The organism is Sphingomonas sp., assembly GCF_031361285.1.
In the GTDB taxonomy this organism is placed as follows: Bacteria; Pseudomonadota; Alphaproteobacteria; order Sphingomonadales; family Sphingomonadaceae; genus Sphingomicrobium.
The window spans coordinates 1-40,690 of the sequence record NZ_JANMCO010000156.1 but is presented as its reverse complement, the minus strand read 5'-3'; the positions used below and the strand labels follow the sequence as shown (position 1 = coordinate 40,690).

40 protein-coding genes and 1 pseudogene are annotated in these 40,690 nt (G+C 64.8%); 13 read left to right on the top strand and 28 right to left on the bottom strand.

Annotated elements, in window-relative coordinates:
• Positions 1–24: 24 nt before the first annotated feature.
• Both groES and RMO25_RS12790 read right to left on the bottom strand, forming a co-directional pair.
• The gene (groES, locus tag RMO25_RS12795) at positions 25–312 is read right to left on the bottom strand and encodes a co-chaperone GroES (protein ID WP_309662986.1); all 288 of its coding nucleotides are present in this window, start codon (positions 310–312) and stop codon (positions 25–27) included.
• Between the two features lie 125 nt (positions 313–437).
• On the bottom strand, positions 438–1,838 hold the full coding sequence (locus RMO25_RS12790; RefSeq protein ID WP_309662985.1) for an MATE family efflux transporter: 1,401 nt from the start codon (positions 1,836–1,838) through the stop codon (positions 438–440).
• Positions 1,839–1,967: 129 nt separating this feature from the next.
• Between RMO25_RS12790 and sppA the strand changes: the two genes are divergently transcribed.
• Together sppA and RMO25_RS12780 are read left to right on the top strand one after the other, a co-directional pair.
• Positions 1,968–3,830: a signal peptide peptidase SppA gene (sppA, locus tag RMO25_RS12785; RefSeq protein WP_309662984.1), complete on the top strand. Its 1,863-nt coding sequence runs from the start codon at positions 1,968–1,970 to the stop codon at positions 3,828–3,830.
• On the top strand, positions 3,821–4,402 hold the full coding sequence (locus RMO25_RS12780) for an N-acetyltransferase family protein (protein ID WP_309662983.1): 582 nt from the start codon (positions 3,821–3,823) through the stop codon (positions 4,400–4,402). The genes sppA and RMO25_RS12780 overlap by 10 nt, the downstream gene beginning before the upstream one ends.
• Here the strand turns inward: RMO25_RS12780 and RMO25_RS12775 are convergent.
• The 8 genes from RMO25_RS12775 to mdh form a co-directional block, all read right to left on the bottom strand.
• The gene (locus tag RMO25_RS12775) at positions 4,365–4,763 is read right to left on the bottom strand and encodes a DUF1761 domain-containing protein (RefSeq protein WP_309662982.1); all 399 of its coding nucleotides are present in this window, start codon (positions 4,761–4,763) and stop codon (positions 4,365–4,367) included. The two genes, RMO25_RS12780 and RMO25_RS12775, sit on opposite strands and share 38 nt — an antisense overlap.
• Before the next feature lie 26 nt (positions 4,764–4,789).
• On the bottom strand, positions 4,790–5,389 hold the full coding sequence (locus tag RMO25_RS12770) for a TetR/AcrR family transcriptional regulator (protein ID WP_309662981.1): 600 nt from the start codon (positions 5,387–5,389) through the stop codon (positions 4,790–4,792).
• Positions 5,390–5,419: 30 nt separating this feature from the next.
• A complete protein-coding gene (locus RMO25_RS12765) occupies positions 5,420–6,118 on the bottom strand; it encodes a PepSY domain-containing protein (protein WP_309662980.1) in 699 nt (232 codons plus the stop codon).
• Positions 6,118–7,512, bottom strand: coding sequence for a dihydrolipoyl dehydrogenase (gene lpdA / locus RMO25_RS12760; RefSeq protein WP_309662979.1), 1,395 nt, complete (start codon positions 7,510–7,512; stop codon positions 6,118–6,120). The genes RMO25_RS12765 and lpdA overlap by 1 nt, the downstream gene beginning before the upstream one ends.
• Before the next feature lie 85 nt (positions 7,513–7,597).
• Positions 7,598–8,920, bottom strand: a complete 1,323-nt coding sequence (gene odhB / locus RMO25_RS12755; RefSeq protein WP_309662978.1) for a 2-oxoglutarate dehydrogenase complex dihydrolipoyllysine-residue succinyltransferase — start codon at positions 8,918–8,920, stop codon at positions 7,598–7,600.
• A gap of 9 nt (positions 8,921–8,929) precedes the next feature.
• Positions 8,930–11,746, bottom strand: coding sequence for a 2-oxoglutarate dehydrogenase E1 component (locus tag RMO25_RS12750; protein WP_309662977.1), 2,817 nt, complete (start codon positions 11,744–11,746; stop codon positions 8,930–8,932).
• A 3-nt stretch (positions 11,747–11,749) separates the two neighbouring features.
• A complete protein-coding gene (sucD, locus tag RMO25_RS12745; RefSeq protein WP_309662976.1) occupies positions 11,750–12,634 on the bottom strand; it encodes a succinate--CoA ligase subunit alpha in 885 nt (294 codons plus the stop codon).
• A 214-nt stretch (positions 12,635–12,848) separates the two neighbouring features.
• Positions 12,849–13,826 (bottom strand): malate dehydrogenase, encoded by a 978-nt coding sequence (mdh, locus tag RMO25_RS12740; protein ID WP_309662975.1) that lies wholly within the window; start codon positions 13,824–13,826, stop codon positions 12,849–12,851.
• A 166-nt stretch (positions 13,827–13,992) separates the two neighbouring features.
• On the opposite strand from mdh, the gene RMO25_RS12735 reads away from it, so the two are divergent.
• From RMO25_RS12735 to RMO25_RS12710, 6 genes are all read left to right on the top strand, one after another.
• Positions 13,993–14,391 carry a hypothetical protein gene (locus RMO25_RS12735; RefSeq protein WP_309662974.1) on the top strand — a complete coding sequence of 133 codons (399 nt, stop codon included), beginning with the start codon at positions 13,993–13,995 and terminating at the stop codon, positions 14,389–14,391.
• 105 nt (positions 14,392–14,496) lie between these two features.
• On the top strand, positions 14,497–15,273 hold the full coding sequence (locus tag RMO25_RS12730) for a succinate dehydrogenase iron-sulfur subunit (RefSeq protein ID WP_309662973.1): 777 nt from the start codon (positions 14,497–14,499) through the stop codon (positions 15,271–15,273).
• Positions 15,273–15,731 (top strand): PaaI family thioesterase, encoded by a 459-nt coding sequence (locus RMO25_RS12725; protein WP_309662972.1) that lies wholly within the window; start codon positions 15,273–15,275, stop codon positions 15,729–15,731. The genes RMO25_RS12730 and RMO25_RS12725 overlap by 1 nt, the downstream gene beginning before the upstream one ends.
• Entirely contained in the window at positions 15,728–16,837 is a 1,110-nt protein-coding gene (gene zapE, locus RMO25_RS12720) for a cell division protein ZapE (RefSeq protein ID WP_309662971.1), read from the top strand. Before RMO25_RS12725 ends, zapE begins: the two co-directional genes overlap by 4 nt.
• 25 nt (positions 16,838–16,862) lie before the next feature.
• Positions 16,863–18,302 (top strand): M20/M25/M40 family metallo-hydrolase, encoded by a 1,440-nt coding sequence (locus RMO25_RS12715; protein WP_309662970.1) that lies wholly within the window; start codon positions 16,863–16,865, stop codon positions 18,300–18,302.
• A 60-nt stretch (positions 18,303–18,362) separates the two neighbouring features.
• The gene (locus RMO25_RS12710; protein ID WP_309662969.1) at positions 18,363–19,796 is read left to right on the top strand and encodes a M20/M25/M40 family metallo-hydrolase; all 1,434 of its coding nucleotides are present in this window, start codon (positions 18,363–18,365) and stop codon (positions 19,794–19,796) included.
• Position 19,797: 1 nt separating this feature from the next.
• Here RMO25_RS12710 and RMO25_RS12705 read toward each other — a convergent pair whose 3' ends face one another.
• Both RMO25_RS12705 and glnE read right to left on the bottom strand, forming a co-directional pair.
• A complete protein-coding gene (locus RMO25_RS12705; RefSeq protein WP_309662968.1) occupies positions 19,798–20,262 on the bottom strand; it encodes a peroxiredoxin in 465 nt (154 codons plus the stop codon).
• Entirely contained in the window at positions 20,259–22,949 is a 2,691-nt protein-coding gene (glnE, locus tag RMO25_RS12700; RefSeq protein ID WP_309662967.1) for a bifunctional [glutamate--ammonia ligase]-adenylyl-L-tyrosine phosphorylase/[glutamate--ammonia-ligase] adenylyltransferase, read from the bottom strand. Before glnE ends, RMO25_RS12705 begins: the two co-directional genes overlap by 4 nt.
• Here glnE and RMO25_RS12695 point away from each other — a divergent pair.
• Complete coding sequence (locus tag RMO25_RS12695) at positions 22,830–23,198, top strand: hypothetical protein (protein WP_309662988.1); 369 nt, start codon at positions 22,830–22,832, stop codon at positions 23,196–23,198. The genes glnE and RMO25_RS12695 overlap by 120 nt on opposite strands.
• A gap of 29 nt (positions 23,199–23,227) precedes the next feature.
• On the opposite strand, the gene RMO25_RS12690 is transcribed toward RMO25_RS12695, so the two are convergent.
• The 3 genes from RMO25_RS12690 to RMO25_RS12680 form a co-directional block, all read right to left on the bottom strand.
• Positions 23,228–23,839, bottom strand: coding sequence for a sigma-70 family RNA polymerase sigma factor (locus tag RMO25_RS12690; RefSeq protein ID WP_309662966.1), 612 nt, complete (start codon positions 23,837–23,839; stop codon positions 23,228–23,230).
• A gap of 108 nt (positions 23,840–23,947) precedes the next feature.
• Positions 23,948–24,085, bottom strand: coding sequence for a hypothetical protein (locus RMO25_RS12685; protein WP_309662965.1), 138 nt, complete (start codon positions 24,083–24,085; stop codon positions 23,948–23,950).
• A gap of 72 nt (positions 24,086–24,157) precedes the next feature.
• A complete protein-coding gene (locus RMO25_RS12680; protein ID WP_309662964.1) occupies positions 24,158–24,958 on the bottom strand; it encodes a response regulator in 801 nt (266 codons plus the stop codon).
• Positions 24,959–25,373: 415 nt separating this feature from the next.
• Between RMO25_RS12680 and RMO25_RS12675 the strand changes: the two genes are divergently transcribed.
• Both RMO25_RS12675 and RMO25_RS12670 read left to right on the top strand, forming a co-directional pair.
• A complete protein-coding gene (locus RMO25_RS12675) occupies positions 25,374–25,490 on the top strand; it encodes a NepR family anti-sigma factor (protein WP_309662963.1) in 117 nt (38 codons plus the stop codon).
• Positions 25,491–25,523: 33 nt separating this feature from the next.
• A complete protein-coding gene (locus RMO25_RS12670; RefSeq protein ID WP_309662962.1) occupies positions 25,524–27,062 on the top strand; it encodes a sensor histidine kinase in 1,539 nt (512 codons plus the stop codon).
• Between the two features lie 142 nt (positions 27,063–27,204).
• On the opposite strand, the gene tatC is transcribed toward RMO25_RS12670, so the two are convergent.
• Genes tatC through RMO25_RS12645 form a run of 5 tightly spaced genes read right to left on the bottom strand, consistent with a single transcriptional unit; the run spans position 27,205 to position 30,052 of the window.
• Positions 27,205–28,041 (bottom strand): twin-arginine translocase subunit TatC, encoded by an 837-nt coding sequence (gene tatC / locus RMO25_RS12665; RefSeq protein ID WP_309662987.1) that lies wholly within the window; start codon positions 28,039–28,041, stop codon positions 27,205–27,207.
• Positions 28,041–28,418: a twin-arginine translocase subunit TatB gene (locus tag RMO25_RS12660; RefSeq protein ID WP_309662961.1), complete on the bottom strand. Its 378-nt coding sequence runs from the start codon at positions 28,416–28,418 to the stop codon at positions 28,041–28,043. Before RMO25_RS12660 ends, tatC begins: the two co-directional genes overlap by 1 nt.
• A gap of 12 nt (positions 28,419–28,430) precedes the next feature.
• Positions 28,431–28,700: a twin-arginine translocase TatA/TatE family subunit gene (locus tag RMO25_RS12655; RefSeq protein WP_309662960.1), complete on the bottom strand. Its 270-nt coding sequence runs from the start codon at positions 28,698–28,700 to the stop codon at positions 28,431–28,433.
• Positions 28,701–28,733: 33 nt separating this feature from the next.
• A complete protein-coding gene (scpB, locus tag RMO25_RS12650; protein ID WP_309662959.1) occupies positions 28,734–29,300 on the bottom strand; it encodes an SMC-Scp complex subunit ScpB in 567 nt (188 codons plus the stop codon).
• Complete coding sequence (locus RMO25_RS12645) at positions 29,300–30,052, bottom strand: ScpA family protein (protein ID WP_309662958.1); 753 nt, start codon at positions 30,050–30,052, stop codon at positions 29,300–29,302. Before RMO25_RS12645 ends, scpB begins: the two co-directional genes overlap by 1 nt.
• A gap of 291 nt (positions 30,053–30,343) precedes the next feature.
• Between RMO25_RS12645 and RMO25_RS12640 the strand changes: the two genes are divergently transcribed.
• Positions 30,344–31,252 (top strand): CPBP family intramembrane glutamic endopeptidase, encoded by a 909-nt coding sequence (locus tag RMO25_RS12640; RefSeq protein ID WP_309662957.1) that lies wholly within the window; start codon positions 30,344–30,346, stop codon positions 31,250–31,252.
• 166 nt (positions 31,253–31,418) lie between these two features.
• Here the strand turns inward: RMO25_RS12640 and nagZ are convergent, their stop codons facing one another.
• The 5 genes from nagZ to RMO25_RS12615 form a co-directional block, all read right to left on the bottom strand.
• The gene (gene nagZ, locus RMO25_RS12635) at positions 31,419–32,426 is read right to left on the bottom strand and encodes a beta-N-acetylhexosaminidase (RefSeq protein ID WP_309662956.1); all 1,008 of its coding nucleotides are present in this window, start codon (positions 32,424–32,426) and stop codon (positions 31,419–31,421) included.
• Positions 32,426–33,112: an SPOR domain-containing protein gene (locus RMO25_RS12630; RefSeq protein WP_309662955.1), complete on the bottom strand. Its 687-nt coding sequence runs from the start codon at positions 33,110–33,112 to the stop codon at positions 32,426–32,428. Before RMO25_RS12630 ends, nagZ begins: the two co-directional genes overlap by 1 nt.
• A gap of 8 nt (positions 33,113–33,120) precedes the next feature.
• Positions 33,121–33,867, bottom strand: coding sequence for a hypothetical protein (locus tag RMO25_RS12625; RefSeq protein WP_309662954.1), 747 nt, complete (start codon positions 33,865–33,867; stop codon positions 33,121–33,123).
• Positions 33,867–35,597, bottom strand: a complete 1,731-nt coding sequence (argS, locus tag RMO25_RS12620; RefSeq protein WP_309662953.1) for an arginine--tRNA ligase — start codon at positions 35,595–35,597, stop codon at positions 33,867–33,869. Before argS ends, RMO25_RS12625 begins: the two co-directional genes overlap by 1 nt.
• A gap of 113 nt (positions 35,598–35,710) precedes the next feature.
• A complete protein-coding gene (locus RMO25_RS12615; protein WP_309662952.1) occupies positions 35,711–36,226 on the bottom strand; it encodes a nuclear transport factor 2 family protein in 516 nt (171 codons plus the stop codon).
• A 159-nt stretch (positions 36,227–36,385) separates the two neighbouring features.
• Here RMO25_RS12615 and RMO25_RS12610 point away from each other — a divergent pair, with 159 nt between their 5' ends.
• The gene (locus RMO25_RS12610) at positions 36,386–37,201 is read left to right on the top strand and encodes a tetratricopeptide repeat protein (protein ID WP_309662951.1); all 816 of its coding nucleotides are present in this window, start codon (positions 36,386–36,388) and stop codon (positions 37,199–37,201) included.
• 345 nt (positions 37,202–37,546) lie between these two features.
• Here RMO25_RS12610 and RMO25_RS12605 read toward each other — a convergent pair whose 3' ends face one another.
• The 3 genes and pseudogenes from RMO25_RS12605 to RMO25_RS12595 all read right to left on the bottom strand — a co-directional run.
• Positions 37,547–38,704, bottom strand: coding sequence for a deoxyguanosinetriphosphate triphosphohydrolase (locus RMO25_RS12605; RefSeq protein ID WP_309662950.1), 1,158 nt, complete (start codon positions 38,702–38,704; stop codon positions 37,547–37,549).
• Positions 38,701–40,071, bottom strand: a complete 1,371-nt coding sequence (locus RMO25_RS12600) for a hypothetical protein (protein ID WP_309662949.1) — start codon at positions 40,069–40,071, stop codon at positions 38,701–38,703. The genes RMO25_RS12605 and RMO25_RS12600 overlap by 4 nt, the downstream gene beginning before the upstream one ends.
• Before the next feature lie 108 nt (positions 40,072–40,179).
• Positions 40,180–40,690, bottom strand: a pseudogene (locus tag RMO25_RS12595) (cell division protein FtsZ); the annotation flags it as partial.

The window sequence follows — 40,690 nt, the reverse complement described above, 5'->3', positions numbered from 1 at the left end:
CCGGGACGCAGTTGATATTGACGGTCAGCCGACGATCCCGAGGATGTCGCTTTCCTTCATGATGATCAGGTCTTCGCCCGCGATCTTGACCTCGGTGCCCGACCATTTGCCGAACAGGATCTTGTCGCCGGCCTTGACGTCGAGCGGCGTCACCTTGCCGTCGTCGGCGCGCGTCCCGGTGCCGACCGAAATGACTTCGCCTTCCTGCGGCTTTTCCTGCGCCGAGTCGGGAATGATGATCCCACCGGCGGTTTTCTCTTCGGCCTCGACCCGGCGGACGAGAACGCGATCATGAAGGGGTCTGAAACCCATAGCTGATGCCCTTTTGAATTTTGTTGCTCACAAATCCGCTTGGCACTCATCCCATGAGAGTGCCAGCGATGACCGGCATATGGTTGCGGCGATCGCTTCCGTCAACGCCTTGGGGCGCAGTTTCGTCATTTCCGGAGTTGGGGCGGTGCAAGCCCAAGACGAGCGCGCATCATCCAGCGGGCGAGCATCAGCACCGCCACCACGCCGAGGCCGGTCGCCAGCCCGATCCAGATGCCGACGCCCTTCCAGCCGCCATGAAACGCCAGCCAGACGCCGACGCCCAGGCCAACCACCCAGTAACCGAACAAAGCGAACAGCATCGGCCGCTTGGTGTCGTGGAGCCCGCGCAGCATGCCGGCGCCAACGACCTGGGCGCCGTCGACGATCTGGAACGCCGCCGCCACCATCAAGAACGAGACGCCAAGCTGGATCACCTTGGCGTTGGCCGGCACATCGGCAAGGAACAAAGTGACGAGATCATGCGGGAACAGCCACAGCGCCAGCGCCATCACCGCCATGAAGCCAACCCCCAGCGTCCAAGCGGTCCAGCCGGCGCGGGCAATGCCGTCGGCATCGTTGCGGCCGACCGCCCGACCGACCCGCACCGTCGCCGCCTGGCCGAGACCCAACGGGACCATGAAGCTCAAGGCCGCGATCTGCAGCGCGATCGCGTGGGCGGCGATCGACTCGGCGTCGATCAGGCCCATCAGATAAGCGGCGGCGCCGAACACCGCGCCTTCGAACGCCATTGTCAGGCCGATCGGCAAGCCGAGCCGCCAGATGTGACGAAAACGCGGCCAGTCGGCTCGCCAGAAGCGTCCGAACAAATGAAAGCGGCGGAACTTGCGATCCCTGGCGATGACGATGCCGAGGACTAGTGTCAGGCTGAACCAGACGATCGAGCTGCCCAGCCCGCCGCCGAAAATGCCCAGCGCCGGCAGGCCGAACCGGCCGAAGATCAGCGACCAGCTAACAATGCCGTTGAGGACGATGCCAAGCGCGCTGACGATGAAAATCCATCGTGGCCGTTCAAGCGCCGACAGGAAATTGCGCATCGCCTGGAACAGCAGGAACGGCAGGATGCACCACATATAGCCGCGCAGAAAGGTTTGCGCCGAGCGCGCCAGGGCCGGTTGCTGGCCGAGCAGCACAATCAGCTTTTCCGAGTTCCACAAGACCGCCCAGGTCGCCAGCGCAATGCAAATCGCCACCCAGCTGGCCTGACGGAACGACCGGCGCACGTCGCGCACCGCGGTCGAGCGCTGGCCCAGCGCCGTTGCCATCATCGGCGACGATGCCGCGACCACACCGATGCCGAGCAGGACGAAGACGAAAGTGAGGTTGAGCCCGAGCGCCGAGGCGGCGAGCGCGTGCGGGCCAAGCCAGCCCATCAGCACGACATCGGTCCCCTGGATGAGCGACATCGTCAGGTTCGACAGGATTAGCGGCCAGGCAAGCGTGATCGTCGCCCGCAGCTCGTCGCGCCACGGACCGTCAGCCCGGATCGATTTGGCTTGCCTGTCCATCGATCCGTCATTGCGAGAAGCGTAGCGCCGAAGCAATCCAGCGGCGCAGGACTGGATTGCTTCGCTCCGCTCGCAATGACGGCGGGGATACGCTAGCTGGCAATGGATCTGTCGAAGGGTTCACCAAGAATGACATTCGTGCGCGCGATCTGGAAGCTGCTGGTGGGCATCAAGGATGCCCTGGTGCTGCTGTTCATGCTGCTGTTCTTCGGCCTGCTGTACGCTGGCCTGTCGGCCCGCCCGACCCCGGTGACCGATGGCGTGCTGGCGTTCAAGCTCGACGGTTCGGTGGTTGAGCAACCGGCCAAGGCGCAATTGTCGGAGCTGGCGGGGGGCGGCCGGCTCAAGCAATATCGCCTGCGTGACCTAATTGCCGCGCTCGACGCGGCAAAGGGCGATGATCGCGTTAAAGCCGTCGCGCTCGACCTCGACGGCTTCGTCGGCGGCGGCCAGACGGCGATGTCGGATCTGTCCGACGCCATTCGCCGCGTCCGGACATCGGGCAAGCCGGTGCTGGCTTACGCGACCGGCTATACCAACGACGGCTACCAGCTCGGTGCGGCCGCGTCGGAAGTCTGGCTCAATCCGCTGGGCGCCGTCGCTATCGCCGGCCCGGGCGGCGCGAACCTTTACTTCAAGGGTTTGCTCGACAAGCTTGGGGTGACCGCAAACGTTTACCGCGTCGGCACTTATAAGGCGGCGGTCGAGCCGTTCATTCGCAACGACATGTCGCCCGCGGCGCGCGAGAATTACCAGGCGTTTGGCCAGGCGCTGCTCGAAAGCTGGCGCGACAGCGTCCTTCGCGCTCGTCCGCAAGCCAAGGTCGACGCCTTCATGAAGGACATGCCGGGGGCCGTAAACGCGGCCGGCGGCGACATGGCCAAGGCGGCGCTGGCCGCGGGCCTTATCGACAAGATCGCCGACCGCCGCGCGTTCGAAGCGCGCCTGGCCCAGCTTGGCGGCACGGACGACAAGGCGCCCGGCGGCTACAAGAGCATCAAGCTCGAAAGCTATATCAAGGACCGGGTCAAGGAGACGCCGCGCGGGCCGATCGGCGTCGTTACGATCGCCGGGACGATCGTCGACGGCAAGGCGCCCAACGGCACCGCCGGCGGCGACAGTATCGCCAAATTGATCGACGACGGGCTGCGAAAAGGCGGGCTGAAAGCGCTGGTCGTCCGCGTCGACAGCCCTGGCGGATCAGTGCTGGCGTCGGAGCGTATCCGCCAGGCGATCCTGGCCGCCAAGGATCAAGGTCTGCCCGTCGTCGTGTCGATGGGCAGCGTCGCCGCATCGGGCGGTTATTGGGTCTCGACGCCCGCCGACTACATCTATGCCGAGCCATCGACCATCACCGGGTCGATCGGCGTATTTGGTATCCTGCCCAGCTTCCAGGGGACGCTGGCCAAGCTCGGCATGGGCGCCGACGGCATCAAGACGACCCCGCTGTCGGGCGAACCCGACCTGCTTCGGGGCCCCTCGCCCGATGCCAGCCGGCTAATCCAGGCTTCGGTCGAGTCGATCTACCGCACGTTTTTGGGCGTGGTCGCCCAGTCGCGGCACAAATCGCCCGCCGATATCGACAAGATCGCCCAGGGGCGGATTTGGGACGGCGGCACCGCGCATCAGCTCGGCCTGGTCGACGGTTTCGGCGGCTTGCCGGAAGCGATTGCCAAAGCGGCCGAGCTTGCCAAGCTCGGCAAGGATGACCGCGATGTCCGCTACCTCGAACGGCCGCCGAGTTTCAAGGATGGCCTGCTCGAGATGCTGGCGTCGCAGGATCGCGACGACGACAGTGCGGGTCCTGCGGATGGCTTCGCAGCAATCGGTGGCCGTCCAGACCTCGAACTGGCGGCGATGATCGCCGACCTGCGCTCGATCCTGGCGGGTCCGCGGATCCAGGCGCGCTGCCTGGAATGCGGACCAGTCGCGCCGACCCAGCTGACCCGGCAGGATCAGGGCTTGCTCGCCGCGCTGGCGGCATGGTTCTGATTCGCCTCGCCCAGGAAGCCGACGCAGCCGCCATTGCAGAAATCTATCGGCCCTATGTCGAGGATAGCCGGGTCAGTTTCGAGGAAAAGGCGCCCGACGCCGCCGAGATGGCGCGGCGGTGCGTTGGCGACCGGCCCGGTTTTCATCCCTGGCTGGTTGCGGAAGAGGCCGGCCAGCTACTCGGTTATGCGAGCAGCTCGCCGTTCCGCGCCCGGCCCGCCTATCGCTGGAGCGTCGAGACCAGCATCTATCTCGCCGCTAATGCCCATGGCCGCGGGCTCGGCAAACAGTTGCTATCGACGCTGACCGACCTGCTCGAGCGGCAGGGCTATGTTACCGCGATCGGCGCGATCGCTTTGCCCAACGACGCCAGCGTCCGCCTCCACGAGGCCCTGGGCTTCGTCCACGCCGGCACCTATCGCGGCACCGGCTTCAAGCTCGGCCAGTGGATCGATGTCGGGCTGTGGCAAAAGGAACTGGCGCCGCGCGGTCCCGCGCCGGCCGAACCCCGGCCGTTTGCCGCGCTGTTCGAACCTAATGCATCCAGCCCAGGATCACACCGAACAGCGTGAATTGCAGCGTGTGATAGCCGCCGTTGATCAGCCACAGGGTAAGCGGGCGGTGTTCGAACAGATAACTGATGCCGAGGGACGCCGCGACCCAGCACAGGCCCGCCGACGCCCCGGCGCCGATCGCCGGCACCAGCCCGAAATTGCGCCCGAGAAACATCGCGAACACCAAAGCGGCGATCAGGCTGAGGACGAAAGTCAGGCCGAAAATCATCGCCATATTGCCGCTCTTCGCTTGCTCGTCGCTGAGGCCCGCGGCGCGCTGCCAGGGCTTGGCGAACAGCATCGGCGAATACCAGATGCCGCCCAGCGCTAACGAACTCACCGCGCACAGCAACACCGCAATCCAATTCACGTCCGGCATGATTATTCCCCCTTGTAATGGGCCAGTCAGGCGGCCCGTTCCTGTTGCATCAAAGCATCGAGGCAGCTGCGCAATTGCGCCACTGATCGATCAAAATAAGCGACGTCACGATAGGTGCGCGCCTGCATCACGCCGCCCTCCATCACGTTGAGCGCGAGCTCGGCGATGGCGCGCAGGTCAGTGCCGGGCGGAAAACGATGCGCGGCGTCGCCAAGCGTATTGGCAACCGCGCCGATCCAGGCGTCGAAATTGGCCGCGATTAGCGCCCGCACCGCCGGGTCGGGCTCGTGCAGTTCGAGCGCCAGGCTGCCGATCGGGCAGCCATATTCGCAATCGGTGGTGACAATGGCTCGGCGGTAACTGTCGAGCAAAGCGAACAACCGGTTGATCGGGTCGTCGACGCCGGCCCAGGCCGGTTCGAGCAGCATCGGCCCGATCCCGTCGCGATAGGCTTCGAGCACCGCCAGGAGCACATCCTGCTTGCCCGGGAAAAAATAATAGAGGCTGCCGCTGTTGACCTGGCTGCGGCTCAATAGGTCGGCGATCGAGGTCGAATTAAAGCCCTTGAGCCAGAACAGCTCCATCGCCGCTTCGACGATCCGCGCCCGTGTGCCCTTGCCGCCCATGATCGCTCATTAGTTGAACGTTCAATCAAGTCAAGTCGAGGGCTCTTTGCGCTGTCTTCGCCGCCGGATGGTCAACGGCAATTGAATCAGCGCCAATATGCTCAGCGCCAGCGCGACGATGGCGAAGCCAATGGTCAGCGGATTGTGGGCATCTTCGCGGGTCTTGAGGTCCATGATGTGGATACCCCACATCAAATCGTAGAATCGCCACCAGCCGGTGCGGCGGGCGACGATCGCGCCCGATCCCCCATCGACGTAGAAATGGGTGCCGTCATCCATTGCCACCCGCCACGCGGCGATCGGCCGGCGCAGTTCCATCGGTGGCGATTTGGGATCCGTCCGCGTCGCCGATTGGACCTTGGCCGCGCCCATATAGCGCGCGGTCACTTCGCGCACCGCGTCGGCGGCGGACAGCGGCGGCAGCATCGCGCCATTGGCGGGGTCGGCAAGCCGGGTGGACCCGTCGGGCAGCGTCACCACCCAGCGAATGCCGGCCGCGCGGCGTTCGAGCGTGAGGCCCTTGATTGCCACGCCGTCAATCCGCGGGATGGCGGGCGGCGTCGCCATCCGCATCGGCTTGGGCTCACTCAGCAAGCCTTCGCCGCGCACCTCCTCGATCGGCTTGGCAACCATCACCAGGCCGGTCACCACCCACAGCAGGATCGGCAGCCCGACGATCCAGCCGAGCCACACGTGCCAGCGGCGCAGACGTGATCGAACGGCCCCCACTAAATATGGATCGGCTTGCCGGTCACTGCCATCGCCGCTTCCTTCAGCGCCTCGGCGTGGGTCGGGTGGGCGTGGCAGGTGTAGGCGATGTCCTCCGAGGTCGCGCCGAATTCCATCGCCTGCGCCGCTTGGGCGATCATCGTCCCGGCGACCGAGGCGATCATCCACACCCCCAGTACCCGGTCGGTCTTGGCATCGGCGATCACCTTGACGAAGCCGTCGGTCTCGCGGTTGGTTTTGGCCCGGCTGTTGGCGAGCATCGGGAATTTCCCAACCTTGACCTCGCCATGCTCGCGCGCCTCTTCCTCAGTCAGGCCGACGCCGGCAATTTCGGGCATGGTGTAGACGACGCTGGGGATCACGTCGTGATTGACGATCCCGGTTAGCCCGGCGATGTTCTCGGCCACCGCGATGCCCTCGTCCTCGGCCTTGTGGGCGAGCATCGGGCCGGGAACCACGTCGCCGATCGCCCAAATACCCGGCACGCCGGTCTTGAAACTATGGTCGATGTCGACCTGACCCTTGGCGTTGACCTTGAGACCCGCCTTGTCGAGCGCCAAACCGTCGGTGTTGGGCCGCCGCCCGATCGATACCAGGACGACGTCGGCCTCGATCGTCTCTGCAGTGCCGCCAGCGGCGGGCTCGACCGTCAGCTTGACGCCCGCGCCTTCGACCTTTGCCCCAGTGACCTTGGTGCCGAGCCTCAGCTCGAAGCCCTGCTTCTTGAAGATTTTGTTGGCTTCCTTGCGCACCTCGGCGTCCATGCCGGGGAGGATCTGGTCGAGATATTCGACGACGGTGACCTTGGCGCCCAGCCGCAACCACACCGAGCCCAGCTCGAGCCCGATGACGCCGCCGCCGATCACGACCAGATGCTTGGGCACCTCGGCCAGTTCGAGCGCGCCGGTTGAATCGACGATGCGCTTTTGATCCACGTCCACACCGGGCAGCGGGGTGACCGACGAGCCGGTGGCGATGACGATATTCTTCGCTCGCACCGTTCGGTCGCCGACCTTGACCGTATCGGCGCTGGCGAAACTCGCGCGGCCCCTGAGCCACTCGACCTTATTCTTCTTGAACAGGAATTCGATGCCCTGGGTCAGGCCTTTCACGGCTTCCATGCGGCTGCCGTGCATCCCGTCGAGGTCGAGTTCGACGCCGCTCGCCTTGACCCCCCATTTGGCCATGGTGCCGTGGGCCGCTTCGTCGAACAGTTCGGACGCGTGGAGCAAGGCCTTGGACGGGATGCAGCCGACGTTGAGGCAGGTCCCGCCCAGCGTCTCGCGGCTTTCGGCGCAAGCGGTCTTGAGGCCGAGCTGCGCGGCCCGAATCGCGGCAACATAGCCGCCCGGCCCGGACCCGATCACCAGCACGTCGAAATCGTAATCAGCCATTCTCTACCTCGTTCCCCGGCGAAGGCCGGGGTCCAGCCCAAACAAATAAATCCTGGGCCCCGGCCTGCGCCGGGGAACAGCCAAATTAGAGGTCAATCAAAATTCGCGTTGGGTCCTCGATCGCTTCCTTGACCCGGACCAGGAAGGTCACCGCCTCGCGCCCGTCGACCAGGCGATGATCGTAGGTCAGCGCCAGATACATCATCGGCCGGGCGACGATCTCGCCGTCTCTGACCACCGGCCGCTCCTCGATCCGGTGCATGCCAAGCACCGCCGATTGCGGCGGGTTGATGATTGGCGTCGACAGCAGCGACCCGAACACGCCGCCATTGGAAATGGTGAAGGTGCCGCCCTGCATTTCCTCGAGGGTCAACGTCCCGTCCTTGGCCTTCTTGCCATAAGCGGCGATGGCTTGTTCGATCTCGGCGAAGCTCATCGCCTGGGCGTTACGAACGACCGGTACGACCAATCCCTTGGGCGCCGACACCGCGACCGAGACGTCGAGAAAGTCGTGATAGATGATCTCGTCGCCATCGATGCTGGCGTTGACCGACGGCACGTCGCGCGCCGCCAGCGCTACCGCCTTGACGAAAAAGCCCATGAAACCCAGCCGGATGCCGTGCTTCTTCTCAAACAAATCCTTGTAGCGGGCGCGGGCCGCAATCACCGCCGACATGTCGACGTCGTTGAACGTGGTCAGCAGCGCGGCGCTGTTCTGCGCTTCCTTGAGCCGCGTCGCGATTGTCTGCCGCAGGCGCGACATCTTGACGCGTTCTTCTTTCCTGCTCCCCGGCGCAGGCCGGGGTCCAGGAGCCGCAGGCTTTGCTTCGTCGGCGGCGGCGACTTTCGCCTCCGGCGCTTTCACCTCTGGTGTCGGCGCACTTTTCTGCGCTTCCGCCGCCGCCAGCACATCGTCCTTGGTCAGTCGCCCATCCTTGCCGCTGCCGCGGATTTTCGATGGATCGACGTGATGCTCAAGCACCGCCCGGCGGACGGCGGGAGACAGGGTCGTAATGGTGTCGGACGCTGGCGGCGCTTCAGCGGCGGTTTGCGTTTCCGTTGCGTGCGGCGCGTGGTCGTCGTTGCGCAACGCCGGGCTTTCGCCTGCACCAGCTGGGTTGGTCTTGGTCGAGTCCGCGCCCTGCTCGGCCGGCGTGGCAGCCGTTGCCGCACCGTCGTTGATCCGCGCGATCACCGCTCCGACCGCGACCGTTTCGCCTTCCTTGACCAAAGCTTCGCCGAACACGCCGGCGACCGGGGACGGGACTTCGACCGTGACCTTGTCGGTCTCGAGGCTGGCAATCGGCTCGTCGGCGGCGACCGCGTCGCCAGGCTGCTTGAGCCACTGCGCGAGCGTGCCTTCGGTGATCGACTCGCCGAGCGTCGGAACCTTAACGTCAGTCGCCATGATCATCCTTCACTTGCCGGCAACCGCCGCCGCGTCCGTCGGGCTGCTATGCCCCAGAGCGTCGGCGATCAAGGCCACCTGCTCGGCTGCGTGGCGTTTGGCGAGCCCGGTCGCCGGCGACGCGGACGCTTTGCGCCCGGCATAGCGCGGCCGCAGGCTCTTGTGCCCGGCGTCGGCAAGGCAGGTCTCCAGCAGCTCTTCGACGAACGACCAGGCGCCATTGTTCTTCGGTTCTTCCTGCGCCCAGACCAGCTCCTGGAGGCCCGGCATGGCCCGCAGCCGCTTGACCAGAGGTTCGGACGGAAACGGATACAGCTGTTCGACGCGCAGGATCTCGGTGTTCGCATCGTGGGCGAAGTCGGTCAGGGAGGCGTCCCGGGCTTCCATCAGCTCATAGGCAAGCTTGCCCGAGCATAGAACGAGCCGCTTCGTCTGGCCTTCGGCCGGGGGGTTCAAATCATTGAGGATGCGGCGAAAATGACTCTCGCCGGTAAAGTCGCTAAGCTTGGATACCGCAAGCTTGTTCCGCAGCAGCGATTTGGGCGTCATCAGGATCAATGGCTTGCGGAAATCGCGCCGCAATTGCCGCCGCAAGATGTGGAAATAATTGGCCGGCGTGGTGCAGTTGGCGACCTGCAGATTATCCTCGGCGCACAGCTGCAAATAGCGCTCCAGCCGCGCCGAACTATGTTCCGGCCCCTGCCCTTCAAACGCGTGCGGCAGCAACAGCACCAGGCCGCTGGCGCGCAGCCATTTTGCTTCTCCAGCGGCAATGAACTGGTCGATGATGGTCTGCGCGCCATTGGCAAAATCGCCGAACTGCGCTTCCCACAGCACCAGCGTTTTCGGGTCGGCGAGCGAATAGCCATATTCGAAGCCGAGCACGCCGAATTCCGACAACGGGCTGTCGCGCACTTCGAAGTGTCCGCCATCGATCTGGCCCAAGGGAATATATTTCTCGCCGGTCTGCTGATCGACCCACACCGAGTGGCGCTGGCTGAATGTGCCGCGGCCGCTGTCCTGGCCCGACAGCCGCACGCCCTGGCCATCGGCAACCAGGCTCCCGAACGCCAGCGCTTCGCCGGTCGCCCAGTCGACGCCGTCGCCGCTGGCGAACATCTGGGTCTTGGCGTCGAGGATGCGCTGGAGCGTCGGGTGAATGTGGAATCCGTCGGGCACCTGGGTCAGGATCTTGCCGAGCGTCGCGACTTCGTTGTCGCTGATGGCCGTTGCGGTGTTGCGGCGGCCCAGCACCGGCTCTTCCGGGGAGCCAAGACCCAGCCACCGGCCGCCAAACCAGTCCGCCTTGTCGGGCGAATAGGTCGCCGCGGACATGAATTCGCCCTCGAGATGATCGATATAATCCTTTGTGGTTTGGTCGACCCAGGCGGGATCGATCACCCGCTGATCGATCAGCTTCTGGCCATAGATTGCGCTGATCGGCGGATGCGTCTTGATCGCCGCATACATCAACGGCTGGGTGAAGCTGGGTTCATCGCCTTCGTTATGGCCGAAACGGCGATAGCACCACATGTCGATGACGATGTCGCGATTGAAGGTCTGGCGAAATTCGATCGCCATCTTGCAACACCAGGTGACCGCTTCGGGATCGTCGCCGTTGACGTGCAGGATCGGCGCCTGGATGCCTTTCGCCACGTCCGACGGGTAAGGCGACGAGCGCGCAAACTGCGGGCTGGTGGTGAAGCCGACCTGGTTGTTGATGATGAAATGGATCGTGCCGCCGGTTTCATATCCCGGCAGGCCGGAAAAGCTCAGGCACTCCCAAACCACGCCTTGGCCAGCAAAGGCCGCGTCGCCGTGGAGCAGGATCGGCAGGACCGAATCGCCTTGCTCGTCGCCCTTGATCGTCTGCGACGCGCGCGCCTTGCCCAGCACCACCGGGTCGACCGCTTCCAGATGCGACGGATTGGGCAGCAGCGACAGATGGACCGTGTTGCCGTCGAATTCGCGGTCCGATGACGTGCCGAGATGATATTTGACGTCACCCGACCCGCCGACGTCGGCCGGGTTGGTGGCGCCGCCGGCGAATTCGTGAAAGATCGCTTTGGCCGGCTTGCCCAAGACATTGGACAGGATGTTCAGGCGCCCGCGGTGGGCCATGCCGACGTCGATCTCCCCGACCCCGTACTGGCCACCATATTTGATCACCGCTTCGAGCGCCGGGACCGCGCTTTCGCCGCCATCCAGCCCGAACCGCTTGGTCCCGACATATTTGCGGGCAAGAAATTTCTCCCATTGCTCGGCATGGATGACCTTGGTCAGGATCGATTGCTTGCCTTCAGGCGTGAACTGGACGGTGTCTTCGGGGCGTTCAATCCGCTCCTGGATGAAACGCCGCTCCTCGACCTCGTTGATGTGCATATATTCAAAGCCGATGTGGCCGCAGTAAGTGCTGTGCAGCACCCGAACGATCTCGTGTACCGTCGCCTGCTCGAAACCGAGCACACCGCCGACCCAGATTCGCCGGTCGAGATCGGCGTCGGAAAAGCCATGAAAAGACGGCGTCAGATCGGCGGGGATGTCGCGCTTCGTCAGCCCCAGCGGATCGAGATTGGCGGCCAGGTGCCCGCGCACGCGGTAGGTGCGGATCAGCATCATCGCGCGGATCGAATCGTTGGCGGCGCGGCGGACCGCGTCCGGGTCGGCACCAGCCGCCTCGGCTCGCGCCTTCGATGCCGCGGCGATTGTCTCGATCACCGCGTCGGTCGGGTCGAGACCAATATTGAGCTCGTCGAGCTCGGCCAGCGGCCAGTTCGCCCGCGCCCAGCTCGGGCCTGTGTCCTTGTCGCGGCTGAGAACGTCCATTTCTTAACCCTTGAGAAGCGCTTTCAGCGTCTTTCCCAGCTCAGATGGGCTCGGCGAGACGGTTATTCCAGCCGCCTCCAGCGCCGCGATCTTGTCTTCGGCGCCACCCTTGCCGCCGGCGACGATCGCCCCGGCATGGCCCATCCGGCGTCCGGGCGGCGCGGTCAGGCCGGCAATGAAGCCGACCATCGGCTTGCGGCGCCCGCGCCTGGCCTCGTCGGCGATGAACTGCGCGGCGTCTTCTTCAGCCGAGCCACCGATTTCGCCGATCATGATCATCGCCTGGGTGGCGTCGTCGGCGAGGAACAGTTCGAGCACGTCGATGAAGTCGGTGCCGTTGACCGGGTCGCCGCCGATCCCGACCGCAGTCGACTGGCCGAGCCCTTCATTGGTCGTCTGGAATACGGCCTCATAGGTCAAAGTGCCCGAGCGGCTGACGACGCCGACGCTGCCCTTCTTGAAGATGTTGCCGGGCATGATGCCGATCTTGCATTCGTCGGGAGTCAGCACGCCGGGGCAATTGGGCCCGATCAGCCGCGACTTGGAGCCGCACAAGGCGCGCTTGACCTTGACCATGTCGAGGACCGGAATGCCTTCGGTAATGGTGACGATCAGCGGCACTTGCGCGTCGATCGCCTCGAGGATGGAATCGGCGGCGAACGGCGGCGGCACATAGATCACCGACGCAGTCGCACCGGTCGCTTCGACCGCTTGCTCGACGGTGTCGAACACCGGCAGACCGATGTGGGTCGATCCGCCCTTCCCCGGCGTCACGCCCCCGACCATCTGCGTCCCGTAAGCGAGCCCCTGCTCGGTGTGGAACGTGCCCGTCTCGCCGGTCATCCCCTGCGTGATGACCTTCGTGTTCTTGTCGACGAGAATGCTCACTCCACTGCCTTCGCTTTCCTAGTCAGTCGACCGCCGACAAAACCGACAACCGCCGGAATTACAAAAACAAGCACAATGGGATTTCCCGCCGCCAATCCCCAAAGCGGCAGCGCTACGAGTATTGCTAAGGCGATACACGTCAGGCCAAGCACGCGAGAGAAGAAGCTTGCGACCCCCGAAACAAGCGCAATCGCAGCAATCCAGAGAGTATCCGTCACGCAACGGCCTCTTTGGCCAGGCTGCCGTCAATCGCCTTGCACGCCACCAGCAGCTCTTTGACCGCGTCGACGCTGACATCGAAATTCTTGCGCGCGGCGTCGTCGAGCTGGATTTCGACGATTCGCTCAACGCCGCCGGCGCCAAGCACGCACGGCACACCGACGTAGAGATTGTCGACACCGTACTGGCCGGTGAGGTTGGCGGCGCAGGGCAGGACGCGTTTCTTGTCCTTCAAAAAGCTCTCGGCCATCGCGATCGCGGCGGTCGCCGGCGCGTAAAAAGCGCTGCCGGTCTTGAGTAAAGCGACGATCTCGCCGCCGCCGCCGCGCGTGCGCTTGACGATTTCGTCGATCCGCTCGCTCGTCGTCCAGCCCATCTTAACGAGGTCGGGGATCGGGATGCCGGCGACGGTCGAATATTCGACGATCGGCACCATCGTGTCGCCGTGGCCGCCGAGGACGAAGGCGGTGACGTCCTCGACGCTGACGTTGAACTCGTCGGCGAGGAAATGGCGGAACCGCGCGCTGTCGAGCACGCCGGCCATACCGACGACCATATTGTGCGGCAGGCCGGAGAATTCGCGCAGCGCCCAGACCATCGCGTCCAAGGGGTTGGTGATGCAGATCACGAAGGCCTTGGGGGCGTGGGTCTTGATGCCCTCGCCGACCGCCTTCATCACTTTCAAATTGATGCCGAGCAAATCGTCGCGACTCATGCCGGGCTTGCGGGCGATCCCGGCGGTGACGATGCACACATCGGCCCCGGCAATGTCGGAATAGTCCGAGCTACCCTTCAGCGTCGCGTCGAAATCATCGACCGGCCCCGCCTGCGAAATGTCGAGCGCTTTGCCTTCCGGAATCCCTTCGGCGATGTCGAACAGGACGATGTCGCCCAATTCGCGCATCGCCGCGAGGTGGGCCAGGGTGCCGCCGATCATCCCGGCGCCGATCAGCGCGATTTTCTTGCGTGCCATAAGCGATATCGGGTCCCTTGCGAGGTTGGAAGCCGCGCGGCGGCGCGGAGTTGAGCGCGCTCTAAACCGGCAGAGGGAGTCGGGCAACAGCCCTGAAAAACGTGCCGAGCGGTGAACCTTCTAACCTCGGCAAGCGTTCAATGGGGAAATTGGACAGGATAAAAACATGAAAAACATGCTGCTTATAGCCGGCGCGACCGCGCTCGGTCTCGCCGCTCCGGCCGGCGCCAAGCCAGGCAATGGTCACGGCAATTCCGCCCATTACCAGGGCAACCATGGCAAGGGCTCGTTGTACGGCTATGGCGCCGGTGGCTGCCCGCCAGGCCTCGCCAAGAAAAACAACGGCTGCCGCCCCCCGGGACAGGCGAAAAAGCTGTATAATATCGGCCAGCGTTTTCCTTCGAACTACGGCAATCGGTGGAGCTACAACCAGATTCCGTATAACCTTCGCAACCAGTACGGCTTCGACCAGAGCAACCGTTATTATTACGGGAATGGCTATCTCTATCAGGTCGATCCCAAGACCATGCTGATCGAGCGGGTCGTCAGCGCCCTGCTCCGCTAGGCGAGCGCCATCGTAATCAAGGGCCGTGTGGCATCGTGCCGCGCGGCCCTTTTCTTTGCGTTGCCGCCCATGCTAGCGGCCTTGGCGACGCACAGGAGAGTGGCCTTGGCCGAGTTTCGACTGCCGAAGAACAGCCGCATCACCAAAGGGCGCGCGCATAAGCCCGAGGACGGCACCCGGCTCAAGGCGTTCAAAATCTATCGCTACGATCCCGACAGCGGCGCCAATCCCCGCTTCGACACTTACACCATCGACCTCGACAAGACCGGGCCGATGGTCCTCGACGCGCTCATCCGGATCAAGAATGAGATCGACCCGACGCTGACCTTCCGCCGCTCGTGCCGCGAGGGCATCTGCGGGTCGTGCTCGATGAACATGAACGGCCGCAACGGCCTCGCCTGCACGACCGCGATTGCCGACATCAAGGGCGAAGTGCAGATCACGCCGCTGCCGGCGATGGACGTGGTCAAGGACCTCGTTCCCGACCTGACCCACGCGTATGCCCAGTATGCCTCGATCCAGCCGTGGTTGAAGACCACCTCGCCCGCGCCATCGAAGGAGCGGCTGCAGTCGCCCGCGGATCGCGCCAAGCTCGACGGCCTCTACGAATGCATATTGTGCTTCTGCTGCACGACCAGCTGCCCGAGCTATTGGTGGAACCAGGACCGCTTCCTGGGGCCCGCCGTGCTGCTCCAGGCCTATCGTTTCCTCGCCGACAGCCGCGACGAGGCGTCCGGCGAGCGGCTCGACGGCCTTGAGGATCCGTTCAAACTCTATCGCTGCCACACGATCATGAACTGCGCCAACGCTTGTCCCAAGGGCCTCAACCCGGCCAAAGCGATCGCCGAGACCAAAAAACTCATCGCGGAACGCGTGGCCTAGTGGCCCTGCCCGCCGGAGTAAGCGAAGATCCCGACCATCCGGGCTGGTACAGCTGGGGCGACTTCCCGCGCGGCAGCTTCGCCGCCGCGACCGGCAAATTGCTGTTCAAGCCCGACGGTGAGGGCCGCGCCCGTTGCCGCATGTTTCCAACCGAGGGCATGCTCAACCACGGCGGCTCGATCCACGGCGGCGCGGTGATGAGCTTCATCGACATGGCGATGTTCGCCGGCGGGCGCTGCGCCGGCATGGACGAAGGCCATTATGTGACCCTCGAATGCTCGGTCCGGTTCATTGGCCGCGGCCGCGCCAGCATCCCGCTCGATGCCGAAGTCACTCTGGTCAAGCAGACCCCGGGCGGGCATGTCTTCTTCAATGGCATTTGCGATCAGGACGGCGAGCCGACCCACAGTTTCTCCGGCACCCTGAAGCGCATTCGTACTCCCAACCGCCCGGCATGACCGGCCCAGTTGGGGCAGCCTATGCCGCGCTGGTCGCGGCGGGTGAGCTCAAGACCGATCCCGCGCAAGCCCGCGCCGTCGTGGCGCTCGACCGCTTGGCGGAGACCCTGGCCAACGGGCGCGGCGGCTTGCTCAAACGGTTACTCGGAGGGCCAGACGAGCCACTGGCCGGCGTCTATTTGTGGGGCGGCGTCGGCCGCGGCAAGTCGATGCTGATGGACCTCGCCTTTGATCATATCGCCATCGAGCCCAAGCGCCGGGTGCATTTTTACGCGTTCATGCTCGAGACCCACCAGCGGCTGCGCGAAGCGCGGATGAGCGAAGAAGGTGACCCGATCGACGCCGTGGCCGATCGCATCGCCGCCGAAGCACGGCTGCTCGCGTTCGACGAGATGATCGTCAACAACCCGGCCGACGCGATGATCCTGTCGCGCTTGTTCGAAAAATTGCTCGAACGCGGGGTCAAGATCGTCACCACCTCCAACCGCCCGCCCGCCGACCTCTACCAGGACGGCCTCAACCGCGAGCTGTTCCTGCCGTTCATCGACCTGATCAGCGAGCGCATGACGGTCGTCGCGGTCGACGGACCAACCGATTACCGGCTCGACCGCCTGGCGGGCGTCGCGGTGTGGCACGTGCCCAACGGACCGGCCGCCACCGCGGCTTTGTCGCGGGCGTTCTTCCAGCTGACCGATTATCCGGTCGAGGACCGCGCCAAAGTGCCATCGGCCGAGCTTGAGGTTGGGGGCGGGCGGACGCTCCACGTCCCCAAAAGCCTCAAGGGAGTCGCGGTGTTCTCGTTCCAGCGGCTGTGCGGCGAAGCGCGCGGCGCCGCCGACTATCTCGCCATCGCCCACCGCTATCACACCGTGATCATCGTCGGCATTCCGGTGATGGGCCCGGACCGGCGCAACGAAGCGGCGCGGTTCGTCACCCTGATTGATGAGCTTTACGAGCATAAGGTGAAATTGCTCGCGGCGGCCGAGGCCGAACCCGAGGGATTATACCCCCAGGGCGACGGCCGCTTCGAGTTCGCCCGCACCGTCAGCCGCCTCGAAGAAATGCGCAGCGCCGAATATCTTGCCGAAGGGCATGGCGCGCCGTAGTTTTCACCCAGCTTCTACCCGGAGAATGACCATGCGACGATTTGCCCTGCTGCTCGCCTGCCTTTCCGCCTCGGCCATGGCGGCCCCTGATCCCCGTACGGTCCCGACCAAACTCGCCCCCGCGTGGCAAGCGAAGACGCGCGATTTGTTCAAACAGGCGATCGAGATTCCCTCGGTTCATAACCGCGGCGAAACGCCGCGCATGGCGAAACTGTTGGCCGATCAGTTCCGCGCCGCCGGCATTGCCGAAGCCGACATTCACGTCATGCCGTACGAGGCGCTACCGGGCGACAAAACGGTTGCTCTGATCATTCGCTGGCGCTCGCCGAAAGCAACCAAAAAGCCAATGCTGATTCTCGGCCACATGGACGTCGTCGAAGCCAAGCGCGCGGACTGGAAATACGACCCGTTCGGGTTCCGCGAGGAAGGCGGCTATTTCCTCGGTCGCGGCACCAGCGACATGAAGAACGGCGACGTCGCAACGACCATGGCCGCGGTCAAATTGATGTCGCAGGGGTTCAAGCCGAACCGCGACATCATCTTCTTCTATAGCGGCGATGAGGAAACGATGGGCCGCGGCGCGACGCTTGGGTCGACCCAATGGCGCAATTTGACCGACGCCGAGTTCGGCCTCAACGCCGATGGCGGCTGCGGGTCCTACGATCGCGATTTCCGGCCGCTCGGCTGCGGCATTTCGACGGCCGAAAAGACTTTCCAGACCTATTTCTTCACGACTCATAATCCCGGCGGACACAGCTCGCGTCCGCGCCCGGACAACGCGATTTACGACCTGGCCGACGCCTTGAAGGCGCTCCAGGCGCACCGCTTCACGCCGATGATGAACGACACCAGCCGCGGTTATTTCGGCGAACGCGCCAGGCAGGAGGGGAATAGTGCGTTGGGCCAGGCGATGCGGCGCTGGCTCGCCGATCCCAATGACGGCGCCGCGGCCGACGCGATCGAAGCCAATCCGCTCGAGGTGGGGCTGACGCGGACGCGCTGTGTGGCGACGATGCTCCAGGCGGGCCATGCCGACAATGCGCTGCCGCAAACCGCGCAGGCGACGGTCAATTGCCGGATCATGCCCTCGGTCGAACCCAAGGCGGTCCAGGTCGAGCTGCAGCAACTCGCCGGACCCAAGGTCACGGTTACGCCCGACCCCAATTACATTGGCCAGCCGACCCCGCCATCGCCGCTGCGGCCCGATGTATTGAAGGCCGTCACACGCGCGATCCAGGCCATCCACGGCCCGCAAATGCACGTGACGCCGATCATGTCGACCGGCGCCAGCGACGGCAGTTTCTTCCGCGCCCAGGGAATTCCGGTTTACGACGTCGATGGCAGTTGGGGCATTTCACCCGACGACGAGCGCGCCCACGGCCTCGACGAGCGCCTGCCAGTCCGCGCGATGTACGACGATGTCGTACATTGGGAAATGATCCTGAGCGACCTCGCGGGGAAATAGACGGGCACTTGACCGCCGCTTGGCAAAGGCTAGCGTCGCCAAATTCTTGGGAGGAAATCCATGCGCAAAATCGCCGCCATCCTGCTTGCCTGCCTGCCCGCCGCCGCGCTTGCCGCACCGGCCAAGCCGGCGCTGACGCCGGCCCAACGCGCCGCGACGCACGCCATGTTCGAGCATGTGATCAACACGCCGACGGTGATCGGCCGCCACAATGTCCCGGGCATGGCGCAGTTTGTCGCCGACCAGTTCACGGCGGCGGGCTTTCCCGCCGCCGACGTCCACGTCATGCCCTATCATACCGGCAGCGCGACCACCGGCGAGGATGATACCGCCGCGCTGATCGTCCGCTGGCGCGCCGCGGGAACGCCCAAGTCGCGCCCGATCATGCTCATGGGCCACATGGACGTGGTCGAGGCCAAGCGCGAGGATTCGACCACCGATCCGTTCGTGCTGACCGAAAAGGACGGCTATTATTATGGTCGCGGCACGATCGACATGAAGGACGGTATCGTCGGCATTACCCAGGCGATGATCAATCTGAAGGCGGCCGGCTTCAAGCCCAAGCGCGACATCGTCGTGCTGTTCACCGGCGATGAAGAGACCAACGGCATCGGCGCCAACAACGGCGCGAGCCAGTGGCTGCCGCTGCTCGGGCACCCTGAATATGGACTCAATGCGGACGGCGGCGGCGGCGGGTTCAACCCCGATGGGACCAACGCCGGCTTCACCATGCAGACCGCCGAGAAAACCTTCGCCGGCTACACGTTGACGGTCCGCAACCGCGGCGGCCATTCGTCCAAGCCGCGCAAGGACAATGCGATCTTCAGCCTGGCCCACGCGCTCGACCGGATCGAGGCCTATCGCTTCACGCCGATGCAGAGCGAGACGACGCGGGCCTATTTCTCGGCCCGCGAAAAGATGGAGAAGGGGCCGCTGGGCGATGCGATGCGCGCGTGGCTCGCCAAACCCGATGACGGCGCGGCCGCCGACGCCGTCGAAGCCAGCGAAAGCGAGGTCGGCCTCACCCGCACCCGCTGCGTCCCGACCCGGCTGTTCGCCGGCCATGCCGACAATGCCCTGCCCCAGCTCGCCACGGCAATGATCAACTGCCGGATCTTCCCCGGGACCGACCCCAACGCGATCCAGGCCGAGCTCACTCGGGTCGTCGCCGATCCCGAAGTCGTCGTCAGCCGCAACGACAATTATGTTTCGTCGATCAGCTCGCCGCTGCGGCCGGACGTCACCGGCGCCTACACCCGCGCGGTGCAGACGCTTCACCCTGGCATGGCGGTGTTCCCCGAAATGTCGACCGGAGCGAGCGACGCGCGCCCGTTCCGGGTCGCCGGGATCCCGGTCTATGGCACCAATGGCGGCTGGGTCGTCGTCCCGATCGATTTCCGCGCCCACGGCAAGGACGAGCGGCTGCCGGTCGAATCGCTCTACGACAATGTCGTCCACTGGCAGCTAATGCTGACCGACCTCGCCGGGAAATAGATCAGGCCGACGCTAGGTCTTTCGCGGCTGCCAGAACCTCGGCCGCGTGGCCGGGGACTTTGACCTTGCGCCATTCGCGCAAGATCCTTCCGTCGGCGCCGATCAAATAGGTCGCGCGCTCCATCCCCATATATTTGCGGCCGTACATCGATTTTTCGACCCAGGTGCCGAACGCGTCGGAGATGCGACCGTCTTCGTCGGCGACGAGCGGCACGGCGAGATCATATTTGGCGATGAACTTGTCGTGCTTGGTCATCGGGTCGCGCGAGACACCGATGACCCGCACGCCAGCCGATTTGAACGCGCCGGCCAAAGCGGTGAAATCCTGCGCCTCGCGGGTGCAACCCGACGTATCATCCTTGGGGTAGAAATAGAGCACGACCCGCTGGCCCGGCGCGGCGAGATTGGTTTCGACGCCATCGCTGGCGGTTAAAAGAAGTGCCGGCGCATGATGAGATTGGGTCATTCCGATGGTCCTTTGATGGCCTGCCATAGCGCGGCGATGCTTTGCCGGGCGGCGGCATGTTCGGCAAGTAGATGCTTGGTATCCGGCGCTCCGCACACTGCGGCAACCAACTCCCAAGTCTCTGGAATCGGGTCACTTCCTTCGGGCGAAACCAGCCGCATCATGACCAGCATTCGCGTTAGCAAACGTTGTGCTTCGATAATGTTTGTATCAAGCAATTCAGCTTCGGCGAGCTGCTGCACGGCGGCGTCGAGCCCCGGATCAAGGCCAATGTGGCGTGTCAGCTGCAGCACATGGACGGCGAATTCGAGATCGACCAGCCCGCCCGGACCGAGCTTGACGTCATAGGCGCCGGCGAGCACTTTATGGCGCGCGATCTCGACGCGCATGGTGGCGGCATCGGCCGCGACCTTCGCGGCGTCGCGGGGCTGATTGAGGATTTCCGCGACCAGGCCGGACGCTTGCGCGCGCGCCGCATCCGAGCCGAACACCGGCCGCGCGCGGCACAGCGCCATATGCTCCCAGGTCCACGCCTCCTGGCGCTGGTAAGCAGCGAACGCATCGAGCGACACCACCAACATGCCCTTGGCGCCTTCCGGACGCAGGCGCGTGTCGACATCGTACAACGGCCCGGCAGCGGTCGAAACACTGAGCGCCGCCGTCACCCGGCTGGCCAGCCGGTTGAAGTAATTGGCCGGGCCCAGCGGCTTGTCCCCGTCGGAAACCAAATCTGGCGCGCCAGTATGCAGGTAAATGAGGTCGAGGTCGGACGCATGGGTCAGCGCGCAGCCACCGAGCCGGCCGAGGCCGAGGATCACCAGCTCGCCGCCTGGAATCCTGCCATGCACGCTCTCGAATTCGCGCACCGCGGCGTCGGCGAGCGCCAGCAGCGCGCCTTCGGCGACCCGCGCATAGCCGGCGGCAACGGCCAACGGATCGCTGCGCAAGTCGATGAGCTGCACGCCGAGCGCGAAACGACGCTCATTGACCAGCCGGCGGACCCGGTCGAGCGCGACGTCATAGGGCTGCCCGCGCATGGCGTCGGTCAGGCTGGCGGCAAATTCCTCCACTGAAGGCGGCGGATCGAAGCTCGAGGCGTCAAACAGGCCTTCGAGCAGCTCGGGCCGCCGCGCCAGCTGGTCGGACAAGGCCGGGGCATAAGCGAGGATCTTGGCCAGCAGCAGGCCCAATTTGGGCCGCGCTTCCAGCAGCCGGTAGAGATTGATCCCGCTCGACAGCCGCTCGACGATATCGGTGAAGCGATTGAGCGCATGTTCCGGGTCGGGCCCGGCGGCAATTGCGGCGAGCAGGCCCGGCAGCATCGCTTCAAACGCGGTCTGCGCCGCCGGCGAGCGCAACGATCGCGCCCGCCCCGATCGCAAGCCGCCGATGCGCAGCGCCGCCATGGCCGGATCATTGAAACCGATCGTGCGCAGTTCACCCAGCAAAATGTCGGGATCACTCGACAGCCGCCCGCTGGATTTCGGCGCCAATCCGTCAAACAGGGTTCCGGCGCGCTCGACATGGGGCGTCAGCAAATTCAGCAATTCGGCGCCATCGTCGAGCCCATGGAGCCGCGCCAGCCGATCCAACGCCTCGCTGTCGGCGGGCACCGTGTGGGTCTGCGCATCCTCGATCATCTGCGCCCGGTGCTCAATCGTCCGCAGCAACCGGTAGCCGTCGGCCAGTGCCGCCGCGTCCTTCGGATCGAGGCGACCGGCCTTGGTCAGGGCCGCCAACCCATCCATGGTCGCCGGCGCGCGCACCGAGGGATCGCGGCCGCCGTGGATCATTTGCTGGATCTGGGTGAAGAACTCGATCTCGCGGATGCCGCCACGGCCGCGCTTGAGATCGTAACCGGGACCCAGGCGCCCGCCCTGGGCAAAATGATCGCGAATCCGCGCCGAAATCTGCCGAATGTCGTCGATGACCCCGAAATCCAGCGAGCGGCGCCAGACAAACGGCTCGATCGATTGCAAGAAATGCCGGCCAAGCGCCAGGTCGCCGGCCGCGGCGCGGGCGCGGATGAACGCCGCCCGCTCCCACGGCAAAGCGGAGGATTCGTAATGCGAAATCGCCGCGTTCACCGGCAGCGCGATCGGCGTCACTTCCGGCGACGGCCGCAAGCGCAGGTCAACCCGCGCGACATAGCCATCGGCGGTGCGCTTCTGGAGGATTTCGATCATTCGCCGGGCGACGCGTACCGCCGCCTCGCCAGCGTCGTCGCGTTCCCGTCGGGCCAGCTTGGCAGGATCGAACAGCAGCAACAGGTCGACGTCCGAGGAATAATTAAGCTCGCTGCTGCCGAGCTTACCCAGCGCGATGACCGCGAAGCCCTCGGGACGGGCGCCGACGACCCGCTCGCCAACCGCTGCGGCCAAGGCGCGCTCGATCGCTTGGTCGGCGAACTCGGAGAGGCATTGGGTGACGTCTTCAAGAGCAAGTTCGCCCGACAGGTCGCCAAGCGCGACCGCCAAGGCGAGCCCCAGGCGGGCCCGGCGAAGCTCGACCTCGACCGGTTTGCCACCCGGTTCCAGCGCCGCCGCAATGGCCGCGCGACTGCCCTTTTGCATAAAAATCTCGGCAAGGTCGGGGCGGGCGTCCAGGGATTCGCGCAAGAACGGCGAAAAGGCGCGGGCTCGCGCCGCCGCATTCTGCCGTTTATCGGTCCCTTTCGCGATCGCCATCAGCCCTTTTGGCACGTTCGGGAGCCGAAACGGACGCAACTTCCCAAGCCCGCCATCGTTCTCTCTTTAGTGAACATAGAAACTGAACAGAAAAAAGCGCCGGAATGCCCCATGGATCGTAGAATCATTCGTGTCGACTTTCCGCTCGCTCATGCCGGCATCACTGCCGCTCTTCGCCGCGCGTTCGAGGCGGCGGCGGCGGAACCGTGCGACCGCGATTTCGCCGAGCTCCTGAGGCAGCTGAACTAACCACCGGCAACACTCGGTCACCCGCGAGCCTAACGGTCGCGGCTGAGTTCCTCGACCTGTCCCATGATCGTTTGCAGCGCCGATTTGTTGGGGTCCGACGGATGCTGACGGCGCGAGGGCATTTTGTTGCTCGACAATAAGCTCTCCAGCGCGACCCGGCCGCGGGCTACGCGGCTTTTGATCGTGCCGACCGCACAGCCGCAGATTTCCGCCGCTTCTTCATAAGCAAAGCCACCGGCACCGACCAGGATCAACGCCTCGCGTTGCGGTTGCGGCAGATGCATCAGCGCGCGCTGCATATCGCCCAGTTCGATATGCTTGTCCTGGCTGGCTGGAGCAGCGAGGATTTTCGACGCGGTGAGCTCATCCCATTCGCCCTTGAAGCGGGCGCGGCGCATCTGGCTGAGGAACAGATTGCGCAGGATGATGAAGGTCCAGGCGCGCATATTGGTCCCGGCCTGGAAGCGCAGCCGGGCGGCCCACGCCTTGAGGAGGGTTTCCTGGACCAAATCGTCGGCGAGATCGCGGCTGCCCGAAATCGAGCGGCCAAATGCCCGCAGATGGGGGATCACCGCCCCGAGTTCTTCCTTGAAATCGGCATCGGACAGCGGAATGGTTTCGACCGGGACGTCCGAATCCATTACATCTTGAGGTTCGTCGACCACTAAATCCCCGCCCATTGAATGCGCGCCGGTGCGCTGCTGTTGTCAAACCCTAACATCAATCGACATTGCCGCAGAATGTATGGCTCATCCGGCGACGAACAAGATGATCGCGAACAGGACAATCACCAGGCCGGTGCCGATGACAAGGACATAGCGCGTCATGTGCGGCGTTGAGCCAGCCCGCGCTTCAGTTGTCGTCAAATGCTCAGGATGCTCGGCCATTATGGTCTCGTCACGAATGGAACTTTCGCGGGCCAACGCGCCCGGCAAGCCCATGTTCCCTATGCCGGCGTCCTAGCTGGCTGGGACCGTCGCCGCGTCAAAGAACAGGGCCTGGGCAATCGCCGCCTTTACCGTCGAGCGTTGGAACGGTTTGGTGATGAGGAAGGTCGGCTCGGGCCGCGTGCCGGTCAGCAGCCGCTCGGGAAAGGCGGTGATGAAAATCACCGGGACCGAGAATTCGGCAAGGATGTCTTTGACCGCATCGATCCCGCTCGAATCATCGGCCAGCTGGATGTCGGCAAGGACCAGGCCCGGCGGGTGCGAACGCGCCTGCGCCACCGCTTCGTCGCGGGTGACAGCGACGCCGGTGACATTGTGCCCGAGGTCGCGGACGATGGTTTCGATATCCATCGCGATGATCGGTTCATCCTCGATGATCAGCACGTCGGCGAGCGTTTGCCGCTCGATTTCGCTCAACGCCTCGGCGACCAGCGAATCGACGTCCTTGGGAGTGGCGCCGATCAGATACGCGGTGTCTTCCGACGAAAAACCCTCAAGCGAGGTCAGCAACAGCGCCTGGCGCGACAACGGCGTGATCCGCGACAGGCGCGCATGGGCAATGCCCTCGCTGCCGGAGAAGCTGCGCGACGGTTCTTCGCCTTCCTCGATGTTGGCGGTCGACCAAATCGCATGGAAGGTGCGGTAAAGGCCGAGGCGAGCATCGACGTCGCGGGGAAATTCGTCCGGTTCGGCGACGATTGCTTCGAGCGCGGCGCGGACGAAGGCGTCGCCGTGAGCCTGGCTCCCGGTCAGCGCGCGCGCGTAACGGCGAAGGAAGGGCAGATGCGGGGCAAGTTCCTGGCCAAGCGACATAAGGGAAGGCTCTCCATGATCTTTATTCGGTTGGCCGCTCTTTGAGCGCGCGTCAGAATTGTTGCAACCCACCCAAGGATACCCCGTGGCCGTTGTGCACCGCTGCACGAAGAAGTGAACGGACGCCGGAACAAAGCATCGGCGAGTTGGTTTCCTTGGCGGCTAAGTAGAATCATCGGCACTGTGTATTGCCGCCGAGAAGGCTTGGGCCGGGCATTTTGCAGCTGATCGACCCAATGAATCGGCCCGTTGCGCGGATTGTCCAAGATTGTATGAGCGCGCTGGGACCCGCGCGAGGGGGGACGAGAGTTTGAGTGGCAGTCAAAGCGAGTCGCACGGGATCAAAAAAAATAAGCGCTCCAAGGCGACAGGCGCCAAGGACGGGTCGCGGGACATTGCTGGGCCGCGCGACAAGGTGGCGCGCAAGCATCGTTCGGCCGACCTCGGCCGAGCCCTCCGGTCAGTTTACGATGATACATTGCGCGAATCCGTCCCCGACGATTTTCTCGATCTCCTCGGCAAGCTCAGCTGATTCCCATTTAGCCAACCGCGTGGCGGCCACGACATGACCAGCACTGCCCAGCGCTTTGCGGCCTTGCCGACGGCGGCCAAATTACTGTTGATCCTCAGCGCCGTGCTGCTGCCGATCGGGCTGGCGCTGATCTGGGTCGCGAACAGCGGCATCCAGACGGCGGACACCGCGTCGCGCGGGCGCACCGACGATCAGGCGAGGGCCGCAGGTCGCGCCATCGAAAGCCTGATCGCGCGCAATGCCCTGGCCTTGCGGATCGCCGCCAATGGCGCGCTCGCCGCCGGCCCGACCGGCGCCTGCGAAAGGGCCCAGCGGTCGCTGGCGGTGGCCCCCGCGGTGGCGCAGCGGTTCGAGCTCGACAGTGCCGACGGCACGCCGTTGTGCGTCGTCGGCGAAGTTCCCGCGCCCAGCGAGCTCCCGCTCGTCGCGCCGGGCGCGATTCGGCTCCGGATCGCGCCGACGCTCGATGCGCTGATCCTGCGCGTCGGCGTCATCGGCGGCATGGCCACCGCCGCCATTCCCGCGGCCGAAATGCGCACCGCGGCGCTCGAGCTCAATAGCGACATCGAATCGCTGGTGATCCGCGACGGCACACGTCAGCTGCGGCTGATCGAAGGCGGGGCGACAACCGACGACGATCGCGGGCATTCCTATAGCCAATGGCCGCTGGGTAACGGACAGCTGGTCACCCGCATCGGCGCCAAGGTACCGCTGATTACCACTATGGACCGGCTGATGCTGCTGCTGCCCTTGCTGATGTGGGTGATGGCGGCGCTGATCAGCTGGCTGATCGTCACCCGACTGCTGATCCGCCCGTTGCGCCGGCTCGAGCGCGCCGTCATGAGCCTCCAGCCCGGCGAAAGCGCCATGCTGCCGGACAAGCTTGGCCCGGCGACCGAAATCCAGGAGCTGCGCGATGCCTTCGCCCGCGGGCTAGAGCGGATCGAACTGTCGGAGCGCGAGATGGCCGACGCCCTCGACGGTCAGCGACGGCTGGTGCGCGAAGTCCACCACCGGGTGAAGAACAACCTCCAGGTCGTCGCCTCCTTGCTCAACATCCACGGCCGGACCGCGGGAACCCCGGAAGCACGATCGGCCTATGACGCGATCGGCCGCCGGGTCGGGGCGCTGTCGATCGTCCACCGCAACCATTTCGCCGAGATGGAGGAGAATCGCGGGATTGCGCTGCGCCCGTTGCTGTCGGAGCTTGGCGCCGAATTGCGCGGCGGCGCGCCCGAAGCCGCCCGCGGCCTGGTCATCGATCTCGACCTCGAAACCATCCACACCACCCAGGACGTCGCCGTATCGGTCGCCTTCCTGGTCACCGAGATCATCGAATATGCGATGCTCAACCGCCCCGACGAACCGGTCGAAGTCTCGCTGCGCCGAACCAGCGAACTGACCGCGCGGCTCGAACTGAGCAGCCCGGTGCTGGTCCCGGATGACGCCGAAGCGCCCGACAAAAAGCAATTCGAGCGGGTGATCAGCGGCCTCGCCAAGCAATTACGCTCGACACTGGAGCGGAAACTCGGCCGCTACAGCGTGGATTTACCTGTTTTTCCAACGCCTTGAGCCGGGCAGAAATTTGTTTCAGGGCCGTTGAAAAAAAAGTTCCGGAACTCGGAACCGTCGCTGAAGGCGATACGTTTAAGTCTTCGGATAGCGACCTTTTGCCCCCCGCTCTCGCTATCCGCTTAAATGGGCCCGGAACCGCCTACCCTCCCCCCCCCGGTGGCGTTTCCGGGCCCTCACTTGTCTGGGCCCCCTGCACATCATTGGTTGAGTTAGCGTTTGGCGCCGATGCGCCAGCGCGGCGCGCCGCACGCCAATGGGTCAGGCGGATCGCCAGGATGGCGAATTCGTAAAGCCCGTAGAGCGGCACCAGCAGCAGCAGCATCGACACCACGTCGGGCGGCGTCAGCACCGCCGCGACCGCCGCCGAGCCGACCACCGCATAGCGGCGCGACTTGACCAATTGCTCGCGGGTGACGATCCCGGCCCGCTCGAGGATCATCAGCAGCACCGGGAGCAGGAAAGCGACGCCAAACCCGAACAGAAACCGCATCACGAACGACAGATAATTGCCAACGCCGGGCAGCGCCTCCTGCTGCACCCCGCCGATATTGCCCTGGTAGCTCAATAGGAAATGCAGCGCCCACGGCATCGCCAGGAAATAGGCAAAGCTCGCCCCGGCCGCGAAGAAGAAGGGGGTCATCAGCAGGAACGGCAGGAATGCCTTCTTTTCTTTGACATACATGCCCGGCGCGACAAACCGCCAGATCTGCGTCGCCAGCACCGGAAAGCTGATCATCAGCGCGGCGAAAAAGGCGACTTTCACCTCGACGAAAAACGCTTCGAAAATGTCGGTGTAAATGAGCTTGCCCTGCCCCGCCTTTAGCAGCGGCTGGACCAAAATCGCGAAGATTGGCCGGGCGAAATAGAGGCAGGTGAAAAACGCCACGGCCAGCGACGCGGCGCACCACAGCAAGCGACGGCGAAGCTCGATCAGATGGTCGAGCAGCGGCGCCTTGCGCTCGTCGATGTCGCGGATCACGGCAGCGGCCGCTGATCAAGCGGTGTCGGGTCGTCGTCGGGCGCGGCCGGTGCCTCGAGCGGTAGCGGCGGTTCGTTGTCCGAATAGCCCGATGGGTTGGGCAGCGCGGTCATCACGGGCTCGGGATAATCGCCGTCGGTGGGGTGGGCGGCGATGATCCGCTCATTTTCCTCGCGCCACTTGCGATCCATTTCCTCGAGCTCGGCTTCGCGGATGACATTTTCGACCCCGGCGGTGAAATGGCGCGCATAGCCGCGGATCTGGCCGACCCAGCGGCCGACCGTCATCATCGTGCGTGGCAATTCCTTGGGCCCGATGAACAGCAGCGCCAGGACCGCGACGACAATCAGTTCGGAAGAGTCGACGCCGAACATCGACGAAGCGGCTTAGTGCGCGCTGTCGTCGGTCGGCGGCGGCGGGGCAGACGTCGGATCGGCGGCGCGCGGCTGCGGCGTGACGTCGATCGGCGGCTGCTGTTGCGGCGGGATTTGCCGCTGTTCGGCCGCGTGCGGCTTGTCCTCGTCGGCCATGCCAGCCTTGAAGCTCTTCAAGCCCTTGGCGACGTCGCCCATCATCGATGAGAAGCGATTGCCGCCGAACAGCAGCAGGATGAACAGGCCGAGGATTAGGATATGCCAGAGGCTGAAACCGCCCATGTAAATACTCCGGACTTAAGGAACTGCCCCTTCTTAGTCCTCCTCGTCGCCGCTTTCCAGTTGCAGTTGCAAGCTGCCTTCGTCGAGGGGGTCGAGCAGGCCGGCGGCCTTCAAATCGTCGATCCCCGGCAAGTCACGGCGCGAGCCCAGCCCGAAATGCGACAGGAACTCCGCCGTGGTGGCGTAAAGCAACGGCCGTCCCGGCCCTTCGCGGCGGCCGGCGGCGCGGACCCAGCCGGCGTCCATCAGCACGTCGATCGTCCCCTTGGAGATTTGCACGCCGCGGATCGCCTCGATCTCGGCCCGGCTGACCGGCTCGTGGTAAGCGATGATCGCCAGCGTCTCGGTCGCCGCCCGCGACAATCGCCGCGGCTCCTCGCGGGTGCGGCGGAGCAGATGGGCGAGGTCGGGCGCGGTCTGGAAATGCCAGCGCCCGCCGCGCTCGACGAGTTCCAGGCCGCGACCGGCATAATGTTCGGCCAATTGCGCCAGCGCCGCGCCGACGTCGCCTTCGCCGGCATATTCGGCGATATCCTCGGGGCTGAGCGGGGTGGCCGAGGCGAACAGGGTGGCCTCCACGGCGCGGACAAATTCCTCCATCACGCGGTCCGCAGCAGGATTGGCGCGAAGGCGGCGTCCTGGGCGATGTCGACCCGCCCGCGCCGCCCGAGCTCAAGCGCGGCGACGAAGCTCGACGCCAGCGCCGAGCGGCGGAATTGCGGGTCCTGAGTCGGCGGCAGGAACGCTTCGAGCTCGGTCCAGTCGAGATGCACGCCGAGCATCCGCCCGACCCGCTCCAACGCTTCCTCCAACGTCATCACCGATCGCGGGTGGATGACATGCAGCGGCGGCGTCGCCCGCGCTTTGACCGTGCCATAGGCGGCGAACAGGTCGAACGGGCGGGCGTGCCAGGCCGACGAGCGGATCAGCCGCAAGCCTTCGGGCGCACCGCGAACGAAGACGTCGCGGCCGATGCGGTCACGGCCCAGCAGCCGCGCCCCGGCGTCGCGCATCGCGTCGAGCCGCTGGAGCCGCAATTGCAGCCGCAGCGCGATCTCCTCGGCGCTGGGATCGGCTTCCGGGTCCTTGGGCAGCAGCAGGCAGGATTTCAAATAGGCCAGCCACGCCGCCATGACGAGATAATCGGCGGCAATCTCGAGCTTGAGCGCCCGTGCCTCGGCAATGTACGTCAGATATTGTTCGACCAGTTCGAGGATCGAGATGGCGGCAAGGTCGACCTTCTGCGCCCGCGCCAGCGTAAGCAGCAGGTCAAGCGGCCCCTCCCACCCATCGATGTTGAGGGTCAGCTCGTCCTCAGGAGCCATCGCCAGGTCGAAAGTGTCGGATTCCATCGCCCCACCCTGTCATTGCGAGCGAAGCGAAGCAATCCAGCGGAGATCCGGGCAGCGCCGCAATTTGCATTCAAGCAATGTCCGCTTTCGACCCATTGCGGACACTAGCGTTTCGTCGATCCGGGATGCGACCGTCGCTATAGGCAATCCCAAAGCGGTCGATCGTAACGATCTCATAACGAAGCCGTTCATTTGAAAGACCGGGATCCCCGACTTGTCGGCCACGATTTCGGCACGGCCAGCGAAGAAGCTTTGACTATCCCAAGCAGTGTATTATAATACCAATACAGTATGCCGAACATGATTTACGAGCCAAGCCCGCATCGAGGGTGGTTGCCTTTGGTTTGGCTTGCCCCGGTCATATGCATCTTGCTGGTCGGTCTTTCGAGCGTTCCAATCGACTTTCTCATGGAGCATTGGGGCTTGGTCAATGCCAAGGGCGATCCGCTGACCGCGCTGGCCTTCTGCCTTTTCCTCCTGCTGCCGTTCGCGTTCATGGCCGCGGCAACTTACGCATGGTCCCGTTACGTCGAGCGTCGCGGACTGGAGACCCTGGGGCTTACCGGGTCCGGCCGGCTGCGAAAGTTCCTGGGCGGCTTAGGCATCGGCATTGCGATGATAGGTCTCGCGATTTTGGCAATCTGGCTGGCTGGCGGCTATCGGGCTGAGGCGAGTTTTCCGGCATTCGCCTCAGCTTCGTCTCTTTTCTGGATCGCGTTCCTTCTGCCCTGTTTCGCCTTCCAGTCGAGCGTCGAGGAATTCATCTTTCGCGGCTGGCTTCTCTCATCCGTCACTAGAAGATGGAACCTCGTCGCGGGGATTGTCGCGACCTCGCTTGCATTTACGTTTCTCCATTATTCCCCGCACCAACCCCTGCGGGTGACCTGCCTCTCATTCCTCTTCTCGGTCTTCGCTTGCGGCTGGGCGCGCCGCGCCAATAGCATTTGGGGGATCATGGGCTGGCATGCCGGATGGAACTGGTCTGCCGGCGTTGGATTCGGTGTACCTATTACGGGGCTGGATGTTCACCTTCCGGCCCTGCTTGAGAAACTCGTACCGATCGGGCCCGATTACCTAACAGGCGGATTCGATGGTCCGGAGGGCAGCGTCCTGACCCTGGCCATGTTGGTTATCGCCAGCCTCTCGGTGTTCGCTCTACCCGCGAACGAGCCGCCTGAGCTGGTCGCGCCAGGGGCGTAGGCCGCCTCCAGTTACCTCGCCTCGCGCAATGAGGCGCGTGGATTGCGGTGATTCCTGGATCCATCACTGTGCTGACGCAAACGCGGCAATCCGAATTGGATGCGCGGCGCAAAGTCAATTCAATTCACCGATCTGCCCAACGGCGGGGTTTCGCTCCCAATGACGTCTAGGCCAGCGCCAGCAGCGCGTCCCTTTTCGCCACCGCTTCGGCGAAGTCGGCGCCGTCGTCGGCGGTGAGGACGGTGGCCATCGCCCGTGCCAAACGCGCCTCACCGTCGGCGCTCATCGCCGGTACCGCGCCCGCGACCGCGACCATTTCTTCCAGCTTGCCCGAACAATGGAGCGCGACGTCGCAGCCTGCGGCCACAACCCCCGCGGCGCGCTCGCCAAAATCGCCCGACAGCGCTTCCATGCCGAGGTCGTCGCTCATCAGCCAGCCCTCGAAGCCGATGCGGCCGCGGATGATGTCGGCGATCACCGTCGGCGACAAGCTGGCGGGCCTTGTCGCGTCCCAGGCGGTGTAGACGACGTGCGCGGTCATCCCCATCGGCGCCGCGCGCAGCCGCTCGAACGGTTCGAGATCGATTTCCAGTTCCTCGGCACTGGCGGTGACCACCGGCAGCTCCAGGTGGCTGTCGGCCAGCGCGCGGCCGTGGCCGGGGATGTGCTTGATGACCCCGACCACGCCCGCCGACGCCATGCCGTCGAGCACGGCGCGGCCCAAAGCGGCGACCTGCATCGGTTCGGAGCCCAAGGCGCGGTCGCCGATGATGTCGTCAGCGCCCTCCTGCCGGACGTCGAGCAACGGCAGGCAATTGACGTTGATGCCGCACGATTTGAGGGTCAGCGCGATCGCCCGGGCGTTCGACCGCGCCGCCTCGATCGCCGACGATGGCGCCGCTTGATAGAGATTGGCGAACACCTCGGCCGGGGGGAAGGTTGGCCATGCCGGTGGCCGCATCCGCGCCACCCGGCCGCCTTCCTGGTCGATCAGGATCGGCAAATCGCCGCGCCCGGACAGCTCGCGCAAGCCGTCGGTCAGCCGCAGCAGCTGCGCCTGGTCGGCGCAATTGCGCTTGAATAATATGTAGCCGGCGGCGTCGGCCTCGCGGAAGAAGGCGCGTTCGTCGGACGCGATGTCCAGCCCCGCCAGCCCGTAAATCGCCGCCCGCATCAGTTAGCTACGAAGCAATTCTCGCCGGCCACCTTGAGCGCCTGGCAGGCTTGCTTGGCGTCGGCGGTCGACGCCGCCCCGGCGCGCAGGCGGAAGCCGCCGGCAAACGGCACCACCAGCTTGGTCATCGCCTTGACGTTGGGGAAGCGGGTCGACAGCGCGGTCCACGCGCGCTCGGCCTGGGCGGCATTCTTGTAAGCGCCGAGCTGGATGACGCTGCCGGCGGGACCGCTCGGTTCGGCGGCTGGCGCGGGCGTAGGTGTCGGCTGTTCGACCACCGGCACCTTGGTCTCGTTGGGCGGGAGTTTCTTGGGCTGTTCCGGCGGCGGCCGCGCCACCGCTTCCTCGGGCAGGGCGTTCAAATCGAGCTGGGCGTCGCTATCCTCGCCGGCGCTGGTCTGGAACGCGGTTTCGCTTTCGCCGGCGACATCGAGGCCGCCGGGATCGGTCGGCTTGACCTTGTACGGACCAGGCACGGCCTGGATCAGCTCGGGCGCGCCGAGCCCGGCCGGGTCCTGGCGGCCGAGGTAGAAGAAGGTCGCGGCGATGATCGCCACCGCGGCGCCGACGACGAGCAAGGCGGCGAGCATCTTGCGCGAGGAAAAACCGCGCGGCCCGTCTTCGTCGTCGACCGCTTCCAGCCACGGCAGCTCGCCATCGTCATAGCTCGACCGAAAATCCCCCATCGATCCCCCTAAGGCTTTGGCAAGCCGACGACGACGCAGCTTTGCGCGATGATGCGCATGCGCTGGCACAGCACTTCGGAATGCGCCTGCGACGTGGTCCCGAATTGCAGTCGGTAATAGATTTGGCCGTTGCGCAGCGACCGGACCGGCGCGACCACCGCTTTCAATCGCTTCATGCCGGGGTAATGGCGAACCAGTCTCCACCAGGCGAGCTTGGCCGAGCGCCGGCTGCTGAACGTGCCGATCCTAACGACGCGCCCATACGCCCCTTCCGACACCGCCGCCGGCCAAGCCTGGAGCGGTTTTGGCGCGACAACGGCGGGCGCGGCTTGCGCGGCTTGCGCTTCCTCAACACGATTCAGATTCTCTGCGGCTGGCGCATGCTGCGGCGGCAGTCTGCGGCGAACCACGAACCGCCGGGTTCTGTGCACCGGGGTTGCCTGTGAAATCCGCACCGGCGCCGGCTCGGCGACCGGCTGCACATCGGGCATCGGCGCCGGGCGGACCTGCGGCTCGACGATCCTTGGCTGCGGCAGCGTGACGGTGGCGGCCGGCGAAGTGCGGGTCGGGCGGGTGAAATCGTCGGCCTGCGATGCGGTGCGCATCCCCAGCCAATAAGACCCGCCGGCCAATATCATAGCGGCGAGCAGCGCCCACAGCAGTAGCGGAGTCTTGCCCGCCTGGCGGCGCGGCTTGCGTTCCTCGACCAGCCACGGCAGCCGGTCCGGGTCGTAGGCTAAGCCGCTATCGGCCATCAGCGCATTTCCTCCGCCGCCTCGACTCCCATGAGCGCGAGACCGCTGCGGATAACCTGCCCGATTCCGAGCGCCAATTCCAGCCGCGCCCGCGAAACATCTTTTTGATTTTCAATCAGGAAACGGCGAGCGGGGTCGTCATTGCCGCGGTTCCACAACGCATGGAACTGGGCGGCGAGCTCGTAGAGGAAGAAAGCGATGCGGTGCGGCTCATGGGCCAGGGCCGCGGCTTCGATCACCCGCGAATATTGCGCGGCTTGGCGGACCAGGCCCAGTTCCTCATCGTCGAGCAGCGACAAATCCGCCGTGGCCGCCAGATCGATGCCGGCATCCGCCGCCTTGCGCTGCAGCGACGACACCCGCGCGTGGGCATATTGGACGTAGAACACCGGATTGTCCTTCGACGCCTCGACCACCTTGGCGAAATCGAAATCGAGCGGCGCGTCGGCGCGGCGGCTGAGCATCATGAACCGCACGACATCCTTGCCGACCTCTTCGACGACCTCCGCCAGCGTGACGAAAGCGCCCGCCCGCTTGGACATTTTGACCGGCTCGCCGGCGCGGAACAGCCGCACCATCTGGACGATCTTCACATCCAGATCGACGCGGCCGTCGGTCAGCGCGTTGACCGCCGCCTGGACCCGTTTAACGGTGCCGGCATGGTCGGCGCCCCAGATGTTGACCAGATGGTCGGCGCTGTCGGCCTTCATCAGATGATAGGCCGCGTCGGAACCGAAATAGGTCCAGCTGCCGTCGGCTTTCTTGATCGGCCGGTCCTGATCGTCGCCGAACCGGGTCGAGCGGAACAGGGTCAGCTCAACCGGTTCCCATTCGTCGTGCGGATCGAGGCTCTTGGGCCGTTCGAGCTCGCCTTCATAGACCAGGCCCTTGGCGCGCATCGTCGCCTCGGCCCGCTCGACCGCGCCCGCCGCTTGCAATTCGGCCTCGGACGCGAACTTGTCGTGGTGGATGCCAAGCAAGGCGAGGTCGTGGCGGATCAGGTCGAGCATCGCCGCGATCGTCCGGGTGCGGAACAATGGCAGCCACTCGGCTTCGGGCGCAGTGGCGAATTTATCGCCATACTCGGCCGCGAGGACGGTTCCGACCGGGATCAAATAGTCGCCCGGGTACATGCCCTCAGGCATGGCGACGGTCTCGCCGAGCGCCTCGCGGTACCTGAGGTGCACCGAGCGGGCGAGCGTATCGACCTGCGCCCCGGCGTCGTTGACATAATATTCTTTGGTCACCCGGAAGCCCGCCGCTTCCAGCAGCCGCGCCAGGCTGTCGCCGACCACCGCGCCGCGGCCATGCCCCATGTGCAGCGGCCCGGTCGGGTTGGCCGAGACATATTCGACATTGACCCGCTCGCCCTTGCCGACGTCCGACATGCCGTAGGCGTCGCCCTGCGCGAGGATGGTCCGTAATTCGTCCCGCCAAGCGTCGGGGGTGAGTTTCAAATTGATGAACCCCGGCCCGGCGATCTCGACCGACGTTACCGCCGGCAGCGCCTGCAATTTGGGCGCGATCAGCCCGGCGAGCGCGCGCGGATTGGTCCCCGCCGCCTTGGCCAGCACCATCGCCGCATTGGTCGCGAGGTCGCCGTGGGAAGCATCGCGCGGCGGCTCGACCGCGACATGGCGCCGCTCCAGCCCCGCCGGCAGCGCGCCCTCGGCCTCAAGCTCGTCAAGCACCCCATCGAGGAGCGCGGCATATTGGGCGTAAAGCGACATTGTGAGCGCCCTAGCGCAGCCCGCCCCGCGCGTCACGGCTGCGGTGCTGGCGCGCTTATGGCCGCTGTCGACCCATTGCAGACGTTAGCGTGGCCTTCGGCGGCGCGGCGGCGCTACGGTTTTAAATCAAGCACTGCTTTGCCGGTGTTCAGATCCGCCGGCACGGAAATATGGTCGTGGATGTCACGCCACCGACCATTTATCTTCTTGAATACGGAAGTGTAGCGGACCCACATATCGACCGGTTGGCCACCCTTGAGTGTTCCGCTGATACGTTCGAGGCCGTAGGCGAGCGCGAGATTGCTGCCACTTTCCACATGACCATCCGTAAATTCGACATGTAGTGGTCCGTCAAACTGGCTGAAAATTTCCGAGTAGTCCTTCCGGTAGGCGTCTGCTCCCTTGTACTGCAGCGGCGGCACGATGTCGTATGCGGTAAGCGCGTCGCCGGTCGCATACATCGCCATCACGCCGTTAACGTCCTTCGCTTCGAAGGCTTTTTTCCAGTTAGCGAGGAGTGAGGTGACTTGCTGCTGCGCCTCGTCCGTTGAGCCCGTCTGTCGGTCTTGTTTGTCGCAGCCGGCAACCGATGCGCCCAACGCGCACAAGATCAGAATCTTCGCTCTCATTTGCCCCCCTTCGGTTGCGTTTGGTTCGACAACCGGTCCCTGCATACTACAGCAGCCAGCGAGTCGCGCGAACCTCGAATGTCCGCTTTCCATCCAAACCTGCCGCGACCGACTTCGACCCATTGCGGACTTTAAAGCAATCGGACAGCATTGCGCTGAATGTTTGATCAAATACCTGTCCGCCTTTGGCTGCTGCTTGCCATTGCTGCCGCCGCCTACATGCCGGCCCGATATGCATTCCGATACATCGCCGCGTCTCCATCTCGCCAAGACATTACCCAGCCTTCTGAGGATCTGACCTGGCGAACTTCGGCCCAGTTCACTCTCAACTCTGGCGCTTTATGTGCGCTCGTTGCCCTTGCAATATTCATCTTCACGCCGGCTGCCGAGCAGTTTGCACGGTCGCCGAATTTCATACCGATCTTGATGGTTGGCCTAGGGATGTGGGCTCTTGTCACAGTCCTGCAAGCCGTCGTGACGGGAAAGGTGCAGCCCTTCGCGAAGGGGTTTTCTTACACGTATGAACGTGAAGCGCAGCCGAAACGTTTTTGGGCCTCTTTGGCTTGGAACACACTCATCGGGGGCTTTTTCCTGTGGCTGGCTTACGACACGAATGACGATGCGACAAAGCAGCCGCTAAGAGATCAATGTTACGACGAGAACAATCTCTATCCGCCGCGAATAGAGATCGTCGCCTGCAGCAAGCTGATTGCCGGCCAGGATAGCTCAATCTCGGACTTGGTCCGCACTCGCGGATTCGCTTACTACCGTCTCGGAGATTATCGCCGGGCCAATTCCGATTACAATGAAACCATTAGGCTCGACCCGCGTGACTCCTCTGCGTATGTCTATCGGGGGCTGATTCATCTTGATCTGGGCGGATTTGATCAGGCTTTGGTCGACTTCACGCGGGCACATGAGCTTGATCCAAAAGACCCTTGGGCACTCGCGAACCGCGGTCTCGCGTTTGCGTAGAAAAAAGACGAGGCGCACGCCGAGAAGGATTTCCGAGCGGTTCGCGCAATCAATCCGTCAAATCCGGTTATGCTCCGAGGCGAAGCTATTCTCCGAATAAACGCTGGCGATACGCCGGGTGCGGTGAATAGCCTGTCTGCGTCATTGGTCAGCGATCCAAGCAACCTTTGGGCGCTTCGCAAGCGCGCCGAGCTGTACTGGGAGCTCGGTGAGCAAGAGAAATCTGCTGAAGATGACAAAAAGTGGCAGCAGCTTATGGAGAAGGCGCGGACTTCAAGGCACTAATGTGGAGGTGGCAGTCTAGCGTCCGCTTACGTCCCATTGCGAACAGTGGTTGAGTCTCAGTTAGAACCGATCCGGCAATTCGACCGGCCCGACCAGCTCCTCGTGCCGCGCAATCGCGAAGCGGTCGGTCATGCCGGCTATGAAGTCGCCGATGCTGCGCAGCTGGGCGATTTCGCCGTCGACTTGCCATGCGTCAGGCAGCAGCTTGCGATCGGCGCGATAGGCGGCGGCGAGGTTGGTCACGACGCGTTGCGCCTCCAGCCGCACCGGCACCAGCGCCGGCGAATTGTACAATCGGTCGTGGAGCAAAGTCTTGAGCGCCTGGTCCTCGGCGGCGAGCGCAGCCGAGAAACCGACCAGCGACCGCCCCGCGCGCCGTACCTCGTCGATGGTCGCCACCCCCGCGTCCTCGACCCGGCGCCGCGTTTCGGCCAGCACGTCATTGACCATCGTTCCGATCTGGTCGCGGACCAGCGCCCGCTGCCGCCGGTCGAGCGTAATGTCCGGGTGCCGATCGCCAATCGCCCGCCAGTGGCGCGCCACCAGCGGCACCGCGACCAGCTCATCGAGGTCGATGATCCCGGCCCGCAGGCCATCGTCGATGTCGTGATTGTCGTAGGCGATGTCGTCGGCGATTCCCGCGACCTGGGCTTCGAGGCTCGGCCAGCTGGCGAGCTCCAGATCGAAATCGGCATTGGCCTCGGCCATCGCCCAATTGGGCGCGGTCACCGGGCCATTATGCTTGGCCAGGCCCTCGAGCGCTTCCCAGCTTAAATTCAACCCGTCGAAGTCTGCGTAAGGCGTCTCGAGCCTGGTCACCAAGCGGATGCAGTGGGCGTTGTGATCGAACCCGCCGGCATCGGCCAGCGCCAGCGTCAGCGCATCCTCGCCGCCATGGCCGAACGGCGGATGGCCAAGGTCGTGGGCGAGGCACAATGCTTCGGTCAGATCCTCGTTGAGCCCGAGCGCGCGGGCGATGGTCCGGCCGATTTGCGCGACTTCGATGCTGTGGGTCAGGCGGACCCGGAAATGATCGCCGTCGGGGGCGACGAACACCTGGGTCTTGTGGCGCAGGCGCCGAAAGCCGACCGAGTGGATGATCCGGTCCCTATCCCTCTGGAAGATGTCGCGCGGGCCGCGGGGGCCGAAGTCCGGCTCCGCATGGGCCCGGCCGCGCGATCGCCCTGGGTGCGCGGCAAGGTCCGGAGCAAGGGTCATTCGGTCGATAGTTTCCTGATCGCCTGGCCGGCGGGGCTGGTCCAGCTAAACGCGTCGACGCGGACGCTTTCAAGGTCTTCGATGACAATATTCGCGTCCGTTGCGCTTTTGAACGGTCCAATCAGCAATCGCGAACGATCCGGCATTTCGGCGACATAGCCGCTTAGGCCTTGGAAAATATCACTATTGCGCTTTTTGAGACGGCGGAACTGATCGGGCAAGGCATCCGAATTCGATCCGCTGGCGAGCTGCACCCACAGCCGCGGCCTGGTTGGCGACGGCCCGGCCGCCGGCGGCAATTGCGCGCGCACCGGCGGCGGAATGCTGGCCATTTGGACCGGGCGCGGGGCCTCGGGCGAGCTGGGCTGTTTGAACAATTGGTCGATCGACGCCAGGCGATCGCCCGACATCGGCAGCGCGCCCCGGATTTTGGAGCCGGTTTGTGACCGGACGGTCTGCGCCAGCGACGGCGTCGACCGCGCCGCATAGTCCGACCGCGCGGGCACGGTCGAACCCGGACTTGGCCCCGGCCCTGCCCCGGGCTGCGGCACATAAGCATATCTGACGCCGGTATCGGGGAAAATGCCGAGATTGACCGCTGCCGCTTTCTGGTCCGACCGCAGCGACGGCAGTTTGGCGAGGAACGGCGCCATCTGCGCCGACGACCCCGGCATGGCCGCGTCGAGCGAGCGTCGCGCCCCGCTAATATCACCGGCCAAGGCCAGCACCAGCGCACGGCACCGCGCCGCCCCGGCATCGCCCCGCCCCATCAACGGGCCAAGCATGGCGATGGCCCCGGCCTTGTCGCCGGTAATCGCCAGGCTCAGCGCCAGCCGTCGCCGCGCTTCGTCGCCGTCGGTCCCGGCCAGCGCGGCGCGATAGTCGGCCTGCGCCTCGGCGTTGCGACCGAGCAAATCATAAGCGAGGCCGCGGTCGGTGCCGATCATCGCCGCGGTCGCGCCCAATTGCTGGGCACGGACGAAATAGGGCATCGCCCCGCTGGCGTCGCCGTCGGCGACCATCGCCGCGGCCATGCCGGCCTGCGGCAACGGGCTGGTCGGAAAGACTTCGTCGGCGCGGCCGAAGAATCCCACCGCGGCCTGGCTGTCGCCCAGCGCCAGCGCGGCCTTGCCAGCCCCGATCAGCGCCAGGAAATCCTTGGGCGACGCGGCCAGTACGCGGATGTAGCGGTCCATCGCCGCCGCCGGCGTTTCGCGCTGGATCCAGCCGACCGGTGACGGATAAGCCGACCCCGATTCACTGGCGGTTTCAGCCCGCACCGGCACCGACGCGGCGGCAAGGGCGATCCCGACCGCTGTCAGGATCAGCGCCGCAACGCGCACGCGGTGAGCTGTGGAAGGAGCCATGACCAACGTCATTGCGCAACGGAGCCTTGCGCAAAGGTTTATGGCTAGAGCAGTAACGACGAGCCGTGCAGCCCCGGCGACGGGACGGGCGCGCACGGGGTCAATTCCCTATTGGTTGTTCTGCCGATTGAGGAAGCGCGGGATATCGATCGGCTCGCGGCGATACTCGGGCGCCTCTTCGTCGTCGGCCTGGGCCTTGGCGGCGCCGCGGGCGATATTCGACATACGCTCGAACAAGGTGCCGCTTTCGCGCGCCGCCTTGGGCGGCTCGACGGTGTCGCCGGTCAAGTCTTCGGCCATATCCTGATCGGCAATCTCGGCGTCGGTCGGCGGCGCAATCGGCGCGCCGGACACCGGGCTGGTCAGGATGTCGTCCGAATCGAGCAGCAATTCGTCGCCGTCGTCATCGGCCATCAAATCGAGCGTCTCGTCGGCGGCGGCAGTCGTCGTGCCGTCAGGCGCCGGCGGCGTGGCGACGGTTGTGGTGGTGCGCGACGCGGGGAAAGTGAACACCTTGCCCGGCTGCGCCTGGACGACGGTTTCAGCCTCGATGCCGGTGGCGACTACCGATACGCGCAGCTTGCCGCCGAGATCATTGTTGAATGCCGAACCCCAGATG

Coding starts and splice junctions, on each gene's coding strand:
- RMO25_RS12600 (WP_309662949.1), bottom strand. CDS start 40,071: ATGGCTCCTTCCACAGCTCACCGCGTGCGCGTTGCGGCGCTGATCCTG.
- RMO25_RS12705 (WP_309662968.1), bottom strand. CDS start 20,262: ATGACCCAATCTCATCATGCGCCGGCACTTCTTTTAACCGCCAGCGAT.
- lpdA (WP_309662979.1), bottom strand. CDS start 7,512: ATGGCTGATTACGATTTCGACGTGCTGGTGATCGGGTCCGGGCCGGGC.
- RMO25_RS12710 (WP_309662969.1), top strand. CDS start 18,363: ATGCGCAAAATCGCCGCCATCCTGCTTGCCTGCCTGCCCGCCGCCGCG.
- RMO25_RS12685 (WP_309662965.1), bottom strand. CDS start 24,085: ATGGCCGAGCATCCTGAGCATTTGACGACAACTGAAGCGCGGGCTGGC.
- RMO25_RS12670 (WP_309662962.1), top strand. CDS start 25,524: ATGACCAGCACTGCCCAGCGCTTTGCGGCCTTGCCGACGGCGGCCAAA.
- RMO25_RS12780 (WP_309662983.1), top strand. CDS start 3,821: ATGGTTCTGATTCGCCTCGCCCAGGAAGCCGACGCAGCCGCCATTGCA.
- RMO25_RS12735 (WP_309662974.1), top strand. CDS start 13,993: ATGAAAAACATGCTGCTTATAGCCGGCGCGACCGCGCTCGGTCTCGCC.
- odhB (WP_309662978.1), bottom strand. CDS start 8,920: ATGGCGACTGACGTTAAGGTTCCGACGCTCGGCGAGTCGATCACCGAA.
- RMO25_RS12770 (WP_309662981.1), bottom strand. CDS start 5,389: ATGGGCGGCAAGGGCACACGGGCGCGGATCGTCGAAGCGGCGATGGAG.
- RMO25_RS12625 (WP_309662954.1), bottom strand. CDS start 33,867: ATGGCCGATAGCGGCTTAGCCTACGACCCGGACCGGCTGCCGTGGCTG.
- RMO25_RS12615 (WP_309662952.1), bottom strand. CDS start 36,226: ATGAGAGCGAAGATTCTGATCTTGTGCGCGTTGGGCGCATCGGTTGCC.
- RMO25_RS12750 (WP_309662977.1), bottom strand. CDS start 11,746: ATGGACGTTCTCAGCCGCGACAAGGACACAGGCCCGAGCTGGGCGCGG.
- RMO25_RS12630 (WP_309662955.1), bottom strand. CDS start 33,112: ATGGGGGATTTTCGGTCGAGCTATGACGATGGCGAGCTGCCGTGGCTG.
- RMO25_RS12775 (WP_309662982.1), bottom strand. CDS start 4,763: ATGCCGGACGTGAATTGGATTGCGGTGTTGCTGTGCGCGGTGAGTTCG.
- RMO25_RS12660 (WP_309662961.1), bottom strand. CDS start 28,418: ATGTTCGGCGTCGACTCTTCCGAACTGATTGTCGTCGCGGTCCTGGCG.
- RMO25_RS12680 (WP_309662964.1), bottom strand. CDS start 24,958: ATGTCGCTTGGCCAGGAACTTGCCCCGCATCTGCCCTTCCTTCGCCGT.
- mdh (WP_309662975.1), bottom strand. CDS start 13,826: ATGGCACGCAAGAAAATCGCGCTGATCGGCGCCGGGATGATCGGCGGC.
- groES (WP_309662986.1), bottom strand. CDS start 312: ATGGGTTTCAGACCCCTTCATGATCGCGTTCTCGTCCGCCGGGTCGAG.
- scpB (WP_309662959.1), bottom strand. CDS start 29,300: ATGGAGGAATTTGTCCGCGCCGTGGAGGCCACCCTGTTCGCCTCGGCC.
- RMO25_RS12790 (WP_309662985.1), bottom strand. CDS start 1,838: ATGGACAGGCAAGCCAAATCGATCCGGGCTGACGGTCCGTGGCGCGAC.
- RMO25_RS12605 (WP_309662950.1), bottom strand. CDS start 38,704: ATGACCCTTGCTCCGGACCTTGCCGCGCACCCAGGGCGATCGCGCGGC.
- sppA (WP_309662984.1), top strand. CDS start 1,968: ATGACATTCGTGCGCGCGATCTGGAAGCTGCTGGTGGGCATCAAGGAT.
- RMO25_RS12640 (WP_309662957.1), top strand. CDS start 30,344: ATGCCGAACATGATTTACGAGCCAAGCCCGCATCGAGGGTGGTTGCCT.
- argS (WP_309662953.1), bottom strand. CDS start 35,597: ATGTCGCTTTACGCCCAATATGCCGCGCTCCTCGATGGGGTGCTTGAC.
- RMO25_RS12645 (WP_309662958.1), bottom strand. CDS start 30,052: ATGGAATCCGACACTTTCGACCTGGCGATGGCTCCTGAGGACGAGCTG.
- RMO25_RS12715 (WP_309662970.1), top strand. CDS start 16,863: ATGACCATGCGACGATTTGCCCTGCTGCTCGCCTGCCTTTCCGCCTCG.
- glnE (WP_309662967.1), bottom strand. CDS start 22,949: ATGGCGATCGCGAAAGGGACCGATAAACGGCAGAATGCGGCGGCGCGA.
- zapE (WP_309662971.1), top strand. CDS start 15,728: ATGACCGGCCCAGTTGGGGCAGCCTATGCCGCGCTGGTCGCGGCGGGT.
- RMO25_RS12690 (WP_309662966.1), bottom strand. CDS start 23,839: ATGGATTCGGACGTCCCGGTCGAAACCATTCCGCTGTCCGATGCCGAT.
- RMO25_RS12610 (WP_309662951.1), top strand. CDS start 36,386: ATGTTTGATCAAATACCTGTCCGCCTTTGGCTGCTGCTTGCCATTGCT.
- nagZ (WP_309662956.1), bottom strand. CDS start 32,426: ATGCGGGCGGCGATTTACGGGCTGGCGGGGCTGGACATCGCGTCCGAC.
- RMO25_RS12655 (WP_309662960.1), bottom strand. CDS start 28,700: ATGGGCGGTTTCAGCCTCTGGCATATCCTAATCCTCGGCCTGTTCATC.